Source organism: Paenibacillus sp. Y568, from assembly GCF_059445545.1.
Genome location: NZ_JCAIUM010000018.1, coordinates 1 through 57671, shown reverse-complemented (window position 1 = coordinate 57671; position 57671 = coordinate 1). Strand labels below are relative to the sequence as shown.

Sequence of the window (57671 nt, the reverse complement as noted above, 5' to 3'; positions counted from 1 at the left end):
CAATATTTATTTTCAGTTTAATTGACATACTTAATGGTTGAATAGTGTTAATTGTTCTAATGAAAGGGCTTGAAATGATATATTCAATATTCTTATTCTGAAAAAAGTCAGCCAAATTCTCAGCTTGTTGCTTTCCTTCATCTGTTAGAACTGCTTGAGCATCTTGCCCAACAGCTTTACAATGTCTCACAAGATATATTCGCTTCATGGATCCTCCTAGATAAATAATCTTTCAGGGTATTCCACCTACGGAGTCGTATTCATGATGTCACTTCCCCTTAGATAGCTCAAATCTTATATACCTACTCAGTTATTCTTATCTCTACTGATTTATTGTATGCTTTAATTGATACTTGCCCTCCAATGGGAGATGTAATTAATGGGGATGTATGACCAAAATCTACATCTGCAATTACTGGGATCTTATCTAATTCTTTCTTTGATTTAATTATCTTTCTAAGGAGTTCTTTAGTCATATTTGCCGATTTCTGAAATCTTCCTATTACTATTCCTTTAACTCCTTGAAACATAGCTTGATGAATAATAGATTGCAAATCTCTATCAAAAGGTTCAGGAGGTGCTTCTTCTCCATCATTAATCACATAAGGTCCATCATTTTTAATGAAAGAACGGTTGTTTTGATCTAAAAACCATAAATCATCACTCCATTGTTTAGAAGGAATAATATTAATCGGCTCTTCCCACATCATCATTATTTTAAAATATTCTATTGTAAACTCATTACCATTAAGCATACCGAAGGTAGAGAAGTGAGGACCTGAATAGGTGATTAATCCTGTCTTTGTATAGATCACATTACTTAACGCAGTTATATCAGAATAACCACAAAATCTTTTTGGATTAGACTTAATTATTGGATAGTCGATATATCTTAATAATTGATTGCAGTTATAGCCACCTAGAGTAGATAATATCCCTTTGACGTTTGAATCTAAAAACGCATCATGTAGGTAGGTGCTTTCAATAATTCCACTCCCTTTATTAGATTTTGTCAGTCTATCACATAACGTTTGACATTCCTGACTTTCAATTGGCTTAAGAACCGCAGTTTCGAGATACAAATCAAGTCATTTCGTAATTCCGTACCTTTGCTCTTCGCCCATCCACTGACTGACTTCTCGCCAACTCACCTTCCTCGCTGCAATCCAGTTCACTTCATAATTCTTTTTTTCTTCTGGACTCCAGTTCTGATCATCTGCCCAGTAATACACTCCATCCTTAAAGAGGAATGTTCCCCCATAGATAATGGAATCATAATTTTCATTGCTCGGTTCTATACTTAATTTAATTACTTCTTCAAATAACACTTCTATTGCTGAGGGATTTTCCCACTGTCTTTGGAATAATACTCTTATTCGATGATCTAATTTGTCACTAACGCTCATAGACAGATTGGAATCCACATAATGGTCAGTCCACATATACAGTTCTTTTAAACACGCATCATGAAACCCTCCAAAGTCATTCATTAATCTATCTATGTCTTCTTGTGTGTTTATAGATTTCCATTCTTCTATCATATTTAGCCTCATTTTTATTATTAATTTTGGTGGGATCAAGTGGTTTAATGACAATTTAGCTGAATTTCACATATGTCAGCAATATAAAACTGAAATAGATTGATAGATAGACTTCTATGTCTGTACCTCCATTAAACATTCAATTTAACATCAGAGTTTCCTCCCACTTTTCTGTAACTCCACTTGGTATTCGAAAAAACTTATGTAAATATTTTTATATCATGTTAGCATTCGTTGTGTACCCAATATAATCCAGAAAGGAAATAAAAAAATGACTATTAGATTTGAAATCATGCCAAAAACTCGCATTGTATTTGTGCGGCAAGTAGGTCCATATGGTCCTAAGAACATTCATGCCATGGAAGCATTAAAGAAGTGGGCTAAAGAAAATAAGTTACTGAATGTATCATCAATACTACTTGGAATAGCACAAGATAATCCTGAAACAACACTTCCTGAAAACTGTCGTTATGATGCTTGTATTGTTATTTCAGACGATTATCACATAAATAAAACGGATAACAACATTTCCGAAACTGAATTCGCTGGTGGAAATTATGTAACCTATGAAGCTAAACATACCGCCGAAGATATTCAAAAAGCATGGGTTGATATTTTTCCAGCGCTATCTAAAAGTGGATATCAAATAGACAACAAACCCATATTCGAAAGATACATTGGTGATATGTTGAATCACAATTATTGCGAGATATGTATACCTGTAAAAGCGTTATAGTCTATTTAAAAAGTTATACTTGTTCTAAACCCTTTTTCTCCATTATTTCACCTAACGTTACCATGATCACGACGGGAGGCTTATCCCTAGATGTGTGAATAAAACGTTAGGTGATGTTAATGCCAACTTTGAACTTTGATTTTGCTAGAAAAAAGCTTTCGGGTATTTTAGTTCCCCTTTTATTTCATGAAGTTTTCCATCTTCCACTTCGTATACCATGAATACTTCATCAGGCACTTCGAATTGTTTCAATTCTAATCCATACTTTCTTGCTGGCTTAAACCCCAGTCTTGGATAGTAACTAGGATGTCCTATTAACAAAATGATGCTATATCCTAAGGCTTTACATCGTCTTATTCCTTCCTCGATTAATTCACTTCCTATTCCTTGTTTTTGACGATTAGGTTTAACCGCTATGGGAGCCAGGACAATAACTGTAGATACCTTCTTGTGGTCTTCTACTATGGCTTTACTCAATAACAAGTGCCCCACAATTTCGTTGTCCATCTCTGCCACTATGCTTAACTCTGGTACAAACTCTTCAGATTCTCTAATCCTCTCAATTAATATTGATTCATCTTCTCTATTTCCGAAGGCTAGGTAATTCAATTTAAATACTTCTTCGAAGTCCTGTACAGTCTCAGTACGAATGATCATGATAAAATCTCCCCTCTAATGTTAATTACTTAGAATCTAAATGTAATACCATTAATTCTTCATCTAAATATTTTTCATTATGTTTTAATGCATGGCATTCTCGATTCTCCAAAAGAATTGATTTTATCCCCTTAATTCATTTAAATATTTCATTATGATCGGTAGGTCTGGAGGACTTATTTGAGCTGGTATCTTATCTAACTCGAAAAATTGAATATCCTTCACCTCATCTCCATCGCCTCTAATGAATCCACTGTAATCTTTACATATATAAGCAGCAACCACGTTATATACTTCATCTCCATTTGGGTATCGGTAATATTGATCCATTCCTGAAAACAGTTCAAAAAATTCTAATTCTTTAGCATCTAATCCTACCTCTTCAAACAGTTCCCTTCGTGCAACTTCTTTGATCTCTTCCCCAGGTTCCATTGAACCTCCCGGTAATCCCCATAAACCATTATCAGTTCTTTGTTGTAATAATAATCGACCTTCTGCGTCTATAAGAATCACGCATGCTCCTGCCATAATTATAGGTTGTGTTCCTACTAACTCTCTTATTTGTCTTATGTAATTCAAGATCTTCACGTCCCTCTTTTGATCTTCATTTGTCTTACATGGCTTTTGGTTTTATTATTACTATCCTAAATTTCACGTCATGGAACCAAGGAGAGTCTGTGAGCGACGTGCAGAATGTTTGTTGTGTCATAGAGGATTCAATGTTTTTAATAATAGCTCTATTGATTCTAAGTTTCTTTTATCGATATTTAAAGGTCGTTGTATAGTTACCCCTATTACTTCTTTATTTATTTCTATAAAAAAAATATCTTGAACCATTACGATCTCCTCTTGATAGGCCCTCAAAAAGAGTATTCAAGCATAAATAATCCTGGTACTTCATGAACGCTGGTTCAAAGTAGATTTCTTTGCGCTTGTCAATTTCAATATTTTTATCTTGAAATTGAGCAATATTTAAATATGATCTTGCCTCAAAGAACTTAGTGTCTTTATGAACCCTTCCAGAAAAAACGATACGAACATTTTCCAATCCTGATATTTCATATTCAATACCATCTTCAAAAGTATTAATTACAGTATTAGCTGGTAATAGTATTGAACCTTGGCTTCCGAAGAGGTCTTTATATTCAACTAATTCGATATCACCATCATTTAGAGATGATATAGCCCTCTCACGTTCTTCTTGATTTACTATTTGGATTTTTCCATTTTGTGCTAAGAGCAAAGTTTGAATAGTTCTCTTGAAATCATAAAATTCAGTCTCAAGGGCATTGTCCGTTTTATTCTCCGGACCAAATGCACCCTCGGGATTAAACACCATTAAATTTTCGGTGCTATTCTTCAGCGTTTCTAATTCACGATTAATCCGTTTATTCTCTTCTGTTATGAGATTCAATGAATGGTTTTGATCGATATTTTGAAATAATAGATATGTAGCCAATATCATAAATAATAGGGTTAGAACAATGTATCTTTTAATGTTACCCAAATAAGTCACCTCACTAGTGATCCGTAAATACTCGTTAAATGTATAGCATAAATAATCTCCTTGAAAATCTTCAAAGCGATCAAGAGCATATGTATGTTGTGTTATCAGATGTTATAGCCATCGCGGATTTGCGCTCATGATCTTATTATTCATAGTTAATTCTAATTCCTTTAAATGTTCTTTTCTGCTTAAATACTTGTCCTACAGTATAATCAATAACTAAGCTATTTTTTTGGGACCATTGTATACTTACCGGTTCATATGTAACAAATACATTGCCAGTATCCGAGTCATTAATATTACGTCCACTTCTAACGATTGAAACCTGATTGCTTTTACGAGTTGTTGCACCACAATCCCTAATAAATACAACGGCTTTATATGTACCTTTTGGTTGAGGAATTTCGCTTATTATTTCATTGCCGCATGCAGTGCCAAACAACTTAAACGTCCCATATATAATCAATCCAACTCCAAGTATCAGAATGCAACATACAATACCTATCACTTTAAAAAATATCTTCCATGTTCGAACTTTTAATTCTTTTAAATCAGTTTCTTCTGGATCCCAAAGTTCATCGATCTCATTACGTTCCTCTATGTCCTTAATAATAATTACCTCGCTTTCCAATGCACCTTCATCTCGTTTTCTTCCCTTCCCTTCACTTACCGTTACTGTGGCACTCCATCCTGAAATTATTTTAGCAAAGAGGGCTTTGAAACAAGTGACTCAAGTTACCTAAAAACACGGGTCGGCAGACTTAGCTGGATGCAGAAGTGTATTGTTATCCGAATTGCTACGACATTGTTGTATCTGCTAAAATCTCATTATGTCTTTCTAATATTTATGAAATCTTCCGTATCTCACTTATTACTCGATCTCTTCCCTTTTCTGATTTATTCCAGTCACTCATATTGATTCCTCTGCTATCCTCAAGGGGTAAAATGTCGATATTAATCTCTTCGTTTGAGTATAAACATGCCAATGTAAAAAACCTCAATACAAAAAAGGATTTTCCAGCTAATAACACATTTTTATTCTCATTCTTACTATTTATTTCTCCGAAGGCCTGACTAATTACTCCCTCCACATTATTTCGTTGTGCTTTTATTGGTTTAATTCTGTTCTCCGGGATACCCTGAGACACTAGTATTGTTTTATGGTATGTGTATTCACTTTCGTTCAAAAAATTATTATGTAAATCTGGTATCCAAACCTCATCGAATCCTTCATCTAGATACAAAAGGGAGATATCTTTATTCAATTCAGGAAAGTGTCCAGGATGGTATAATACAATATTAGCTCGTGGAAATAGTCCTCTTCTCTTGATAAAAAGTCTTTCTCCAATAGTTTCTATTAAAGAGCTTTTCATGATTTCTCCTCCTGTAGAATTTATCAATGGTTTGACATACCTGACGTTCAATCAGCATAAGTGGCCTTATTCAGATCTTCTAAAGGTTTAAAGCCGCACGTCCCATCATCGAACGGTACCCACGGTAAGTCTTCAATGTTAAATACTCTTTCAGGTAGTTGTAAATTCTCTTCCAGTTTAATTACAGCTTCATCAATTAGTTTTTGCATATAGTTATTCCTCACTTCCAATATCGTTCTTCAATCTTTTCGTCTTCATCTCTTAGATCGATATATTCATTTTCACCAATAATCTCTATCTTGTTTTCTTCAAAATAGCTAAGCAATCGTAAAATCTCTTCAATAAATTCTTGTCGATATTGTTTTATGAAATCATTACGTTTTATTGGATCAAATAGCTGACCGTCATAATCATCTACAATATACTTTAATGCAATACGCCTAAGGTAATAGTGTCCATTACAATAATCATTATAAATCTGTCTGCAAGAACCAATAAATTCTTCTTCAGAACTAACTAATCTTTTTAACGTATCTCTTATTCGAAAATCCTCATATGACTTATAATCTAGAATGCTTATAATTAGTGGCTCTAGATCATCATATATGAATTTTGATTTGTAGTTGAGATTCACCAAATTAAAATAAGCTTCATTCCCTAAAAATCCTTCGAGTATGTCTTCATTTGTATACAACCAGTTTTCGAATTCTTGTATCTTTATTGTGTATCTTAATACCGATGTGAAATAATCTGTTATTTCTTCATTCAATGCTTTCACTAAGATCTCACCTTTCAAGGTAGCGGAATAAACCCGGACACTCCCACTACTTACCAATCCCTCTGCCAGACCGAGTGTCGAATATTACGAAGCGCAAAAAAGGTGTTATTGGATGTTCACTCTTTCTCACTTATATGATCAATTGAATATAAAGGCTTTGCTAATATTCCGTCGTTCCATGGTTGATTCACTTTTATCCATATCGTTTTCATTCCAATCTTTGCTGCCCCTTCGATGTCGTTTACAGGATGATCCCCGATATATATACATTCTTCGGGTTTAAATTGCAACTTATCTAGCACCATCTCAAATATTCTAGGATCTGGTTTCTTTATTCCTGCTTCTTCAGACACTATTATTAAATCAAATTCATTCCTGATCCCTAATCGATCAATTTTTCCATATTGTATTGAATTCTTTCCATTCGTTATTAATCCTGTTTTGTATTTCATTCTAGTGTGAGCTACAACTTCTCTTGCTCGATTCATCAGTACAGCACTCTTAACATATTCCGTCTTATACAGATCCATTAATTCCTTCTTTTGTGGCTTTACTTTCCATGGCAACTCATCAATAAGTTCAGAAAACAAATCATTCTTGTCCTTGTACCCATCCTCATCGAGATGAATGATTCTATCGAATATCTCTTTCGTTGACTCTAGGTGTCCGAAGTAATTGCTTAACAGGACATTCGTAAAATTACCAAATGTACTTGTTCTATCAAGAATCGTGTTATCCAAATCAAAAATAACGGCTTTGATATTATCCATGGTCTCCTCCGCACTTAGAACGTTGTTGATTGTCTGCCTTGCAATACTCCTGTAATTTGATCTTATCTTGTTTAGTTTTTAATTTTCATTGTAAAAACTTTTGTTATTGAAATTAGAATTAAACTTATTCCCGTAATTATATATCCACAATTCATGATCAATTGAGACATATAAACCTGTTCGTTATATATCTTTTTTAAACTCTGGGGTTGGATCTTGATATGGGGACATAGGTCCAATAAAAAAACCAATAATAATTACTAATATTCCAAACCCGATAAAGATCCATAGTAGTCTATTCATCTTCATAAGTTTCATTGATTCTATCTCCTCTGCTACTATCTAACAGATGTTCTTATGAATTCAGTTGTATCGTCCAACATACTCTTATTCATGAACCCGCACTGACTTAAGTCCAAACAAGAGCGGAAGCGCCGCTGTTTATCGGTGCAGGATCTCCGTCTGATTCAGCTTCTCTAAATGCCCCTAGGCGGACCAAGCGATGTCTCCAACCGGTCCATAGGGTGAATATATTGTTAGCAGAAGTTCAGTATGATATTTTATCAAACATTGTTCCATTATCATTCCTGTTAGCATATAAATCCTTTTCCGTTATTAATAGACCCGTGACATTCGTTGAATCCTTAATAAAATTTACAAGTACGCTCATGTCATCAAGATAAAATTGATCTTCACTTTTTGGCTTCATTCTTTTATTTCCAAAAATCCATAAGCAATCACCTATCAGCTCAACTGAAATCTTTAAATCCATCACCCTATTATGATATAGACCCGAGTATTTATTAAGTATTGCTGGTTTCAGGACGGGATCTGGATAGTAAGTTAGATTATATTTCTCTAGTACTTGTATTTGATACAACTGATAAGCTGCAGCAGAATTCTCTATTTTCTCAGTCGGAATAGCAACCTTGCTAACTATCTCATTGGCAAGAACAGCATATTCCATAAAAAATGATATGTGCGATTCTGAACCTTGTTCTTGTCTATTTCTAAAGTAAGTCTCACTTATATATTCATTATGTTTTCGTTCTAAATACTCTTTTCCGCCACGACCCTTAATCATCTTGTCAATAGCAAGCGAAATATCCTTCTGATAAAAATAAATTAAACTACAATCTTCTTTACTCAATAGATTGCTTACTTTAAGTATCAATGATTTTATTAATTCTCTGTCCACATCTTTGTGGAGCAAATGAACAATTGGACTTTGAATAAAGGCAGATTCCATCACAATAACTTCTTCGTCAGGTGAATCATCCAAAAACTTTACCCATCTTTCATAATGTAAATCCCTAAACAAAGAATAATCTTCATAACCAGTAGATTCGATAATTACATGCTCAAATGTAGTTTCAAGATATACTCTAGTTTTGAATCCATTTCTTTCAAATTGATTAGATAAGAATCGTGCAAAGGTAGATTTACCTGATCCTGGTATACCTTCGATTAATATTAGTTTCTTTTTCATGGGATCATCCTTAAAACATGATTTAACCGCATTTCTGACGTTCATTGGCTAGCTTACCGGCAATAGTTGCAATCGTGGTAACTTCTCATGAGCATTCAATGAATATTCATTCCAACGTTATGTTTCTGAATTACTTTTCTGATTTTAGGTGCAATATTTCTTATGTAATCTTCATCTTCGGTCTCTTCAATGATTAACGCTCTTGTCTCTGTTTCGTTATATTCATAACGTTCATAGGTCTCTAATTTAAAATCTAATTTTCATTTTCTTTGGTCATTACTAAACACTTGTATGTTTGTTGGTTATCCTTAATAAATGCAGTTATCTCAACAAATGTTTTTGGATTGAACCAATATATATGTAATTAGGAAATTTCACTAACGTTTAGCATTCCTGAGTTCAAACATTATCTAATCAAACACTTTTAGCTAGTTTCATTTGTATTCTCCGGTAATTTCAAGTAGGTTGCCATCCGGATCCTCAAGCATAAAACAATAATAGGGTTGGACTATATTAATATACAAAATATCAGTTATATTTCCGATATTTAAAGACCTTATACGTTCATATTCAACCTGTAAATCTGGCATGTTAAAATTCAAAATTACATTATTTCCATACTCGGTCTTATTGTTATGCTTGTATAATAAGTATTCTTTATTGAAATGCTCATCCAATTCTTCGTTATTTCTTATTAGTTCCAGATCATATTCGGGATTCCACAATGCTATACTATTACCGCAATTAAATTGAGCCCATCTTTTTAAATTCTTGGACTGTGCTTTTACTCTTAATAGAGTTTCATAAAATGAAATTGATTTTTCCATATCCTTTACTATTAAATATGTACAACTCAAATAAATCATTTTTTCTCCTCCTACTAACTTTTTATTACTAATAATATTCAAAAATAATAGATTCAATATCAATACCGTTAGTCCCCCTGCTTTGGGACTGCCTTCGGGATGAATCATCTCGAATATTGCCAATGGCTTTATCGAATCGTCAACTTCGATTGATCGGATATTTTTGATTGAGTCAATATATACTGTGCTTGTACTGCCTTCATATTCAATTGACAGCCCAATTTCTTCTTGGACCTCCCGCTTTCCACATTCTAATAAGTCTTCCCCCGGTTCCAGGTGTCCTCCGACTCCTGCATAAAACATCTCATTGATTGACTAATCTCTCAAATGCCTCGTCCCTGGTAAAAAGAAAACAAATTGACCTGTTCTTAAACGTAGCTCTAAACCAACTCCAACTTCAGCATGATCCGGGATGTAGTCTAATATTTTCATTGAGACCACCTCCAATTTTTTTTTACAATAGTTTCCCATATCGTTTAGGTTATTCGGAACGTCCATTATCCGAGTATTATTCAATTCTATATCCAATCTTCGAAATAATCTGTTACAAATTGAATCTCGCGCTCATAGTGCATCAAGTGTCCCTCATCAACCATTTTTTGAAAGGCAGGATTTCCGTCCGCAGCACCAATACTCAACGTATCACAAAGTACAGTCAAACGTTGAATAATCCACTGTTGCAGATCATTAGAAACAGGAATTCCATATGCTTCAAAAAACAAGTGAATTCGACGACGGCGGTCTTCGGCATGTAAATCTGGTTGGTATGGTACCGTAGATCCTGAAGTATAATCAGGTGCGAAACTCGAAAGCGGAACAGATGTGTAAAGAGAGTACGCAATATCCCACATACGAGGACCAGGTCCTGCCATGTCAAAATCAATCAACGCCACAGGTGTCTCCTTATGAAAGATCACATTATACAATGCAGCGTCATTATGACAGATCACTTCGTACCTGGTATCATCAGAGTAGCTAAGTTGCCATCTACCCTCCGTCTCAAGAGTGAACCCTTTAGTCACATCATGAAAATGACGTAGAAGGCGTGCCAAACCCACCAGTGTCTCGTCCGACCACATGTAGGGTTCAAGATTAGGGTAATCATTTCCTGACACTTCTCCAGAAATAAATGACAATATTTCGCGATTAGAGTCATCAATTCCAAGAAATCTTGGTGCTCCTCCATATCCTTCTCTCTCCAAATGTTTAAGTAGTTCATGTACACATGGACTCCAATACCCTGTGGGGCGGCGAACAGTATTCGTTATGCGGACAATGTGATTAACATTACCACCTTTTAACACTTCTTCCTGAGTCACTAGGCTTCATCCTTCGCTTTTTAATTTGCAGTTTACTACCAGTTAGTTCAAATGTGTTATTACATGCTATTTCATTTATAGTTTAGCGGTTTTCGTACAAAATTTATCATTTTATATGGGGAAACACTTTGGATGTAATCCATGCTACTGGAATACATTGATTTCATAACAACATCGAAAGTTAAAGCGTTATCATTAGTTAATATAACAACCTCACTATCTACTAATGGTCCTCCAAACCTCCCCTCTAATGCTAATAAATACAAAAATGGTTGTTTTTGTTGGTTGTCAGAGCTGCTATCAAACAAATAGTAGAAACCGTCATTGAAAAAAATATCGCTAAAATATAGACTATTAGTTTCTGTAAAGAAACTAACCATTCGAATACCAATATTCATGCCTTGTCTTGCTGTTTCAACAAAGTTATCCCATACTTCATTGTTTACAATCACTTCTAAATCTTGTTTAACAAAATATCCGTCTTTTTCAGCATCTTCAACGGTATAATTACTGGAAAGATTTGAAAACCCTGTGTAATTCCCATTAGCATCAAGTGAAAATGTAATAATTGCATCATTATTCTTTTCACTAGACGCTGTTAACAATCCGATGAAACTAATGAGTACCATAAATAACAAAATAACCTTCTTCACATGATAACCTCCTAAACTCAATGTACTTTTCCTTTTATGTCACTTCCCTTCTTAATGATCTTTCATTCTTTTGAGTCTCTCAATACTAAGCCCGTAGCTTACAATTGTTGTATGATTTTAATAAATCAGTGACTAAGATCCCATCAATCTTCATACCCTCTATATTGCAGTTTTGAATAGTAAGATTTGAAAGGTTAGAATCAATCATTTTACTACCTATCATCTCGCATCGTTCAAGTAAAATAGGCCTCCTTTCTCCATCAACTGATAAGTGGGTATCATGCAAATAAGCTCCTCCTAATGAAATATGGCATATTTCAACATTACTCAGGTTTGAATCACCCAGTATTGAGTTACTCATGTTTGTATTTGTTATATGAGAATTTGATAGATTAACGTTACTCAATCTTACATTTCCCATGTTAGCATTTGAAAAACACGAATGATTTAAATTCACGTCGTAATAATCAGTATCCTGCAAATTACACCCTCTAAAATTATGTTTAGAAAAATCTATACTTATACTAAATTTACTCTGATCATAATCTGTACAGTTAGTTTCTTTACGATAGTATCTTTCATATTTATCTTCAGCAATCAACTTATACCCATTTTTTTCGTAAAAGTAATGATTCCTTGGACTTTTTTGTGTTGTATCCAATGTCCATATTTTTATTTCAGGATTGGATTCTTCAATTAACTCAAGGACGTCAGAACCGATATGTTTTCCTTGATACTCCGGGTGAATATACAGTCGGTCAATTCTTGCGTGCTCTCTTCCTGATGTTGAAATCAGAATAACACCCACTAAAATATTCCTATTTATTATTTTATAGTACATTCCGTATCGTGCATGGTATTTCTGCATATCAAGCGAATCAAATCCTGGAATATGAGGCCTTTCACCGTTAGAATACCACTTAGAAGCCTCATCCTCTTCTATCATGATCATTAAATTTCTTATCTGATCAGCATCTTCTTCAGTTGCTACACTTACTCTGGTTAAATTATTCATATGTACACCTTCTTCTTTCGTTATTTCTTTGCGATGATTTTCTTCGTCTTATCGGATACCCCTGTTTTCATCGATATCACTCACTAAATTTACTATGTAGTTTACCGCATCCTCGAAATCCCTCGCAATATAATCGACTTCTGTATGTGACCATTTATGTCTATATTTATTTAATGCCTCATTCCCTGCACCTGTTAATACTAAAACCTTCATACACCCAGCATTATATCCGGCTAAAATATCTGACCATCTATCTCCGATTACAATACATCTAGTTAAATCTAGCTTATTATCTTCCGCTGCTTTGAATAGCATCCCTGGATTTGGTTTACGACAGTTACATCCTTCAGTATGTTGATGTGGGCAAATGTATACTTCGTCAAAACCAAAATCTATCATTTCGTTTCTAATGGATTCCTCTGTAGCTTCCCCTCTTGAAATTCCCGGTTGATTTGTAAAACCAAATAATTTATACCCTTCTTTTTTCAGCCTATTTAAAGCTTCACAAGTATACTTAAACAATTCAAATGATCCTGGATAAAGTATTTCATCAGTGCCTCCAATTGTTCCATCCCGATCGATAAACACAGCTTGTATTTTATTCCCCTCCATGACTTTCCCCCTCTGATTTCTTGAATTAAATTTGTTATTCAGATGATTACAAGGCTTTCCGATAAGGTTGAGTATTTACGTCTTTCACCTTAGTTTTAATAATATTGGTTTGGTCAAATTCGATAACTTTGGCATTCAATCAGCTTAACAAACATAAGGGAACGGTTCGTCCAAAACTTCGTTGGTTATATATGTCGCCTAAATTTTCTTCTTAAAACCCCTTTTTGGCGATCGAGAATGTCAACGTCGTAGGAGTCCAATGTGATGTTGTTACTGCCGTCTTCGATTCTTCTACTTCATTGGTTTCATAGCAATTAGTTCTTTAACTGTAACTATACATTTTTGCATTCCTTCATATAATTCATTTACGTTTTTATATTCTGTTTTTAAAATAGGCACTTCCCAGTTACAATCCTTAATAATATATATCACAAAAATTCCTTTGTCATAATTCCCATACCAACCAACATCCAATAAATAGTTATTTGGGTATTCGACCTGGAATAGGTCCTCATTTATCCATTCTAGATCTGTTAGATCCGTCGGAATATATGTGTAAGAATCATATGTTATTCTCCCAGGTTCAAAGCTAAATCCTTCAAACATCTTATTCCCTTCCTCCTACAGCAAACTAATTTATATCATTCAATTTTTTAGAGGACTTTATGTTTTCACCTTTTTTATAATTATGTATATTTGCAGTGATTTCATATAACGTTGCGTCTTTCAAAACGTCAAACTTAGCCGATAGAGATTCTCTTTCAATTTTATCAGCAACTATTTATTTATAATCATTAATTCCCTTGCTCTGATTTGTCACGAACTTAATATTCTTATATTCCCAATCAACTATTATAAATGTAGGATACTTTTGTATCGAAAATCGTTTATCAATTCCATTTAATATTATGAATTTAAATCTTCTATTTGCTTCTTCAACTCCAAATAATTGCTCATAATTTGCGTTTTCTTTCACATCGATTCTTTGATCAGTATATATGTATAGAATATCTCTCTGATCTTCTTGAACCTTATTTATTATTGAAAATGAGATAAAGACTATTACAAACAAAGCTATGGTTAAATAAAAAATAACTTTACTTCTTTTGATCTTGTTCACCTCTCCTTCAATAGTTCAATGATTTCGGATAACGCTCGCACTTCACCGACATCCAGACAGCCGCAGCTTAAGAACCGAAGGTCCTGAAGATTCTGTCACTTTACAGGTCGGATGTGTCTCCTGAAATCAACTTCTACGAAATTCCTCTTAGTAATCAAGGATGCATAACGACCTCTGTGGTGGTAACGTGATGTTAGATAATGTCGTCTCTACTTCGATTAGACCTATGGTGTAGTCTTTATCCAGTACTTACAAACCCCTTCATTTAACTCAGTTAATATACCTTTGTTTGTCTCAATAATTCTTCTAGAGGGCATGTTGATTTCATCACATGTTAGTAATACATTCTCAATATTTATTTCACGTGCTCTTCCCAATAATTCACGTAACATTATCTTTCCGAACCCCTTATTTCGGCATGAAGGCCGAATAACATAACCAATATGTCCACCATGTTCTAGTAATTTATCGTTTAGAAAATGACGTAGTTTTCCGTACCCACAAGGATAACCATCTATATATAACCAGAAAATAGTTTGAGGGACTAAATGGGATTCTAGGTTTATTCCTCTTGCCATATCATAGTATCTCAAAATCATCTCACGAAATGCGTCTTCACTAGCAGTATATAGGCTATTAACAAACCCATTCTCTCCCGGACTAACATGTATAGACTATTCCATATAACATTACGAATTCCTGACATCGGGCTTAACGATTGTAGGTCTGGGCCGTCAGCCTTAGCTGGTTGATGTGTCGCCTAAAATCACTTCTTAGAGTTTCCTCTTGGCACCAAAGGAATGTTAGCGACGTAGCAGGCATCCTCTGTTAGGTGAAGTTTTAACTTTCCCGATTCCGACACACTAAGAATTAGCTCTCAAGGACTTTCTAGCGAAGTAGAAAGCAAAAAAATTAAATTCAATATGTATCAAACATGTTAACAAAATCGAATGCGTTATATCTGCAATGCCACCACATGTGATTCCCCCAACAAAAGCAAAAACCATGAATCTTGTACTTTGTCGTGATAATTCTCTATCATCCTTACATTCCACTCTTTGGTTGGTTTGTGATTGAATAGTTCATTTAAATACATTTTTTATCCCTCATTTAATAATTATTTGCATTATTGTTTTAGGTTTATAAGTTTTCATGATGTTTCACACAACGTACCCATTTCTGACGTCCTAGCAGCTTAAGTGACCATAGGGAACGGGTCATCCAGACTGACTCGGTTGAACTCGGTTGAATGTGTCACATGGGTCCTACCGCTCTTTAATACTATATTTAACTTTATTTCATTTTTTTTGGATACAAGTTTTTAAGTGTGTTATTATATATTTAGTAAAGACCAAGTGCTGGTACACTTGGTCAGTACAATTGGCTTGGATGGTTTATTCCCTTCTAAGTCATACAGGAATCAAAACCCACCTTAGTCATTTAATCTATGGGTGGGTTTTTACTTTTTCTTGTTGTTATTATTAATGTATGATAAAAGAGCAAGGATAAACATCCCAAATAGGAACATAATCGTTATTGCATCTTTTACTTCCATGGCTTCACCTCCTTTCGAAGAGAAACCATGCCCACCCAAGATTCATTGTATTTATATTTTACCTTCACTTCCGAATGCGTACAAGCGTTCCTATGTAATTTTGATTTATTTTTTGGCGACTGAGGAGCGAAATCAACGATGTAGAATGGTTAGTTATCAAAACTAATTTACCTTCTTGAGTTTTCCTCAAATATTTTCAATATAACTTTATTATCTCTTACTTCTATCACTTTGTGTTTATATTGATCTAGTGAATTGATGAAGCTAATAAGTTTCTTGTCGTTATATTCTTTATTCCATTTCAATAGCTCTATTAGACTATTAAGCGTTTCCTTCTTTTTACTTTGTTCAATCCCTAGCTTCCTCTTGAAAAATCTCGTAATAACGCGTTTATGTTGAATAGCTATTCTTGGCCTTAATATAAATACCTTGTCAGCACTTTCTATACTGGATTTGATCCACCCCAGATATACTCCCTCGATAATCCATGAATCATGTTCTAATATTTCTTGAAATCGTTGATTTCGTATTTCCTCTGAGTTTTTCACTCCGTAACGATTCGATGCATTGTCCCAAAATATATCATCTAAATCATAATGAGGAATGTTCAACTGTTGAGCTAATTTCTTACTTATATAGGACTTGCCACTTCCAGACCCACCTATTATATGTATTTTCATACCTACTTGACCAACCCCCCTTGTATTTTGTTGATTTTCGAATAAATCGCCTAAGTTACTATCAGGTGCCTACTTTTTTAATACATCTCTTAATTGATTTGCATATTTCATTGGAATTTCGTATCCCTGGCTTGAATTTGATTGTTCTACTAATAATCCATTCATCAATCTATCTGTTCCTAGCGACAAATGATAATTCTTTGTTGTGTTGTTAGAGTAGGTAATTATTATGTTGTATTCTGCAGCGTAATCTAAGATACCATCCATTTTTATCGCCATATTAATTGCTTCTTCAAATATCTTAATAGATTGTGCATCATCTAAATACTTACTCTCGCATAATTCATCATTGGTAGTTTTTGGACAGTCAAGTCTTATAGAGTTAATCGAAACATTTGAATCTGTATTATTGTTACATCCAGTAATAATAACTAAGAGCAGCAAAATGACTACTAAATGTTTTGTATTAATGTTTATCACCCTTCCTATTATTCTTTAAGGCGATTTCACCTACGTTCTAGATCCTCTTGTTCCTATCCTAATCAACCAAATCTGCAACCATAGTTATAGATGTACCCACTTCCCCAATTTCTTTAAATCCAAATCGTTTGTAAAGTTTCATAGCTGCTGTGTTGGCTGGATCCACACTTAGTGAAATTCTTCTTATTCTCCTTGAAATGCATTCTTTAAATAACTCTTCTAATAATGCACTTCCGATACCTCTATTTCTGTATTCTTGCAAAAGCGCCATTCCTAGCTCCGGTACATCACTATCAATATATCCAAAGCCCTTGTTACTTTCATTAAAAATTCGAGCTGTTATAGATCCAACCGGCCTACCCTCATTATTTATTGCAATAAATCCAATATCTCCATCTCTCCCCCAGCCATCAACATACTTTGAAATTAAGGGATCATTTATTATCCCTTTTTCGAATGGCTCTTGCCCTTCGGAGACAAATAATGATTCATATAACATTTCCCATAAAAAATTAGTATCTTTATCTTCTATCGGTCTAATACTGAATTTCATCTTAATAGTCTCCTCGTTATTATCATCAACAGGCATTAACGCTGCTAGGAATTTCACTAAGCTGCATCACACTAGTGACCAAAGTAATATCAGATCTAACTCATCTTTCGCAGCTTCTAAATCTAGCACTTTTACGACTTTCTAATTATTCTTACTTTTTTAATATTAATGATTATCGATAAAATACAATTGATCGCAGTAAGACCTATCCACATATATACTGAATATGACATCCACGTCCCTAACATTAGATAATTATTGTTTAATAGATAAGGCCATATAATTACCAATACTAAAAGCATAATTCTTAAGATTAGTGCGATACTACCTCCTGTCATTTTTCTGAACCTCGTCTTTTCATCTTTAATATGTAGTTGTATTCCTCTAACGAGTTTAATTACTTGGACACATAAAATAACGACGGCTATTATTACTAAGAATGAAAATACCAAATCAATTAATAGATACACATCATCATAATTAAATTTATTCATATGAATTCCATTCATGTTCTCATAAATGTTATTAGCAATTAGCGATGGCGCAGTTGAATTCAAGTTGGCCAGAACAAATATGGCCTGCTGCTTTTCTAAATCAATAAGAACCTGTGAGGAGTAATTAGGGTTAGATCCATTATGACTAACAATTCTATTTTTAGTATCCATACTCCATCCGAATGAATAGTATTGATTGTCATCTTCGTATCCCGCCGTTTTGATGTCGACTTGATGAGATTGTTGTATCGCTTTCACTAAATGTTCTGGGATACCGCCTATCCCCATTTGGGCATTAATCCAACGTTCTAAATCCTTTAAATTTGTTACCAAGTATCCTGCTGCGATATTACCATAATATCTAGGGGCATCATATTCTATGCTTCTTCCAAAAAATACACGATATCCTTTGGTAAGTTTATCAGATTCCTTTTCCTGACCTGTTGAAAAATAACTGTCTGACATTTTTAATGGAACCAGTATCTTTTCAGTTACATAATCCTGATAACTTTTACCTGTAACTTTCTCAATAATCATCGCTAAAACATCATAATTAACTGTAGCGTAATGATATGCTGTCCCAGGATACGTATCTAATGCAATGTCTGACACATTATGTATTGTTTTTTCAAGTAAATCCTCCGTGGTACCTTCAGGAATTAACCGAATACTCCACGATGGAATTCCACTTGTATGAGCTAACAACTGATGAATCGTAATATTAACTTTCTCACCCTTCATGGTTGGCTCAAACGATGGAATATATTCTGTAATAGAATCTGAAAGAGATAAGTAGCCCTCATTTTCTAATAAAATAACGGCTAAAGCCGTAAATGCCTTTGTAGTCGATCCTAACTCAAATAATGACTCTTCAGTTACCCTCTTCTTCTTATTAACATCTGCATATCCGTAATTCTTATATTCTGTCTTGCCCTGCTCTGATACTACGATAGCCACCCCTGGAGTCGCTGATTTGTCCATTATGGTTTCCACCATATTATCCTCATTATCATAATTACCTGCCTTAAACAAAGTTCCAAGTTTATTCCAACAAACACTAGTAGTAATTATCACGATCAGCAGGATGGCACATGCTATAGATGAACCTGTTCTACTTAATATTTTCTTCACTGTATTTCTCCCTTTTGTAAGTCTTCTAAAATATTATCGATCTAATATAGGAAATCTTAAATTCGCATGTTCGATAATGTTTTTGTGACTACGACGTCCATTCCACTTATATAGCTCTTAGCTTATGTGAATGGGAATGAATGTGTATGAAGGTATGACTCGCTCGGGTGTCGATAACTATGTAATTAATTACTTTCTTAAGCCCATTACTAACACAATTATTTATCCAATATTTTCACCAAACTCTTTAACTCTTTAGATCCTTGATGAATATATGCCCTGAATCGGTTGAATTTTCTTCACCTCTTAATAACCACATAGTATGTAATCCTAGTCTTCTAGCTCCTTCGAGATTTTTAATATTATCGTCAATAAATAAAGCTTCTTTTGGTTTGATATTTAATTCAGCTAGTGCTGTTTGAAACATTAATTCATGTGGCTTTAATACACCTAAAACTGAAGAAATGATAAATGTTGAAAAACAGCTTCTCAATCCCACATTCTTAAACACACGTTCTAACGACGGCCATGTATCCGATACTACCCCTAACTTATAATTGTTGTTAAGCTCTGGTATTACCTCAAAGACATCTTGATAAAACTTAAATTTATCATCGTTAAAAACAGTATCATATGCTAACCCTTCTATTTGTTCTCTGTTAAGTTCAAGTAAAGCCAATTCTTCAGAAACGATTGCGTAGAATTGAATGAAATGTTTGTACTCTTCTGTTTCAGATAATATCAACGGATTTTCGTCCATATATTGTAATGCTTTATGAAATGCACTTTCTATTTGATCTTGTGCTATTAATTCAAATTTCTCTTTGTTGACATAACTATAAAATTTAGGTGAGATAAACCAGTGACCTGACCTAGGATGATTCAATACACGGCCAGAATCAAATAAGATTGCTTTTATATGTTTCAATTCCTCCATTGGAATTCCCCTTCAAACTATATTTATATATCTATTGGAAGTTATGGTGTATAACGGTTGGCAATCCTGATGTTCAAGCAGCTTAAGTGACCAAAGAAAACGAATCGTCAGACTTAGCCGGTTGAATGTATCGCATGAATCAATGAAATCCCCCCTTGGCGTCAAGGGAGTATACCGCAGTAGGAATATGTTGGACTCTTTTAATGAATGAATACCTCACAAAATCTATAACATTCTTTCTAAATCATTGATTTCAAGCCTTACAGAATGATAGTAATTTTCATTAAATTGTATCTTATCTATCTTTGCTTTAAAAAATTCAGCAGACATAACATATTCCCTGTCCAATCTGATTCTATTAAATTCGCTTCACTAAAGTTACAAGTTTTCAAATTCGAGTTTATAAATCTACTATTTCATAAATTTTCCTTTGAAAAATCAAGAGCAAACGTACAATCTATAAATGTGTATCCATTCAAAATATAATTTTAAGACTTCCTTCTTCTACACAAATACCTAAAAAAGTCTTTTGTCCGGTTTGAAGTAATTCTTTAAATTGATTGATGGTTAGATCCATTTAGACAATCAACGCCCTTGGGATTTATTGGTTTATATTTTTTTCAGTTCCAGCACAATTTCACTTAACGTTGCGAATTCCTGACGTTCAAGCAGCTTAAGGACCGCAGGTCCGGGTCGTCAGACTTAGCTGGTTGAATCACCTGATTAATCCCCTTGAAAATCCCTCTTGGCGATCAAGGGCGAATGCCCAGATGTCAGCGTTTTCTTTGAAATATCCCTCAATTTTAATATCCTTAACTCCCTTGTTTCCCGTTAGTTTAGCGAGATTACTCACTTATTATTGAGCTAGAGGAATCCCTTCTTTCCACTCTGTTTCTAAATCTCGCCCAAACTGTCTGACTGCTTCATCAACTACATTTATTGAAAAATCTTGTTGCGATCCAAAGAATCTAAGTCTATATATTTTTTCTTCTCTTAACTTTTTCCAATCCAATTGGTAAAGGTGCCTTTCAAAAGAGCTATACAGGCAATTTAAAATAAAATCATTTAACATATCCAATGGGAAAAATGAAGTTACCTCAATATAATTTTTTATAGTTAAATTTGTCCATCCAAAATCTAGTTCATAGATTTTGTTATTTTCTCTATAATACTTGAAATTAAGTTGACAACCTTCGTATTCCCCTGGTATGCATCTTAAAAAAGTGAATTCGACATAAGTACCGTTGTTCTTTTTGTCATGTAGATTAGCCATCTTCCCGAGCTCCTTTAATAGCCTGATTTAAGAATATTCTATTACTCTTTTTAAAGAAATCTAATTTACACAAACAATGGATTATTTAGGTCTTTATGGTGTTCGCTGATTTCCGATATTGTTCGCGCATTCCTGTCGTTCAAGCGGCTTAAGTGACCGAAGGTCCGGGTCGTCAGACTTAGCGGTTGGATGTGTCTCCTGAATTAACTTCTATGAAATCCATCTTGGCGACTGCGGAGCGTCAGCGACGCAGCAAGAATGTGTTGTTATCAGATGTCCCAGCTCTCAACGAATAATTCATTTACAATGCTATTTCATCATCTTTTAGTTGGCCTTCATTAATATAATGTATTAAACTCCTTATTTCTTTATCGGCCCTCTCTCTGATTGGACCTATATTCCACCAATTAAGTGGTAGTTCTACGTCAGTTCCAACCATTTCAAAATCTATCCAACTAGGCATATAAGTTTTGAGAGTAAGTAGACATCTCCTCAAATGACCAGAATCACTAACAGCAATTAATCTCTTAATTTTATGTAATCCAAGTGCTCGATCTAATACTAATATTGATGCCAAGACATTTTCTTTAGTATGATTTGAAATTGTTTCTATTACTACTGCTTCTTCTGGAACACCCTGTTCAATTGCATATTGTTTCATAGAGATTGCTTCAATTTCATCGCGTTGCCCCCACTTATCTCCTCCTGAAAATAAAATAATCGGAGCTCTTCCCTCTTTATATAATTGTTTAGCTTTATTGGACCTATCTAAATTCCCATTGCCGAATACCATGATACAATCGCCCTTCAATTCTGATTCCATTCGACCACTAAGATACAATAGAGTTATCATTTGTTCTGGTGTTAATTCTTCAGGATTCATCTTGGAAATATGCATTCATTATTCCTCCAATGTTCCGATTATTATTGTTGGGATTTCAGCTAACGTTCGCGCATTACCGACGTCCAAACTGCTTAAGGATCGTAGGTCCGAATGGCTCTGCCACTTAGCTGGTTGGATGTGTCACCAGAATTAACTTCTACGAAACTTCTTCCTGGTGACCAATGGAGCGAAGCGACCGCTGTGGTAATTCAATGTTAACTGATGCTCCTTCTTCTTCTATTTACCCTTTTAAATTACTTGTTCCGGTTTTTACGTGTTTCCTTCTTTAACTCTCTTAATTCTCTAATGATTCTACCTAATCCTGTTTCCGCATAGGAAACATTCCAATCCTTACCTTTCTGGATGTTTTCTATTCTATTAGCACAGAACTTATTACATAACCTTAATTCATTTAATCAGTAATTTTTTCAAGTTCAAAAATAGTTGCCTCTGCTAACAAGATAAGCCTGTTGTTATTAATAACAAAAAAACTTAAAGGTATTCTAAGTTTTGTAGAAGGGTCACTTATATTTATTACTTTTACTACATCATTTATATTTAAGTCTGGGATATCTATTTTATATAATCTATAAAAAGAGTCAGAGTTATAGCATGTCGTTGTAATCTCATATAAAGGTTTTTTTAGTTCATATTGATAATCACTATAGTTTTTAAGTCCTTTTGATGAAAAAAAGTCTTTATTGATGATAATTTCATCTTCAATAAATTTTTGCCCTGTTGGATATTCAGAAGCATCATTATATGAGTTTGCAAATCCTAAAAGTTTCTCAACTTTCCAAGTTCCATAGAAATATTTTTCAGTTTCACTATCCAAATTTATACGATCTACAGTACAATGTTCGGATGTATTTTTTGGAATAATAGGCTCATCCGTTTCAGCTTTAGGTTCACTGGAAATATTTGAATTTGATGTCATTTCCACATTTCCACAAGCCGATGCTAGCATCAACATTATCATAATACAAACCAATAATATTTTTTTCATACTTCACACTTCCACTATTAAGTTACGTTCTCATCATCAAAAATGATATTCAAAATCTCAATATGTTGTATACTGTTCTATCAGTTTGGAAATTTTAGCTAATAAGTTCTTCACGTAACTGAATTGATAAGAGGTGAAGTATAAAGTTAAAATGACAAATGTCCGTTTTAAAGTATTCGTTGAAGAATTTTCTCCAAAAGCAATAATCCAGAAAATCATTTATACCCCTATTTAAAATATTTCCAAGCTATTTTCATGGTTTTCACTATTTAATCTGTTTCCGTATGGAAACCTTTTGGCTGGTTGGATGTGTCGCCTGATTCCACTTCACAGATAATCCCTCTCGGGGACCAAGGAGCGTCAGCGACGATGCTGTAAAACATTGTTAGACGATCCACCTGACCTCATAAGTAATCATTCGAAAATTCTGGTAGATATTTTCATAGCAATTTCACCTGTATCCTGTGAGAAATTATTCAATACAATAACACATACTTGTTCTTCAATGAATCTGCAAATAAAAGAATCGAAGCCATGAATTCCACCTGAATGAAATACTACTTTACGTTCTCCAATATGGTGAATCATCCACCCATATGCATAATTTTCTAAATAGGGTGTATACATTTTCATCTTTAATTCATCACTAATTAGTGAACTAGTATATAATGCTCTATCCCATCTATATAAATCTTCTATTGTAGAATATAATCCTCCGGCCCCTTGTGGAATTTTCATATTAATATATGGAGCATTTTTCAGTACCTCATTCTCGATATAATAACCGTTCGCTCTGTCTAAAATAATTGTTGCTTCATTATCATAACCAGAATCTTGTATTGCGAGTGGTTTAAATATATGTTCATTAATATACTCTTCATAACTACATCCTGATACTACTTCGATGATATACGATAATAAAAAATAATTAGAATTTGAGTACTCATACTTCTCACCGGGTGAAAAGTTAACAGGCATATCCAAGAAGCTCTCCATTGTTTCTTTAATTGAAAGGGAAGACTTGTACCATTCTAATATGTCTTTTTGATTAGAAAAATTAAAAATCCCCGAGGTATGTGTAAGCAAGTTATGAATATTAATTTGATGAACAATAGGGTATTGTGGCAAGAATCTAGCCAAAGTTGTATCCAAACTTAATTCTTCCTGATCAACTAATTGTAATATCGCCATTGCTGTAAATTGTTTTGTCACTGATCCAATTCTAAATTTTGTTTTCGGTTGATTTAGTACGTTATGTTCCACATTTGCAAATCCAATAGATGTATTAGCTAGAATACCTTCTTTGTCTGCTACCAGTATATTTCCATTGAATTTAGAAGAATCAGTCAGGTTCTGAATAAAGGCATTAATTGATGATTTGATTTCGTTAGTACTTGTCAATGTGAATCACTCCTTTTTTATATATTTTCTATCTCTATCAGGTGTTTCGTCTAACGTTTGGACGTTACCGACGTCCAATCGGCTTAAAGACCGTAGGTCCGAGTGGATGTGTCACCTGAATCAACTTCTCTGAAACTTCTTCCTGGTGACCAAGGGGCGTAGCGACCGCTGTGGTAATGCAATGTTAGACGATGACTGTGCCATCCTTGAAAGCGCAATCAAATTATAACTCTATAAAGTCTTCTCAAAAATGTATAGGTCATCTTCTTCTCTAACTTTGGTGAATCCGCACTTTGAATAGAAGTGATGATTCTTGACACTCCAGCTAGGAGTATCAAGCCACCATTTATTGCTATCTGGAAAAATTCGTTCAACTTCTTTCATTACTTTCATACCGATTCCTTGATTCTGAAAGTTCGGATCAATAAAAATTCTTCCTAAGTTATGTACTTGATTGCTTTCTATTAATATCAAAGTCCCCCCTATTATTCCTCCGTTATAGAGCACCTTGAAATATTCACAATATTGCATCATTTCTTCTTGCCAACTTGTGGAGTCATAGCCAGGAGGTCCTCCGATTTCGTTATTATTGAATTGTTTAGATTCTTGATCAAAGCTGGCCTTTTGTATCTCGGTAAGCTTTTTTGCATCATTCTTTATTGCCTTCTCTAATATCAACATAAATATATCTACCTCCATGAATGTGAATTGTACTTTTCTTTTTAAATTATCTTTTATTATTTTATGATTAAATATATCTTGTACAGGTTTCGCCTAACGGTTCCGTGTTCACGACGTCCCCACCACCTTAAGGTCACGTAGTGACCGGCCGCGATGCGGTTAGGTGGTGCGGATGTGTCCCGGCAACTACTTCCCGACTTATCTCCCGGGACCGAGACGGATTGTCCGCCGATGCATGAACATATATGTTGCTGTCTCCCTGAGTGAGTTAAAAAAGCCCTTATGTAATTATTGCTTGTACTTCGATTTCAACAAGTAATTCAGGATCTATTAGTGCTTTTACTTCAACCATTGTAGCTACAGGCCGGATATCTTTGAAGTATTCACCATGTGCTCTTCCTATCTCCTCCCACTGGGAGATGTCAGTTACAAACATTCTAGTTCTTATTACATCTTCCATCCTTGCTCCTACTTTCAATAAAGCTTCTTCTATAGTCTTAAAAATCTGTTTTGTTTGTAAATATGCACTGCCCTTCCCGATGATTTCTCCATCCTTCATTGAGGTTGTTCCAGCCACTTCAACAGTATTTCCTACTCGTATAGCTCTACAATATCCTACGACGGGTTCCCAAGGAGAACCCGTTGATACAGAAATTCTCTTCGTCATACTATCCTCCCATGACATCTTTAATTTATCTACAGCAATTTCCGATAACGTTGCGCATTCCTGACGTCCAATCAGCTTAAGGACCATAGGTCCGGGTAGCTCTGCCACTTAGCAGGTTGGATGTGTCGCCTGATTCCACTTCTCTGATAATCCCCTTGGTAACCAAGAAGCGATAGGGGCGATGTAGGAAAGCATTGTTATCAGATGCCGGTGTTTCTTCGATTCAAATCAAATATGTTTAAATTCCTAATATTGATATCTCATCATAGTTTTCAAGTGTTCTTCTTATCCAGTCATTAAATTCGTTGATTAATTCATTTATTTTATTGGAATTCTCAATATATTCCTTCCTATATATTATAGTTGAACCCTTAAAGTATGATCTTATCAACTCATCCAGATTTACTATCATTTCATTGCTATTATCCAAGAGAGTTCTTTGTAGTTCTTTGAGAGACTCAATTATTTCTGACCAATTATCTTTACCAATCTCTTGGAAAGCGTAATGGTCGTAGTTAATGAAGACATTTGCAATTATCGGTTCGAAATAAATAAAGTCTTCTTCCGTGAAAAAAATAGACTCTTCATTCCAAGATTTGCTCTTATATCTTCCTGGTAGTACTTCTATATAACAAGTTCCTTTGAGTTCATTTAGATCGTGTATGATTTTCATAATATGTTGTCCTTTACAGTATTGTTGTTATGCACTTCACCGGTTTCAGCTAACGTTGCGTATTTCTGACGTCCAAACGGCTTAAGGACCGTAGATCCGGGTGGGCTCTGCCACTTAGCCGGTTGGATGTGTCACCTGATTCCACTTCTTCGAAATACCTCTTGGCGACCAAGGAGTGTCAGCGACTAAGCAAAAATGCATTGTTATGTGATGTCCTAGGCATCTCCGAATATCCCTGTATTTTTCTTCATTATTCTTCTACTTCAAATATGGAATCAACAATTATCGGAAGATTATCTCTTACTGATACTGCTCCAAAAACAGATCTTGCGTGAACACCTTTATCCCCAAACACCTCATACATCAATTCAGAAAATCCATTCAGAACTTTATGATGCTCTTCAAAATATGATTCTGCATTTACAAATCCTTGAATCTTAACAACTCTTTTTACTTTATCTAATGATCCTAAAGCATCCTTCACTACAGCAAGAACCTCAATTCCTGCTTGCCTTGCAAATTCATATCCATCATCTGTATTAAAATCACTTCCAAGTTTTCCTTTAGGGTTTCCAGTAGGACCTTTACCAGATACAAACATAAGTCCGTTTACGATAACAAAATTCGTATAACTAGCTGCTGGATTACTAGCATTAGGTAAAGTAATTCCTAGGTTTTCTAAACGATCTTCAATATGGTTTTTCAATTATTTCTCCTGCCTTTCTATGTTTTTAATTATATTCCCAGGATTTCATATAACGTTCCCATATTAACGACGCGAGCCGACCTTAGGTAGCTCCTATCTTAGGTCGGCTTGTGCGTTGTCTGAATTATCTCCCATGATTATACATCGGACGATCAAGGGGCGTAAGCCCGCTGCGTGAATATAATGTTTATATGACGTACTTGCCTTCCTGTACCACCACTAAAATATCTGACATCATTGATCTCACTTACAAGATTGGCTTCTGGATTCTTCAACTAAATAATATCTTACAAATTTAATATAATAGACTCATTATAATTCATGTCCTATATATCCTTTTTCTAATTAGATTTCTTTAAATATTCATGTTTCAAAATACTCATCATGATACGATCGACATATTGACCATTTTTATAGACGTCGTCTCTTAGTATGCCATCCTTTTTGAAACCAGCCTTTTCATAACTCCGAATAGCACCAGGATTATCAGCATCTACCGTCAAATACACTTTATGAAGGTTTAAACGCTCGAACGCAAAATCCAGGACAACACTTGTCACTTCTGTTGCATAACCTTGCCCCCATACCATTTTGTTCCCAATCCAAATACCAAATTCAGCATGCTTAGACCAAGGATGGATCTTAAACAATTGGGTACTGCCCATCGGGATGCCGTCTTCTTTGATTATGGTAAAATAGACAGCTGATGGATCTGTTTGCGCGTACCTCCGTGTACGTTCTCTGACCACTTCCGGTGTTAGTGGCATACCACTTCCTGATGGTAACGTTCGGTTAACTACAGGATCGGACAGCCATTCATATCGTAGTTCCCAATCTTCTTCAACAACAGGCCTTAATGTTACTCGTTGTCCGTATAGCATATTTCCCCTCCGTGTACCTAGATAGTTAATTATTTTAGCCTAAAATTATGGGTATACCATTTGTATCATAATAATAAATTTTATCTAAGCAAGTATGTTATATAACATTACGCATTTCTGACGTCCAAACGGCTTAAGGAACGTAGGTCCAGGTGGCTTTGCCACTTAGCCGGTTGGATGTGTCGCCAGATTCACTTCTCAGAGAATTCCTCTAGGCGATCTAGGAGCACCAGCGACGATGTAGGAATGTAATGTTTATCGAATGTCAGCGACTTCTAGAACTCACTTTCTAAGATTAAATATGCTTTGGTCTGAATTAATTACTCCAAGAATAAATCTAGTATCATACTTTACTTTAATAAACACTTCATCATCATTACTCCCTTTATTTCCAACTATATGTAGTTGACCTTTTTCTTTAGGATCATCTACTGAGTATACAAATGTTACCTCAAAATCTTTATAACCTTTTGCATATATGTATCCATATTTTTCATTATTTTTTTTATCATTTTCATTAGCTATTGAATAAAAATACATTTTTGTTTGATCAGTATTAGTTTTTGCTTCAATTAACCATTTATTTATTATTTCTTGATGCTCTGGTTCAATTGAGTTATATTCATACGAATATATTCCTTTCAACACCTTTTGAATTTGCTGTTCTTCATTGTCTTGTTCATTTACCATCGTATTCAAGTTATTTGAACATCCTATAAGAAGAACAAATAACATCAATACATTAGCTAACTTAACAAAATAGCTTCTCATATTTTCTTACCTCCTTGGCTTGCATATTACATCCGTTGATTTTCGATTACGTTCAGGTATTCATGAACTTCCGCAGGAAGTTGTCACATGAATCTACTACTCTGTCCAAAGCATCAAGTGACCAAGGCGTATCCGCTGCGTGAATACTCTGTTTATCTGATTCCAGTGACACCCTGAGTTACTTTCATGATATCTATATCCATCTATATATTTTCCCACTAGTTACTTTTATCCTGTTCATACTTGCCCACTGTTTTAATTCTTCTATGTTAATCTCTTCATTATTCTTGAATCTAAAATGTAAATCCATTGAAACTAATTTTCTTCCATATAGCTTGATACCGATACTCTGTACAAAATAGCCTTGTATTATAATCTTCTCGATTTTCTGTATTGGTACTTCAATATGATTTATCTTAACTGCATTTTCTGTGATTTCTAGCTCACTATTTTTTCTTAAGATCCTCTTCAATAGCATTACTACTTGTATTACGCTACCTAAAAATAAGATAATGACAAAAAAAACAGATAAAAAATCATCTTTTCGAAGTACTAATAATAGTAAGTAAGTAGTTAATATAGAACTGATCACTTGGATATACCCTGATTTAGGTATTTTGATTTCATATTTCATATTCATGTTCTGGTTTATTCCCTTTCTCACTAGTTTCTGATAACGTACGCGCATTACCGACGTCCAAACGGCTTTAGGGCCGTAGGTCTGCGTGGCTCTGCCACTTAGCTGGTTGGATGTGTCACCTGAATTGGAGTGTAGCGACTGCTGTGGTAATGAAATGTTATATGCTGTTGGGGCCTTCTTTGAGATTCTTCAACCCATCCCTTTATATATCTTTATTCATATGTTGTTAAAGTTCCGCGCGATCCTCTGCTTACTCATTAGGATAAAGTCGCTCCGTCAGGTTTTATATAGCATTATAAAAGTAGCAGGCGAACACATAAAACAATAAAGATTAATCACCCTAACCCTTGTGATTTTTTTATATTATTTTGCCTTAGCTGATATTCGACTGAACTAAATTATCGTCGATAAATATTCTACAGTTGACAGTAAACCAGCCCCCTAATGATACCTTTATTATTTCATCTTGACATTCACCATACTTAATTCTTCCAAACAATCTAGACCTAATACCTAAACCAACCTGTTGATCTTGTAGTTCTTCATCAACATAGAGTCTTTCCCCAGAAAACCATGAATTCTCCACCTTTATTTTGTGTCCTTTATATTCTACTTCCCACTTATTTTCATTTTCTTCTCCCTCTCATTAAATCTGCTAGCAGATTTTTTGGATTAATTAGATTTTGCCCCAATTGCATATAACGTTGTGTATTCGCGACGTCCATTCCTCTTAGATAGCTCTTATCTTAGGGGAATGGATGTATCTTCCTGAATCTTCATCTTCGAAAATACTACTGGCAGATCAAGGGACGACTGGACCGTAGCGCGAATATAGTGTTGAACGCTGGTTCATTCTTCTTCGATACACCCTAACATTGCTTGTTCTTCCATTGGATTGTACAATTATTTTATAAGTTCATATCGGGGGTGTGTAATCATGAAGTGGGTTAATATCCATGATCAATTTCCTGATTGTTGGGTACTCGTTGAAGCGTTGTCTGCTCATTCCATTAATTATAAAAGAACAATAGATGAAATGTCTGTAATATCTAGTTATATAAATCCTAAAGAAGCTTGGGCTACTTATAAAAATCTGCACTTCTCAGATCCATCACGTGAACTGTACGTCTTCTATACCGGCAATGAACACATTGAAGTTAATGAACAACCCTTCACAGGGATCCGAGGTCTTCAATGAAAATCGAAATAATTAATGGCCTCCCTATTGTTGCTCTATCTCTCACATACAATAATAAATCTATTTATCCTAGATAACGTCCTTCTTGATACAGGTTGTGCCACTACTATATTTGACACAGATTCCGTGGAACCAATTGGATTAGATCCAGACTTTATCAATGGAAAATCAGTAAGAATGTATGGTGTCGGTGGTCAAAGCGAATTATGCTACCAACAGAATGTTCAAGATCTAAATATTAATCACATTCTTCTTGAATCATTCACCATTCAATTAGGTTTGACTAAAGAACCTTACGGATTTGATGCGATCCTAGGTGTTGATATTCTTTCATCTTTCGGTTTAAAGATTGATTTTGAGAATTTTATTATTTCTTAGTATCTAACGAACTTGCGTATAACGTTTGACATTCCTGACGTTCAAGCAGCTTAAGTGACCAAAGGGAACGGGTCGTCGGACTTAGCTGGTTGAATGTATCGCCTAAACTAACTTCTCTGATATCCTTCTTAGCGATCAAGGGCGTATGCCCGCAGTAGGAATGCGATGTTAGGTGATGTATTCGTCTTCCTGTAATATCAAACAGTTTATTTGTCACTTATTCGTTTATTTTCTGGGCTCTTAAACCAGTTTCTAATTCCCTTTCCTGCAAAGGGTTCATCTGAAAATCTAGGTATGACATGCATATGAGCATGAAATACATGTTGTCCTCCAACTGACCCACAGTTCCAACCCACGTTATAATTATCAGGCTTTATTTCTCTATCAAGAATTCCTTTTATTTCTTTTAATAATGAGAGTGTAGATTTCCACTCTTCCTCACTCAAATCAAATATGGTTTCTCGATGTTCTTTAGGTATTATTATTCCTGATCCTTCTATTTCAGGTTTTAATAGTTGTAAGTATTTGCAGTGATCATTCTCTATTAAAACTTTTTGGTGTTCTAAGATAATATTGCAGTATTCGCAATTCTCCATTTCTATCTCCCTTTAGGTTATGGTTAGTACGGTTATAAATGCTTTTCAGCGCACTTCGAATATTTCACCTAACGTTTGCGCATTACCGACGTCCGGGTGGCTCTGCCACTTAGCCGGTTGGATGTGTCACCTGAAGAGAGAGAGCCTGCAAACGCGAATCTTTTTCACACCTTTTCATTCTAATTACATCTAGAGAAAACATTCAGCTTGCATGTCGAGGTACTAGTCTAGCCCATGAGCATAGATGCGCAACACTGGGAAATTGCTTTGCTGTGGGGAACTAAACCCGTAGCGATTAAATTAACGATTAGCTGCGGGGATTTAAAGGAAAACAGCGAATATCATTCTGCCAAAAATGATCAGTCCTTCATGGAGACCTGCCGCTTACAACAAGTATTTGGATTATTAGTGACGTTATTCATAAGAAAAGAGGTTAACCAGATAACTAGTTAACCTCTCTCCACTAAATTTATATACATTATTCTAGGGCTGGTAAGTCCCCTTTAAAAATTGATACGTATCATCGTACACAGCGCGAGCGTCAGGGTCGGTGGCGGCTGATGATTTCAGGATTGTCTTCACCTGCTGATAGAAGCCCTTCATCGCTTTCTTCATGATTCCATTATCCACGCTAGTGTTCAAATAGGTGTAATATTTCGCGCGTATTATAGGGTCGGTCAGAACGGCATCGCTCATCTCGAACTCAATGCCCATACCATGGTCATAAGCTGCCTTAGTGATCGTGTCCACACGGTCAGCCGTCGTATTATGGAACAGATAGTTCGGCTGCATGATGGCGGTATCGAAGCCAAGCTCTTTCCAATCACTCCACCCGCGACTAAAATAATAAGGAATCCACTGGAATTTCATCCCACTCTTATGCACATATGAGGATGTCGAGCGGATAAGCTCGTCTTCCTTTGTTGACGTTTGACGCGACACGAATTCATTAAACCAATAGAAGGAGGAAAGCTTTAGGTTGGTATATCCGGCTTCCTTCCATCTAAGGTTGACCTCATCGATATACCATTTCACAACTTTCTCACGGTTCAGCAGTGCCTGCTGCTCCCCTACTTCATTAGGATTCATATTCTCGCTAATACCATCTCCATCCACATCACCAAAGTCATTCTGATCAGTGCGTGGGTAGGGGATTGCAATAACGACTTTTGCTTCATATTTCTTGTTCGGTAATGCCGCTTTGGCCTCTGTCACTGCAGCATTTAATGCGCCAAGCTCATAATTATCTCGGAACAGCCGATCCAGCAGGCTTTCCCAATGTACCTTGTTCGTCGGATTCGTCGAACTTGATCCGTAGTTAGCTCCATCTAAAGTGGGAGCGTAAGGCAGGAACAAGAAGCTGTCAAACATATAATCCTGCGCTACACCATTCTTATTTACATAGGAAACATAAGGTTTCAAATCTTCCTTGGTGTATGAAATCCAGTCGGATGGCTGGTACTGCCACTCTCCTGTATATAGCAGCACTTCATTTTTAACGCCGCCAGCCTGTTTTGAACCTGCAATCGGGTATCCGACATCGGTTTTTGGACCTTTGGATGACGGCTTCAGTTTGCGGCCAGATTTATCCGGTGTTCCTAGTACTTCTATTTCATCCATGAACAGCCAAGTTGCAAAAGGGATTTCAACTTTGACATAACGGGCAACTTTATTTGCATCTGTGATCCCAATTTTTTGCGTTATAGGCCCTTTCTCTGTACTCGCAATCGTACTCAAGCCATCCTTTTGTTTTTCCCATTTTGATCCATCTAAAGAGAGGGAGAAGCTTATTTCCCTAGGGAAGAAAATACCGTTCGCATTATCCTGGAGCAAATTAACCGAAATGTCTTGAATGGTCGAGGGCGATTCTAGATCAATCGTTACTATACGACTTCCTTGCCAGCTACGACCAATGAAAGCAGGGTTTGAAAAGGTGCTGCCTCCGAATACACCATCGGTTAATTGCATACCGGTATCATCAGGATGAGCATTCTCAGTGTTGCCAAAGAGCGTGTCAACCAGATAAGGGGTAACCAGCGTATAGCTTTTGCCTAAAGCTAGATTTTGCTTTACTGCTGCTGCTCCTGTTGGTATAGACTGTCCTAGACTAAGAGTGAACGTTAATACAACTGCTAACAAACCACCAAACCATTTCTTCATTCGTCATCAACTCCTCTCAAATTGTAATCTTTTATTCTCTAAGGTATGCTTGCTCTATAGTTGGGTATAGTTTACATTATTAATTGAGTTAAATCTATTTTAGGACATATTGTTCTCCTAAGATAGATTATTTTGACTGCGCAATTAATAAAAGGCAGCAGTTCAATTCTCATGAACTGCTGCCTTTTATTAATTTTCATTTAAAAAAATCCGCAACTATCACGGATTTCTAAACATGTTATTGCACGCCTGTTGATTAACCAGATACTGGATTTAGAAGGTTCGACAAATAGACATATTTTTTGAGTACCCTAGCAATAGCTAACATCCATTCAACTTGTAAGTGATCGTCTTCGATTTGTTCCTTAAATCGAATAAGAGGTATTGATTTACAAGCGATTAGGTATGGTTTTGAATGATCATATAACCACTTTAAAAGCACGTATGTCATGAGTGCTGCGAACAATTGATTAAATACGGCATTCTTTGTCGTACCAAAAAGAACAGGGACATTTAAATTTTGCTTAATCCATCTAAAGAACACTTCGATCCCCCAACGTGCCTTGTACATGTCAGCGATTTGTTCGGCCGATACATGCATGAGATTGGTGACAACACGAATGTCATTTTGATTGTTGTCCTTGAACATCACCATACGGTGACGAAGTTCTGACTGACACTGCGGTGTTCCTAGGTAGCAAGTGATATCTTTCGTTACATTTGAGTCTTCAACGGATTGGCGTTTTAACGAATGTGGCTTCACAAGCATGACAATTTCTTTGATACGAGTAACAAAATACTGTTGTTCTCTAGCATATTGATCAAATCGTTTGATTTTTCCGTAAGCACGGTCTTGAACAAGGATGTAATTCTTATCTGCAAGCTGTTCGCCAATGGGGACATCATGGACTTTACCGATCGTTTCAATGGCTTGAGCAGGTTGTTCCGTGGCAGCGCTAAATGCAACATGCAGTTTAATACCCGCCCGTTGATCGTGAAAAAGGGCTCAAGGAAGACGTCTTTTCCCTACCGTAATCGTTGTCGAATCTACTAACAATAGATCTTTTGGGATACGAAGATGGCGTCTTATAGCTCGATTACATCTGGACAGAAGTAAATGAAACAGTTGCTTGAACAACTCATAAGGCACATCACTAGCTTTCGTGGAAAAGGTTGAATATTCAATATTACGAAGACTACAAATAATGGCCTTTCCAACAGCTGAGCGATAGCCTTCCCATTCACCAAGAGCAGAATGAGTGAAAAATAACAACAACTGATGAGCTGTAAATTTTGTCGCAGTATCTTTATAATCTAAATCCTCTAGGATTCGCTTCACATCTTCTTCATTAAGAAGAGTTTGAACTAGGTTTGTAAACGTGGTAGACTTTTTCATGAGGTCGCCTCTTTCAAATCGTGGTGTATGGTGCATACGATTTTACAGAAAGGGCGATCTTTTTTTCGATTTAGTAATACCTTATTTTGGTTAATCAACTTTCATTTCTTTCATTTGTATATTCATTTTTTGAATAGTTATTAATATCTTTAATCGTTTTCTTATTAGTTCCTTCAATCTCAGCCCAAATCAAATAAATTACACCAGCTATCAATGCAAGAATACTTAAATTCTTAGGGCCATCTCCAACGTACTCCAACATTGCATTAAATAATCCCTGATCCCATGAAGAAACGCCAGATCCAAAAATAGCAGCACTCAGATATCTAACTCCATACAAAATCGCAGATATCATAAGTAATATTGTTCCTGTTGCTCTTCGACTCATAATAATCATCTCCCTTTATATCTGTTTGTCTTATTTCATTTCTTATTATTTAATAGCACTTTACCCCAATTGCATATAACGTACCCGCATTTCTGACGTTCAAGCGGCTTAAGTGACCGCAGGGAACGGGTCGTCAGACTTAGCCGGTTGCATGTGTCGCCTGAATCTACCCCTTGTAATCCCCCTTGGCGACTGAGAAGCGTCAGCGACGAAACAGAAATGCATTGTTATAAGATGTCGGGGGCTTCCCGAATTCACTTACAAAATTCTATTCCGATTCTCTTATTTTAATTTTATTTCATCATTCCATTCAGGTGCTTTTATATATTCAGATACTCTTGATTTCAATATCTCTATTAATTCATCATCCATAAATCGATAATCATCTTGTATATCTAGACAGATTAATCGTTTATTCTTTATTTTGTTTGAAAACTTCTCTTGAACCCTTTTCTTATGCTTCTTTTCCATCACAAAAATTATATCTGACCATCCAATATGTCCTTCAGTAACCTTAATTCTTGCACTTTCTTCTGTCCCCGCAGATCTAACTTCATATCCGTAAAATCCATCAAAAATCTTCTCTGCTGTTAAGCTACGCCATTTATTACGGCTACAAATAAAGAGTAGTTTAATATCTTGTCACCTTTTCCTCTGTGAGTTTACTTCTATTTTATCATGCACTTGCATGCTTTCCCCCGATTTCTTATAATGTTCATGTGTTCACGACGTCCTACTCCCTTAAGTCCGGAGGGCGGCCGCGATGCGGTTAGGGAATTGGATGTGACCGGCTGATTCCGCTTCCCTGCTACTGCCAATTACTTCTCCGAAACCTCATCTAACTCCTGCCGGACCGAAGGCCGAATGCCCCAATGCGTGAACATGTTGTTATCAGATGTCGGCATCTTCCTTGAAATACCCTCTTTAGCCTTTACTAATCAATTCATTCAATTTTTCAGAAAAATCTTCCCAACTTCCTGAATAACCAATATTCATTCCCCAGCCTACTTCTCTTAAATCCTTTTGTAATTCTTCAAGTACTTTTATTTCATCGGCACTCAGAATTTTATTAGGGTAACCCGAATATTCAGGGTACTTTGAAAAATAATTTAATAGCAAATATAAGTCTTCTTCTTGATCATTAGTTAATCTCCCAATTTCTTTTCCAAATTTTATTATTGATGATATTTCTTGTTGTACATCTTCAATTTTTTCTAAAACAAAGTTTCCATTATTCCAATTGTTTTGTGATTGAAAAGAAATTGAACTTTCAAGTTCAACTAAATCACCTTGGATTTTGTACGTTTGTCTTGAAATTGAATCGTCAATTTGATTGTTCTTCAAAATCAGTAATGAAAACAAAATAATATTAAATAAAATAGAAATTGAAAAGGTTACCTTAATTAACTTCATTTTTTTCTCCCGCTCTTTAATCTTTATGCCGATTTCTGATAACGTTGCGCATTCCTGACGTTCAAGCGGCTTAAGTGACCGAAGGTCCGGGTCGTCAGACTTAGCCGGTTGGATGTGTCGCCTGAATTAACTTCTATGAAATCCATCTTGGCGACCGAGGAGCGTCAGCGACGCAGCAAGAATGTGTTGTTATCAGATGTCCCAGCCCTCAACGAATAATTCATTTACAATGCTATTTCATCATCTTTTAGTTGGCCTTCATTAATATAATGTATTAAACTCCTTATTTCTTTATCGGCCCTCTCTCTGATTGGACCTATATTCCACCAATTAAGTGGTAGTTCTACGTCAGTTCCAACCATTTCAAAATCTATCCAACTAGGCATATAAGTTTTGAGAGTAAGTAGACATCTCCTCAAATGACCAGAATCACTAACAGCAATTAATCTCTTAATTTTATGTAATCCAAGTGCTCGATCTAATACTAATATTGATGCCAAGACATTTTCTTTAGTATGATTTGAAATTGTTTCTATTACTACTGCTTCTTCTGGAATACCCTGTTCAATTGCATATTGTTTCATAGAGATTGCTTCAATTTCATCGCGTTGCCCCCATTTATCTCCTCCTGAAAATAAAATAATCGGAGCTCTTCCCTCTTTATATAATTGTATAGCCTTATTGGACCTATCTAAATTCCCATTGCCGAATACCATGATACAATTGCCCTTCAATTCTGATTCCATTCGACCACTAGGATACAATAGAGTTATCATTTGTTCTGGTGTTAATTCTTCAGGATTTATCTTGGAAATAAGCATTCATTATTCCTCCAATGTTCTGATTCTTATTGTTGGGATTTCTGATAACGTTGCGCATTTCTGACGTCCGAACGGCTTAAGCACCGTAGGTCCGGGTGGCTTCGCCACTTAGCCGATTGAATGTGTCGCCTGAATCCGCTTCCCAGATATTCTTCATAGCGACCGAGGAGCGAATGCGACGATGCAGGAATGTTTTGTTATCCGATGCATCCGACTTCCTCGAAATCCCATACAAAATATATCTTTTTCTCTCTTTTGTTTTATTACTTTTTTCTTTGATCCCTTTACTTTACTTATAAGAAGTTAGATATTATAGTAAAAACAACCATAATAATCATCATTGTAATGAAAAAGTAACCAAAAAGCCTTATTGGTTTTGGGAGTGATTTAAAATCAACCTTCTTTGGAGGTCCTCCCCCTTCTATTCTTTGTGCTTCTTCAATCATAGAATGTACTTGTGTTGTTTCTGCATCACTGTAATTGGTGTCAGATTGAGTTTCATGGTTTTCATTGTCATTTCCCATCTTATTCACCTCTATTTTTTTCTTATAATTTTTAATTTCCGGATATTTCGGATAACGTTCTTGCATTCTCGACGTCCGACGGAGTCGGATGTGTCCGGCTGAATCTGCTACCTGGCTTCTCAACTTCGGTCCGGACCGAGGGCGTAGCCCGAAGTGTGAATGCGTTGTTGGTATTCTCAGTTCATACCCGACTGGCTCGGGGATGAACTTTTTCTTTATACTGGAGAAAACACTGGGCTGAAAAACGCATGCTTTGTTGGGACATAGATCCCGTCACATAAAGTGTTTTATGCCCTCGCCTTTGGTTCATACCCCGATTCAGCTGGTTGGGCCTTTGAGCCCGTATCACCGTGCCAACCTGTGGAGATCAAAAGTGCTGGCCCCAGTGACATTAAGGAGGTTATATGAATACACCTGTTCTAAGTATCGATGTTGCTAAAGGTAAGAGTGTTGCCGCTGCCTTTCTTTCTTACCATGACTGTATGTACAATCCTTTTCCATTCTCTCATACCCATGACGACCTCAATCATCTCCTATCGATCTTGGAGGAGATGAAGCAAACCACAGGTCAGGAACCCAACGTTGTTTTAGAAGCTACTGGCAATTATTCTAAGCCTCTCGTTTCTTTCTTTTCTTCTCATGGCTATTCTGTCATTGTTCTGAATCCTTTACTTACTCATCAGCTGAAGCAAAAGGCGGTACGAAAGGTAAAAACTGACCCTATTGATGCCATTCGCATTGCTCATGTTTTCTACCTGCAATCTCCTGAACCTCAAGTCGAACTAAGCGATCCTGTCCAACAACTGCGTGTTATCTGTCGTCAATATCAGCATTGGACAGGCCTTTACGGTGAAGCACAACTTCATTTCCGTGCTGTCCTCGATCTTCTTTTCCCGGGATATGACAAGGCCTTTCACAAAGTCTGTAACCGTACTCTCTTGAATTATTATCTTGTTATTCAACCCCCAAAGAACTCTTAGATGTAGATCATGATGAGATCATTACAGTGCTTCTTTCCAACTGCAAAGGTCGAGCTTGGAATGAATCCAAACTAGAACAATTACTTATCATTGCTAATAATAGTCTTCCTGACCTTCATGCTATTCAGGCTCAGAAGATTGTTCTACTGCGCTATATTCAGCTGCTTAAGACCTATCAGGACTGTATGAATGATCTTTTAAAAACTATGGAGTCGATGGTCCTATCACCTTCTAAGAACGATTCCAGGGGTAGGACCACTAACAGCTGCCATGCTCATCGCTGAAATTGGGGATATAAAAAGGTCCCCATCCGTGAAACAGCTAACAGCTTTTGCCGGGCTTGACTCAACTGTTCACGAATCGGGAACCTTCAAATCCAAGAAAAATCGAATTTTAAACGGGGCTCTTCCTACCTTCGAACTGCCCTTTATCAGGCAACCGTTGCCGCCATTTCCAAGCAAATTCATGGTCCCAGAAATTCGATTCTCTTTCAATTTTATCAGCAAAAGCGCAATGAAGGCAAACCGGCAAAAGTCGCAATTGTTGCTACTTCTCATAAGCTTTTACGCATTATTTTTGGAATGTGGACGTCTGGTCAAGATTTTAAAACGGGTTGAGTTCACAGTTGGAAATTAATTTCCAATAAAACCTTCTCTACTGGGTAGGTTTATTTAGGTACGTCTTTGTTTCATCTATAAAAAGTATATTATAATGATAGAGTTGACTTTGATTAGCTGGTTTAGGTGATGTCCCTGCCTTCTTCGAATAACACAACAATACTTTATTGAATCCCTGCAGTTCCAAATGTCTCATTAATAATTTTTTCGTATTCTTCCCATTTAAAATAAAAAGGCCCTATATCAATAGCTTTATTGTCGGGTTCCAGTTTGAAATCACTCCATGTAATAAGTTCCCCTTCTCTCTCAATAAATACAGATATAAAGCCACATTCTTCATCTCCACACCAAGGACAGACTAGTATTGGGTACCTGTAGTACAAATATTCGTGAGTTTGATTTAATAAGAAATAATTAATTATTTGTCTTTGATGCTCTTCACTTCCCCACCCGAGGGACGGAACCATATCATGCTTTTTTAGCATTTGGTAAAGAGACCTACCATCAATTATCATGTCAGCAAATTTAGTATTTTTATTTCCTTCTTGTTCCGGATCAAGGCTATCATAACGACTTGAAGGTTTGATTTGTAATAGATTTATAGTTCTCATGTTCTCTCCTCTATTTCTTGCAGGGATTTCACATAACGTTTCGTGTTTCTGACGTCCAAACGGCTTAAGGACCGTAGGTCCGGGTGGCTTCGCCACTTAGCCGGTTGGATGTGTCGCCGGATTCCACTTCTCAGAAAATCCCTCTTGGCGACCAAGGAGCGAATGCGACGATGCTGAAAAATATTGTTATGCGTAGTTACCGTCTTCTTGAGCTACTTACATAACTTCTTCTTTTTTTCTCAATATAAAATACATTAAATTGTCCTTCAATTGGTGTTGTTTAATAAATCCCATCTTCTCTAAAAGCCTTTGTGATTTGATATTTTCAATTTCAGTGGTCGCTTCAATGTAATCCAGTTTCATTAATTTAAATCCAATTGGGATAATTTCATTTATCGCTTCTTGCATCAATCCTTTGCCCCAGTAATTCGGGGATAGATCTAAACCAATTTCAGCTCTTGATCCATCCTTGTCCGCAGTCCAACAATGAAATCCACATGTACCAATTAGTTCATTATTATCTTTACTAAAAAGCCCGTATCTACAGCCGGAATCATTGATATGAAAAGCAATAATTTCTTCAGCTTCACTTCTATCTTTACACACCTCGATATCCATGAATTTTGTGACATCAGGGTACGAAAAATGTCTGAATACTGATTCAACATCATCTAATGTTAGTTCTCTTATAAAAAGTCTTTTCGTTGTAATGACCGGAAATTCTATCATCAGTAATCGCCCTCTCACTTTGCTAATTATATTGTTTAGAACTTAATAGCACTTATGGTAATTTCGCATAACGTTCGCGTATTACCGACGTCCAAACGGCTTAAGGACCGTAGGTCCGGGTGGCTCTGCCACTTAGCTGGTTGGATGTGTCACCGGAGTTAACTTCTACGAAACTTCTTCCGGGTGACCAAGGGGGCGTAGCGACCGCTGTGGTAATGCAATGTTATGCGATGCCCCGTCTTCCTTGAAACGCTGGAATTCTTTATTTCATTTTACTCTTTAAGCTCTCATCAGATAATATAAAAAGTATTGAAAGGTCATTTATTGATTTGATTTGTACAAAGTTATCGCTATTAAGATCTTTATTGTTCCCTGTTACATAGATCTTTCCCTTGTTTATTGGATCACCTTGGTCATAAATAAATGAGACCTCATATTGGGTATAGCCCTTACGATATACATAAGAGTACATATAGTCATTAATACTCTCTTGAAAAAAATAATATTGTCCCTCTTCTGCAGTTTCTCGTGCTTTTGTTAACCATTGATTGAACTTGTCTGTATGTTCTCCTTCTACTTCATTCAACTTGTAACTGAAAACAGCATTCAAGGTGCTTTCTAGATCATTTCCGTGTTGTTCTTCTTGGGTTGAACATCCCGAAATTGCCAAAATAAAAGAAAAAAATATAAGAAAAATCCGCATAGTTCCACCTCCAAAAAGGGTCTATAAATGGGTTTTACGGGGTTTCGCATAACGTTGCGCATTTCTGACGTCCAAACGGCTTAAGGACCGAAGGTCCGGGAGGCTATGCCACTTAGCCGGTTGGATGTGTCGCCTGATTCCACTTCTCAGAAAATCCCTCCCGGCGACCAAGGAGCGTCAGCGACGAGGCTGAAAAACATTGTTATGTGATGTTACCGACTTCTATGAAATACCCTCATTTAACTGTGCTTGTACCAGATTGCTCTTGTAATTCTTGATCAATTGTCTCCGTGCGTAAAATTCCGCCATCATGATCGTATGCAATGATATCGAATTTTTTACCCTGTGCATCATCGATCAATACATAAAACAATTTGAAATGCCTATTGATTTCTACAATATCTGTCTGTCTCTCAAGTCCGGTTATATAGTCTTTTACAACAAGTCTGGATATATCAGGATTTAGGATAACCCCATAAATCATTGGAAATGGCGAGTCAAATTCAGTTCCTGTAGTACTTGGAAAATAAGAACTATAAAATGCTTCTCCTTTTGCTTCTTCCAGTGATAAATCTAATCTAACATTGGTTGCGCTAAAAGATCCTCCATATCCCCACTTCCAACCTTGGTCAGTTTTCTTTACAAACTCTGATGAAACTTGAATTCGTCCATCATTGATATTTCTTAAAAAGAAAACCATCATACCATTATTAACTGGCTGCTCATGAATAATGTAATTGACGTAATTATCTTCTCCTCTCGCCTTTTCAATAGCTTCTACAATGGATTTACTAGAATCATCTTCTCTCAAATATATATATCCGAGATAGGTACATAAACAGATTAGTAATAAAGCAATGATAACTAATATTTTTTTCAAAGTGACCTCCTGTATATGCTTAATAATTCCTATTTTCGGTAATTTCACATAACGTTCGCGCATTACCGACGTCCAAACGGCTTAAGGACCGAAGGTCCGGGAGGCTATGCCACTTAGCCGGTTGGATGTGTCACCCGATTTAACTTCTTCGAAATTTCCTCCTGGTGACCAAGGGAGCGTAGCGACCGCTGTGGTAATGCTAAGTTATGTGATGTCCACGTCTTCAGAGCACTACATCAAAATCATTAGTATTGACTTCTCACTTCTTCTCTTTACTCTTCTATCCTGTCATATTTCCCTTGATTCAACCTTTCTTCGCAAGTAAGACTCATTAAGACCCTTCTTACAAAACGAGAATTTCTCCCCAGTTATTCCTTGTATACGATCAATTATTTGACCAAGATGATAACCGGTATGCTCGACTAGATGATACAGCTGATGGATGTGTTCTTTATCAATTTTCAATTCCTTATTTATATACTCACTCATAATTGTCTTCCATTCTTGCAACTGATTCTCGAAAGCTACGATCAATTGTTCAGATGTTTGCCCATCTATTGGAAAATAACTCTCAAAATCAGGCTTTAATTCGTTATCTAAACTCTTAAGTCTTAAGCAGCTTCTTCGAATGTGTTCACACACATGTAACGCTATCCCTCCTATCGTATTACTATCGTGATAGGACTCTGACCATAAATCATGTTGGCTCAACCCTTTCATTACTTCTTTTAGTTTCATAAAATACAAGTCACACATTCTATGTAACGAAATCCTCAAAAAGAGATCTTCTATCTCGTCATTATTCATTCTTAGCACTCCCAGTTTTCCGATTTTATTCCTCTTGGTCCATGAATCCGCTCTGTTTGCATATATGTATTTAAGCTTCTTAACGGCGATTTCACATAACGTTGCGTATTCCTGACGTTCAAGCGGCTTAAGGACAGTAGGTCCGGGTGGCTTCGCTACTTAGCCGGTTGAATGTGTCGCCAGGAGGGATTCCACTTCTCTGGAATCCCTCCTGGCGACCAAGGAGCGTCAGTAACGCAGCAAGAATGCAATGTTATAAGATGTCCCCGCCTTCGAAGCAATATCTTACAAATAATCAGTCATTATAAATGATATCCCTTAAATCATTCGTTGATTTTTCAAGTATTCTGTAACCTTTTTCACTATTTGATGAACTTACAAGTAATCCATTACTTGCATCTTTATTCTTAGAAATGTTTAAATGAAATTCTTTTATAGTACGGTTATTAAAAGATATTCGTATTAGAAACATCACACCATAATCAAGACTTCCACTTAGTTTTTCTGAATTGTTAATTGCCTTTATAAATAAATTAATCGAGTGTTTATCGGTAATAGTCTTTTTTAGAAATGGTCTGTCATCCATTCCAATACAATCTTGAACGCATTCTAGGGTTATACTTTGTACATCTCTACTATTAATGGAGAAACTATTACCGAAAAAATACCATCCAATAAATACAAATGTAATACCGATTACTATTAGAATTACATTAGATCTTTTAATAATAATCATTCCTTCCATTATCATTACGGGGATTTCTTATAACGTTGCGCATCTGAGACGTGACCTGGCCTTAGATAGCTCTTATCTTAGGTGTGTTGTCTGAGATTACTTCCATGATTACTCACCTGACAACCAAAGGGCGAATGCCCCGAAGCGCAGATGCATTGTTATAAGATGTCCCCGACTTCGAAGGTATTACTAAACTGCTTTTCTGATCCTTGTCTCATTTCATGTACAATACATTAAGCCCTTCCATTGATCACTTCACGAAGATATTGATCTTAGTCTATATTTATCAAAAATTCTTTTATCGTAAAATATTGTGTATTCGTTATTTTCTTTAACTAATTTTGTGATATTAATTGGAATTCTTAAAGTTCTTACTCGATTACTTTGATTAATTATTGTCATTTCATTTTCACAAACCTTCTGAACGGTAACTACTTCATAAGTTGAAGATCGAAAAGAATTCCAAAACATTAATAAAACCACAATGATTATTAAAAAAATGATAATTCTCTTGTTTTCTTTAATCACGAGAATCTCCTTTCAATGATTCTGAACTTATCGCTTTTTGCCCACTTTTCGGGGATTTCTTATAACGTTTGCACATCTGCGACGCGATCCGGCCTTAGATAGCTCTTATCTTAGGTCGGATCATGTGTTGTCTGAGTTACTTCCATGTTAACCTTCTGACACCAAGAGACGAATGTCCCGCAGCGTAGATGTAATGTTAGTTGATGTTACCGACTTCATCGAATAGCAGATTATGTCTCAATTAGTTTCACATAAGTTCTTGTTGAATCTGGATAGTTGTCTACTATCTCCTCTTCTGAATCTTCTTCACTTGCTTCTACAATTTCAATCCCGTCAAAACATGCATTCTTCTTATACCATTCAATCAAATCCCCTAAGTTCATGGATTCATTTGCTTCTTGACCCTCATGATAAGAGACAACAGTTAGAGTAAATGCTGGAACAAGAGCATCTCCGTTTAAAAAGTAGTATAATTTCTTATTTTTATAATGCTTTTTTAGATATTCCTCAATGTTATCTTCTAGAAAAAGTAGCGCTTCTAGCAATCTTTCATTAGTGATCCTATTATGTTTAATTAATCTATTAAACCCATGAATATAACAATAATTTGCACTAGCTTCGAGTTTCATTAATTCAGGGTCATTAGAGAATAAGAATCTTGGATTCTGAACTATTGCGTTAATTTCTCTATATGCTTTCTGCGCATATCTATTTAAATACTCAAGCAAAATACCACCTTTACTTTCTCCGTTAGTTTTTTGCATCGGTAATTTCACATAACGTTGCGCACTCCTGACGTCCAAAGGGCCGGGTGGCTCAGCCACTTAGCTGGTTGGATGTGTCGCCTGAATCCGCTTCTCCGATATTCCTCTTGGGGTGACCAAGGAGCATCAGCGACGACGCAGGGATGTAATGTTAGCTGATGTCAACGGCCTCTTCGAGTAACCTAGCACAAGTTCTTTATAGTTTATTTTAACTTTAGTTTATATATAATCTCGCCATCTTGGTTCTCTTTATCTTGATTGACAAATCCTAATTTCTCGTAAAGCTTTCTAGCATGATCGTTACTTTTTTCGATTGTTAGAGAGATTACTTCGCATTGTCTGTGTATTTCCTGAATGAATTCTAATATTCTTTGAAGAGATTGTGTTCCTAATCCCATCCCTTGATATTCCTTGTCTATTTGAAAGCCACCGATCCAGTAATTATTCGTACTATTTGGTGTATATGAAAGATAGAAAAATCCGATTGCTTTATCATCCTTGAACAAAATATATGGATCAAAAGCCTCATCCCAAGGTTTTATATAAGCCCATGCTAAAGATTCGATAACAGAAGGAACAAACTTCTCTTGTGATTTGAGTAAAGATATCGAGAGAACTTCTTCCCAATTTTTTTTATTAATTGGTACTATGCCGATTAGATTCATTTTTTATATTCCTTTCGTTTTCGCATTACACAATTTTGTTGATTTCAGTTAACGTTTGGCATTCCTGACGTTCAACCAGCTTAATTGTCCGCAGGGAACGGGTCGTCAGACTTAGCTGGTTGAATGTGTCGCCTGAATAATCTCTTTCGAAATCCTTCTTGGCGATCAAGGGCGAATGCCCGCAGTAGGAATGTGGTGTTATCGGATGTATCTGACTCCTATGAATTTACTATCAGATTATTTACATATTTAATGTTATTTGACGTCTTTTAATTCTTTCATACTCTTGATGTCTTTGTTGTCTTTCATATCTTTGATGTCACTTGGCTTTGATTTATTCATCTTTATGTATTTCTATCTCTTCTTCGAAATGCATCTATGCTGATTTGAAATCTCGTTTTCTTTAGATCTTTCTCTTCTATTCTTATGCTTTTACCTTTTGTTCATTATTCCTTTCTGAATTTCACTATCATAGATTCTTTAACGCCCTTCATATGTTCCTATCCCAGATATTTCCGATAACGTTCGCACATTACCAACGTCCAATTGGCTTAAGCACCGCAGGTCCGGGTGGCTCAGCCACTTAGCCGATTGTGTGTGTCACCTGAATTAACTTCTTCGAAACTCCTCCTGGTGACCAAGGGAGCGTAGCGACCGCTGTGGTAATGTTAGGTTATGTATTCGTCTTCCTCGAATTATCCATCATTGATTCCATTAGAGGCATTGAATTTAAATGATATGAAAAATGAAATCCAATAGTGTAAAAGACCCGCGAACGAAGTTAATGAAATAGTTATTATTCTAATATGGATGCTCCAGATATCTTTGAAAGTAAAATATAAAGCCAAAAATGTTAAGCAATATAATGTGATACCAACTACAAATCTATAAACAGTCTTTATTATCAGTAGTTTATTGATCATAAGTGTCAATAAAGAGAAGAATAATACAAAAAATGAAGGAAGGAATATTAGAACACTCACACCATCAGTAAACAACGGGAATTCATTATCAACATAATTAGGCCAAAAATTAATTACTCCTATTAACGGAAATATAAGAGATATCACAATCCATATTCTGTATAAAGTCGTCAAATTATTAATCCCCCCAATTTAGGTTACATTATCGCATGAACATTCTGTACTTCTTAATTGAGTTAATTTTTAAGTTCGTGCTCTTTAGTTTGTTAGATTTGCATACCACATCTCCTTGAGCGGCTACGATTGTTTATATTATGTTTCATACGAATATTTCAGCATTCCTGACGTTCAAGCGGCTTAAGTGACCGTTGGGAACGGGTCGTCAGACTTAGCCGGTTGAATGTATCGCCTGATAAAACCCCCTTGGAAATTCTTCTTGGCGATCAAGGGCGAATACCCGTAGCAGGAATGTGTTGTTAGGTGATATGTCCCCTGCTTCCTGAAGTACTATCAGATTCCTACTTCTTTAATACATCTCTTAATTGATTTGCATATTTTATTGGAACCTCGTATCCCTGACTTGAATTTGATTGATCTACTAATAATCCATTCATCGATCTATCTGTTCCTAGGGACAAATGATAATTCTTTGTTGTTTTGTTAGAGTTAGTAATTGTCATATTGTATTCTGCAACGTAATTTAAGATACCTTCCATTTTTATTGCCTTATTAATTGCTTCTTCAAATATCTTAATAGATTGTGCATCATCCAAATACTTACTCTCGCATAATTCATCATTAGTAGTTTTAGGGCAATCAAGTCCTATAGAGACAACCGAACCATTTGAATCTGTATTATTGTTACATCCTGTAATAATAACTAAGAGCAGTAAAATGGCTACTAAATGTCTTGTATTAATATTTATCACCCTTTCCATTATTCTTTAAGGGGATTTTACCTAACGTTTGTGTGTTCCCGACGTCCCCCCTTAGATAGCTCTTATCTTAGGGGGATGGATGTGTCTGCCTGAATCCACTTCTCCGAATATCATCGGGTAGACCAAGGGGCGTTAGCCCCGCAGCGGAAACACATTGTTGAACTAAACCGCTACGCGGTAGCTTTTTAAATCCTACATTCCTTACTGCCATTTTACCACGCCTTCCTTTATTATCTAGTAAAAAAAGGAAGGTGTGTTATCTATGCAAGACTGGATTCAATCCATGACAGTTTCAATGGAGTTACGTGGGTTTGCCAAAAGTACTCAAAAAATTTACTTAGCTCATATGAAACGTTTCTATTCATTTTGTGGTAAGCCTCCTGCATCCGTTGGCTACGATGAAGTTCGAGCTTTTCTTCATCATGCCATTAAAACGAAGAAACTAAGTTCTGCCTACGTGAATTCTGCTTATGGCGCCATCAAGTTTTTTTACCAATCTGTGCTTTTTCGCGAATGGAATATGCTGCATGTTCCGAGAGTGAAGAAGAAAACCTTTCTCCCTACAGTTCTGACCTTTCAAGAAGTTTGCCAGATCCTCGATGCGACCCGCAATCTCAAGCACAGAGCCATTCTTACCACCATTTACTCGGCAGGTCTTCGTGTGAGCGAAGTGGCTCATCTGCAATTGACAGACATTCACAGTCCAGACATGCGCCTTTTGGTCGTCAAGCCAAAGGGGGTAAGGATCGTTACTCCATTTTATCCGACCATAATCTTCTGCTTCTTCGTCAATACTGGAAGGCTTACCGCCCCTCCCCTTGGCTTTTTCCAGGTGTCCCGGATACGAAGCCCATTTCAGTGCGGAGTATTCAATCTGTTTTTAAAGATTCATTACATGCTTCTGGGATAACTAAAAATGTATCGGTGCACACCTTACGTCACTGCTTTGCAACCCATCTATTAAATCGCGGTGCTAGTATTCTGCAGATCAAAGAACTCCTTGGTCATGCAGATATTCAAACCACTTCCATGTATCTTCATCTTACTCACGCCCAAGTTCTCGGGTTGAAAAGCCCTCTAGATCTTCCTTTTGGAGGTGATGACCTTGGTTGAGTTACAGCAGATTTTTTCAAGCTTCTCTGACGCTTTTCTCGCTACCCATCCCATTCATAGTGAAGGCATCAAGGTCATTCAGTCTATCCAAACGTGTAGAACTGCAGCGTTGGGTGGGCATGTCGACCAATGTCATTCTTGCGAAGCTCTGAAGGTGTCGTACAACTTCTGCCGCAATCGTAATTGTCCCAAATGTGGTAATTTGAAAAAAAGAGCAATGGGTTCTAGATCGAACTTCTGAGCTTTTGCCCGTTCCTTATTTCCACACTGTATTCACTGTTCCTCACACGTTGAATCCCTTATTTCTAGCTAACCCTAAACTCATGCACACTATTCTTTTTAAAGCTGCCTCTGAGACACTTTCTAAGTTAGCTTTGGACCCTAAGTTTCTTGGTGCACACATCGGAGTGACTATGATATTGCATACATGGGGTCAAAATTTGTCTTTTCATCCTCATGTCCACTGCATTGTACCTGGCGGTGGTCTTTCACCTTCTGGCTGTACTTTTATGCGCTCGAAGAAGAAGTTCTTTATTCCCGTGAGAATCCTCTCTAGGGTTTTTCGAGGTGAATTTCTTTATTTCTTGAAAAAGACTTATGCCGATCAGAAGCTGAGATTTACTGGAACCTCACTGCCCTACGCTGAAGAATCTTCATTTTTCACTTTATTAGATTCACTCTATGAACCGGATTGGGTCGTCTACTGTAAGAAACCGTTTAAAAGTTCCTTTCACGTCGTCAAATATTTAAGTCGCTATACGCACAAGACCGCGATTTACAATAATCGGATCCAATCCATGGACGATCGGACAGTAACCTTTCATTATCGGGATTACAAAGATGACGGGAAAGTGAAGCCAATGACACTGGATGCGATAGAGTTTATGCGGAGATTCATGATGCATGTGCTACCTTCTGGTTTTCAGAAAATTAGATATTATGGCTTTCTCAGCAACGCCAATCGAAAAACCAAACTGCTGACCTGCTTGCGTCTGACTCGAACGCCGATTAAACCCAAAGTAAAGCTGACGGCGAAGGATCATATATTGAAATTAACGGGTGTGGATATTTCACGTTGTCCCTCTTGTGGAGGGGTTTGGTGTCAGATTCTAACACTGGCTCCCGGTGGTGGATAGACACTTTGTAATTGCATACTTCTTGTTACGATGCCTGATCTGGGGAGGGGGGAGGTGTGTTTTCATACGACAAGATATTCCATTGACCCTAGAATTTTGGATAGCCGATCCTCCCATTTCATGCAACATCGGTATTGGAAGTAAATAACAAAGCCCATAAGCGGTAAGCTAGCAAATATTCGCGGCATCGTTCAACATGGATTTGCGCAATTGCCGCGGAGCTTTACTGCTCATATGATAGTCATTGAAGACCTTCATACTATGCTTATGAAGTTCTTTTTTTCGGGCAACTGCGCAACCAATCCAGAGTGTTAGACGATGCTTATAGTTGTGAGGCTTGCCGAACACCTAATGCAGTGACGTCCCGACGGGCTTAGGGGGCTGGATGTGGTCACTCGCTTCTCAGAGTGATCCCGAGCGTCAATATGTTGTTAGCCAAAGGAAGTTCTGGAAGCGCCATTGTATTTAAGGCATTCTCAAAATAGCTATATACTTCATCTGCAATTCCCAGAAACTCTTCAACAAGTACATGACTATCCAAGTAACAAGCATACAGATAATCAACTAAAGCGGAGTCAATCTCGCAATAGTCTAATATGGCATTCTTCATCTTAATAATGTCATCTTGCCATACACCTGTATCTACTAAAACCAAAGAGTATAATGCACGAATTAATCTCTTAGAATAACCTTTAATATATCTAGTTTTCATTGTGTTATCACTAGCATTAGAAAGTAAACTATGTATACGATCTACTTCCTGCTTGGTCTCTGTATTTAAGTCTAAAATGAACTCTGGAGAAGTAATTATCGGTGGCACTTTTTCACCAACGTCATGACCATGTATGCAAACACAAATTATCTTAATCCAAAAACCCCACTCATTCGGTTTACTTAATACATCATCAATCGAGCAAATTATCGTATCAATCTTAGTTACTTCTGGATATTCTTCCAAAAGCTTGTCTTTAATATTTGACAATCTTTCGTAATCAATATCTTTGGGATTTACACATACAATAGTAAAGTCTGCATCTGACTTAAAAGGTTTAGCAGTTCCTTTTGGAATCGAGCCACACATATAAATGCTATGAATCTTACCTTTAAATTCGGTAAGTATATTATCTATATACTTATCAACAAAATCCTTATATTCACTTTGTATTACAATTCTATTTATAACTTTTTCTAATATCATATAGACTCCTCCTAAACATGTAAGAACTTCTTTCGGCTAACGTTCTTGAATTCTCGACGTCCGACGGAGTAGGATGTGTCCGGCTGAATCTGCTACCTGGCTTCTCAACTTCGGACCTTCATATGCCATTATGCGATCTTGACTTTCATATGCCCTTATCCGATCTTGACCTTAGATGCTTCTGGCTTTGAGGGTTTACCCATATGTTCTTGACCTAGGAAGTTTCGGCTAACGTTTCGCATTCCTGACGTTCAAGCAGCTTAAGGACCGTAGGTCCGGGTCGTCAGACTTAGCTGGTTGAATGTGTCGCCTGAATAATCCCCTAGGAAATCCTTCTTGGCGATCAAGGGCGAATGCCCACAGTAGGAATGCTTTGTTAGCCGAAGTCATTGACTTCCCTGAGCTACCTTCAAAAAACAAATAACCTGTCAGTCCATTTCTAGAAAAACTCTACTTAACCATTCTTTTACTGTCTCTGTAAACAGAGTAGGCTGTTCGATTTGCAGATTATGACCAGCTCTATCAAATAAAACAAAGGATGCCCTAGGATACATTTCAATAATCTTCCATAAGCCTTGGTAACCTACAATTGAATCTTGCCTTCCTGTCAACATAAGTGTAGGTTTCATGTACGGGTTTTCAAGGGCGTCCACAATAAAACTAAAAGAAACATGCTGCCCTAGATAGGTGCCCAAGAATGATTGGTCGGCAATTTTTAGACCTGGAAGGATTTCTTCATTAAACCGTTCCCATACTTGCTTGCTTTGTAATGCATTGATTCCTTCACTCACGAAATAATTTCTATCCTCTTCTGATAGACTGTTCAAAAGAAGTTCATCTTTATCAAACACCTGAAAATGTGCCGCATTCTCTTTATGTGTTTCTTGTTCTGCAAGAGGACAGATTAACAGAAGTCCATCAACAATCGTAGGACGTTTATTAATGATTCCTCTAGCTAAGTAGCCCCCATAGGATTCTCCTGCTATAACAAACCTCTGATTAGGAATAACAGCATCAATAAACTCAAGAACCAAATCAAGCATTTGATCAGAACCAGTAATCCATTGTTCTCCTTTGGTCTTTCCCATTCCAGGTAAATCAAAATAAATACGCTTCCAAGGTGTATTTATGGTTTCGAAGATAGGTTCCATGCACCCTTTCATCAGTCTGTGGTCCGGACCCCATCCATGAATCATAACAATCGGCGTACCTTCACCATGAACTTCATAATAAATATTTACATCCCTAACTGTACATTGCATATCGCTTTCTCTCCTTTGTGAGATTCATCTGCTCCAACTAACTCGCAATGAATAATTACCATTTTGTATCAATTATTAATTCGTTGGTTTGGATCTTGGCATTACTGAGTCCATTACGAACCATAGGACTCCTACATTACGTTATCTTTTTTTGTTTTTCAACAATCTATGATTTCGGCTAACGTTTGGCATTTCTGACGTTCAAGCGGCTTAAGGACCGTAGGTCCGGGTCGTCAGACTTAGCCGGTTGAATGTGTCGCCTGAATAATCTTCTTCGATATCCCTCTTGGCGACCAAGGAGCGCCAGCGACGAAGCAAAAATGCATTGTTAGGCGATGCGACTTTGTGATACTTCCAAAATATTATTTATATTTTAAATTCCATTGATTTGACCATTTTGGATAAGATATTCCAGTGAATTCTTCGAGTGTTTTCCCATCAATTGTGTAAACCAAGCCCATATGTAATTCATCGTAATCAGGAAAACTATATCCTCCTACAACTTCATTGTCTGCTTCCATCAGAAAAATAATGGTTTGTTTTTTTCTATTATCATTCTCATTATCTAAGGGGTGGTTTTTAACAATGAACTTACTTGTAGTTATTCTCTTGCCTACATAAGAGATAGGATCAACGCTTTGAACACTCCAGTATTGTAAATAAGGCATTTCCGTTAGCAGCTTTTTATCTAATAAATATTCAGAAACAATTCCTTCATTACTAGTTATTAAATAGCCCTTATCGGTAATAAAACGTTCTGCTTTGCTATATTCCCTTTTTGAACTTTCACTAATTAGATTATTACTGCATCCAAATAAGATGATCAAGAATAAAGAAACTATGATTATCCTTAATTTTTTCATTGGTTGCTCTCCTTTCATTCATCCTTCGGTCGTTTCGCCTAACGTTCCTGTATCCACGACGTCTCACCGACTTAAGGCTCCGGAGCCGGCCGCGACGCGGTTAGTCGGTGCAGATGTGTCCGCCTGATTCCACTTCTCCGCTTCCCCCATCAGGCTCCGAAGCGTGGATATATTGTTATCCGATGCCTCCGGCTTCGTAGGATTACTTTCAAATCTATATTTCACAAAATCATTTTATAATTTTTATTAATTCTGGACTTTAATTAGATATTGGTTTAGCTCGTCTATGTTATCTGTTCTGTAAACTTCTCTTTCTGTGTCATATACAATGTATTCTGGCATTTCTTTTATCTCGTATAGCTTCATTTCCTCATTACTTGGTGTTCCGTTTTGATAATATCCAGTTAGAATTTTTATATTTTGGTCAAACACTTGTTGGAAGTCTAAATTTTGTTTATCAGTAGATCCTAATGCAATAATATAATATTTCCCTTCCTCATCGGAAAGCATAGTCGATGGAATCAATGAAGGAATGGATTTAATATTTGAAGCCTCGCATCCTGAAAGTATAATTAATCCTATAATACAAATTATTTGAATTATCTTCATATAATCCATCCTTTTTATTAAGGAATATATTTCATCTTGTTGACTATTTTTTTATATCTCGGAGGTTTCGGATAACGTTTCGCATTTCTGACGTTCAAGCGGCTTAAGGACCGAAGGTCCGGGTCGTCAGACTTAGCCGGTTGGATGTGTCGCCTGATTCCACTTCTCTGAAATCCCTCTTGGCGAGCAAGGAGCGTCAGCGACGAAGTAGAAATGCTCTGTTATGCGATGCTGCTGACTACTAGATATACCTTCAAATCATTAATTTCTCCATGACTTTATTTGTTTATTTTCTGTGTCGTACCCCTTTACATCTATAAAAGTTGTCATTAAGTTTGGCTCTTGCTCCACTTGGTATATATCTGGAACTTTATAAATGAATGTATTATTTACTGCAGGCACTTCTCGTATCTCACCATTTTTAAACTCAATTTGAAATTTACATATTGGCATTTCAGAGTATAGTGCCCCCCAGATAAAGTTTCCTTTGTTTTCTTTGTGCTCCACTCTCACCAAAAATGCTGGTCCATTCTGTGATTGTGATCTCCAACCGGAACTTTGACTATCATTTCTGTAATAATATCGTCCGTACTTCTTATGAAATACACCAAAAACATATTGCTCATTATCGTTATAGACTACTAACTGGTTTGTCATGTCTTTATTGACTACTTCTATTTTTGACTTCCACTCTGATTGAACCGCTTTCTCTACTGTGCTATACCCTCGAATATCATTCCAAAAAAAGAAAAGCCCAATTACTAGTATAGATGCACATGCAATTATAATCTTCTTCATGATTCACCTCTTAACAATTGATATTCAGCAGTTTCGCATAACGTTCGCGCATTACCGACGTCCAAACGGCTTAAGGACCGTAGGTCCGGGTGGCTCTGCCACTTAGCTGGTTGGATGTGTCACCTGAATTAACTTCCACGAATCTACCTCTTGGTGACCTAGGGAGCTTAGCGACCGCTGTGGTAATGTAATGTTATGTGATGTACTCGACCTCATAGCATCTACTTACAATATCTCATTAACATTTATTTCAATGATTTTATAGTCACTCAAATCTAAAAAAGCCCCTAAATCAAAAAGAAAATACTTTATTTCATCATATCTTTTACTTTTTCGAATGGTAAGAAATTTCAAAAATATACGATCTCCAACAATCATTAGATCTTCCATTTTGAATGCTTTAATTCTTCTGTCTTCTCCCCAAGTCCACCCCTTACTAAACCCAGGTATCAAGTTACTATCAGATTCATCTATTTCTTTATTTACAATTACTTCAACACTAAAAACAGTCCCCTTCTTATGTATAAAATTAGGGGCCTGATAGTAATTTAATATTCCAGTCCATTCAAATTGATCATTAGTATAGTAATCGAAATTATCAGTTGTCATACTATTTCTCCTATTATTAAAAATATAATCATTTAAGGATATTAAACCAATTTCGAGTATTTCACATAACTTTGCGCATTTCTGACGTCCGAACGGCTTAAGGACCGTAGGTCCGGGTGGCTTTGCCACTTAGCCGGTTGGATGTGTCGCCTGATTCCACTTCTCCGAAATACCTCTTGGCGACCAAGGAGCGTCAGCGACGACGTAGAAATGCTTTGTTATGTGAAGTACATAACATCCTTGAAATACTATCCGTTCTGCGTTTGATATTTTCATTTCTTCTTGTTCATTTTTGTTTTCATTTTAAATTTACTTTTTATCTTTATTAATCGATTCCAAATCTTTTTCTATTCTTCTTAAGGATTCTCTTGTGTCTGAATAGTTCTTGGATTTACGCTTTACCAGTTTATAGATCCAAAATATTATCAATACAAGAAGTGCAACGTTAATAAAAGGCCACAACATTGATATCCATACAAAGTTCATATTATTCATTTCTCCCTTCCGATTTTAATTGCTTTTGATTTTTTTGCACTATCATTTACCTTTTAGGTATTTCACATAACGTTCGCGCATTCCTGACGTTCAAGCGGCTTAAGTGACCGAAGGGAATGGGTCGTCAGACTTAGCCGGTTGGATGTGTCGCCTGATTCCACTTCCCGATATCCCTCTTGGCGACCAAGAAGCGAACGCGACGATGCAGGAATGCATTGTTATACGACGATTCGGGCTTCTTCGAAAATGCTACAAAATTCTATTGAATTCTACTTCTTTGCATATGATAAAAGACTTCCCCATAATTGTTGCTATAGATTTTTCAAGTTTTAGATCGAATTTCATCACAGATGGATTGAGTTGATTTATCTCTAATACCTTTTTATAAATAGTAATAATCGACTCAGGACCTTTGGCTAAAAGCCCTTGGTCTTGCTTAAGTAACCATTCAAGATCTCCATTAAAATAGTGTTGAAAATCAATCCATTTATCGGTTGCCTTCTGATGCTGTACTAGTAATTCTCCTATGATCTTAAACACATCTTTTGACTCGCCTTTGAAATACAATTCATGAGTTGGTTCAAGATACTCTAGTAATAATGGATGGTTTGTTTCAAGTTCTATATCTTCAAAGAAATCTAATGTAATCTTATAATCCCTGACTTGTTTATACTCAACTTCCCACTTTTGAACAACAGTTTCGGTGAAGTATAAAAAAACATGGAACTCAACAATTAGATCTTCATTCATTTCTTTTATGATAATTGGACGAAGATAGACATCATCTTCAAATATTGCATCTCTATACTCCGTTTGAAATTTCTGAAAAATAGTACTTCACCTTCTTTCCCGAATTGTCGTATAACGTTGCGCATTTCTGACGTCCAAACGGCTTAAGGACCGTAGGTCCGGGTGGCTCTGCCACTTGGCCGGTTGGATGTGTCGCCTGATTCCACTTCTTCGAAATACCTCTTGGCGACCTAGG

69 protein-coding genes and 3 pseudogenes (1 of these 72 running past the window's edge) are annotated in these 57671 nt (G+C 36.3%); 9 read left to right on the top strand and 63 right to left on the bottom strand.

Features of this window, described 5'->3' with window-relative positions; genetic code table 11:
• From AC1D7X_RS21105 to AC1D7X_RS21095, 3 genes are all read right to left on the bottom strand, one after another.
• Nucleotides 1-208, bottom strand: partial view of a histidine phosphatase family protein gene (locus AC1D7X_RS21105; protein WP_495458216.1) — the beginning only. Its footprint begins 332 nt before the window's first position; 208 of the gene's 540 nt are visible here — the first part of the coding sequence; its start codon is at nt 206-208; its stop codon lies beyond the left edge, outside the window.
• Nucleotides 209-302: 94 nt separating this feature from the next.
• Entirely contained in the window at nt 303-1082 is a 780-nt protein-coding gene (locus AC1D7X_RS21100; RefSeq protein WP_495476056.1) for an LD-carboxypeptidase, read from the bottom strand.
• A gap of 6 nt (nt 1083-1088) precedes the next feature.
• Nucleotides 1089-1541, bottom strand: a complete 453-nt coding sequence (locus tag AC1D7X_RS21095; protein ID WP_495476055.1) for a hypothetical protein — start codon at nt 1539-1541, stop codon at nt 1089-1091.
• A 271-nt stretch (nt 1542-1812) separates the two neighbouring features.
• Here AC1D7X_RS21095 and AC1D7X_RS21090 point away from each other — a divergent pair, with 271 nt between their 5' ends.
• A complete protein-coding gene (locus AC1D7X_RS21090; RefSeq protein WP_495476054.1) occupies nt 1813-2277 on the top strand; it encodes an AraC family transcriptional regulator in 465 nt (154 codons plus the stop codon).
• Between the two features lie 144 nt (nt 2278-2421).
• Here the strand turns inward: AC1D7X_RS21090 and AC1D7X_RS21085 are convergent, their stop codons facing one another.
• The 34 genes from AC1D7X_RS21085 to AC1D7X_RS20920 all read right to left on the bottom strand — a co-directional run bounded on the left by AC1D7X_RS21085 (nt 2422) and on the right by AC1D7X_RS20920 (nt 29848).
• Entirely contained in the window at nt 2422-2934 is a 513-nt protein-coding gene (locus tag AC1D7X_RS21085; protein WP_495458212.1) for a GNAT family N-acetyltransferase, read from the bottom strand.
• A 123-nt stretch (nt 2935-3057) separates the two neighbouring features.
• Nucleotides 3058-3522: an NUDIX hydrolase gene (locus AC1D7X_RS21080; RefSeq protein WP_495458211.1), complete on the bottom strand. Its 465-nt coding sequence runs from the start codon at nt 3520-3522 to the stop codon at nt 3058-3060.
• 214 nt (nt 3523-3736) lie between these two features.
• Nucleotides 3737-4441, bottom strand: coding sequence for a hypothetical protein (locus AC1D7X_RS21075; protein WP_495476053.1), 705 nt, complete (start codon nt 4439-4441; stop codon nt 3737-3739).
• Nucleotides 4442-4586: 145 nt separating this feature from the next.
• A complete protein-coding gene (locus AC1D7X_RS21070; protein WP_495458208.1) occupies nt 4587-5072 on the bottom strand; it encodes a DUF5412 family protein in 486 nt (161 codons plus the stop codon).
• Between the two features lie 214 nt (nt 5073-5286).
• Nucleotides 5287-5814: a hypothetical protein gene (locus tag AC1D7X_RS21065; protein WP_495458207.1), complete on the bottom strand. Its 528-nt coding sequence runs from the start codon at nt 5812-5814 to the stop codon at nt 5287-5289.
• 47 nt (nt 5815-5861) lie between these two features.
• Nucleotides 5862-6023: a hypothetical protein gene (locus AC1D7X_RS21060; RefSeq protein WP_495458206.1), complete on the bottom strand. Its 162-nt coding sequence runs from the start codon at nt 6021-6023 to the stop codon at nt 5862-5864.
• 11 nt (nt 6024-6034) lie between these two features.
• Nucleotides 6035-6592: a hypothetical protein gene (locus AC1D7X_RS21055; protein ID WP_495458205.1), complete on the bottom strand. Its 558-nt coding sequence runs from the start codon at nt 6590-6592 to the stop codon at nt 6035-6037.
• A gap of 116 nt (nt 6593-6708) precedes the next feature.
• On the bottom strand, nt 6709-7362 hold the full coding sequence (locus AC1D7X_RS21050) for an HAD family hydrolase (protein ID WP_495458204.1): 654 nt from the start codon (nt 7360-7362) through the stop codon (nt 6709-6711).
• Nucleotides 7363-7909: 547 nt separating this feature from the next.
• Nucleotides 7910-8851 carry a P-loop NTPase family protein gene (locus AC1D7X_RS21045; protein ID WP_495476052.1) on the bottom strand — a complete coding sequence of 314 codons (942 nt, stop codon included), beginning with the start codon at nt 8849-8851 and terminating at the stop codon, nt 7910-7912.
• A gap of 434 nt (nt 8852-9285) precedes the next feature.
• Nucleotides 9286-10020: a VOC family protein gene (locus tag AC1D7X_RS21040; protein ID WP_495458202.1), complete on the bottom strand. Its 735-nt coding sequence runs from the start codon at nt 10018-10020 to the stop codon at nt 9286-9288.
• A 215-nt stretch (nt 10021-10235) separates the two neighbouring features.
• Entirely contained in the window at nt 10236-11036 is an 801-nt protein-coding gene (locus AC1D7X_RS21035) for a phosphotransferase (RefSeq protein ID WP_495458201.1), read from the bottom strand.
• Nucleotides 11037-11107: 71 nt separating this feature from the next.
• On the bottom strand, nt 11108-11689 hold the full coding sequence (locus tag AC1D7X_RS21030; protein ID WP_495458200.1) for a hypothetical protein: 582 nt from the start codon (nt 11687-11689) through the stop codon (nt 11108-11110).
• 85 nt (nt 11690-11774) lie between these two features.
• On the bottom strand, nt 11775-12704 hold the full coding sequence (locus tag AC1D7X_RS21025; RefSeq protein WP_495476051.1) for a GNAT family N-acetyltransferase: 930 nt from the start codon (nt 12702-12704) through the stop codon (nt 11775-11777).
• 48 nt (nt 12705-12752) lie between these two features.
• Nucleotides 12753-13316, bottom strand: a complete 564-nt coding sequence (locus tag AC1D7X_RS21020; protein WP_495458198.1) for an HAD-IIIA family hydrolase — start codon at nt 13314-13316, stop codon at nt 12753-12755.
• A 291-nt stretch (nt 13317-13607) separates the two neighbouring features.
• Nucleotides 13608-13922, bottom strand: coding sequence for a hypothetical protein (locus AC1D7X_RS21015; protein WP_495476050.1), 315 nt, complete (start codon nt 13920-13922; stop codon nt 13608-13610).
• Nucleotides 13923-14097: 175 nt separating this feature from the next.
• Nucleotides 14098-14436 (bottom strand): hypothetical protein, encoded by a 339-nt coding sequence (locus tag AC1D7X_RS21010; RefSeq protein WP_495458197.1) that lies wholly within the window; start codon nt 14434-14436, stop codon nt 14098-14100.
• A gap of 224 nt (nt 14437-14660) precedes the next feature.
• The gene (locus AC1D7X_RS21005; RefSeq protein ID WP_495458196.1) at nt 14661-15014 is read right to left on the bottom strand and encodes a GNAT family N-acetyltransferase; all 354 of its coding nucleotides are present in this window, start codon (nt 15012-15014) and stop codon (nt 14661-14663) included.
• A gap of 881 nt (nt 15015-15895) precedes the next feature.
• On the bottom strand, nt 15896-15991 hold the full coding sequence (gene comI, locus AC1D7X_RS21000) for a competence inhibitor ComI (protein ID WP_495458195.1): 96 nt from the start codon (nt 15989-15991) through the stop codon (nt 15896-15898).
• Between the two features lie 167 nt (nt 15992-16158).
• Nucleotides 16159-16671, bottom strand: coding sequence for an AAA family ATPase (locus tag AC1D7X_RS20995; protein ID WP_495458194.1), 513 nt, complete (start codon nt 16669-16671; stop codon nt 16159-16161).
• Nucleotides 16672-16740: 69 nt separating this feature from the next.
• Nucleotides 16741-17151: a YhfM domain-containing protein gene (locus AC1D7X_RS20990; protein ID WP_495458193.1), complete on the bottom strand. Its 411-nt coding sequence runs from the start codon at nt 17149-17151 to the stop codon at nt 16741-16743.
• Nucleotides 17152-17209: 58 nt separating this feature from the next.
• Entirely contained in the window at nt 17210-17704 is a 495-nt protein-coding gene (locus AC1D7X_RS20985; RefSeq protein WP_495476049.1) for a GNAT family N-acetyltransferase, read from the bottom strand.
• A 131-nt stretch (nt 17705-17835) separates the two neighbouring features.
• The gene (locus AC1D7X_RS20980) at nt 17836-19329 is read right to left on the bottom strand and encodes a serine hydrolase domain-containing protein (RefSeq protein ID WP_495476048.1); all 1494 of its coding nucleotides are present in this window, start codon (nt 19327-19329) and stop codon (nt 17836-17838) included.
• 247 nt (nt 19330-19576) lie between these two features.
• Nucleotides 19577-20266, bottom strand: a complete 690-nt coding sequence (locus AC1D7X_RS20975; protein WP_495476047.1) for an HAD-IA family hydrolase — start codon at nt 20264-20266, stop codon at nt 19577-19579.
• 856 nt (nt 20267-21122) lie between these two features.
• A complete protein-coding gene (locus AC1D7X_RS20970; RefSeq protein ID WP_495476046.1) occupies nt 21123-21539 on the bottom strand; it encodes a hypothetical protein in 417 nt (138 codons plus the stop codon).
• Between the two features lie 301 nt (nt 21540-21840).
• The gene (locus AC1D7X_RS20965) at nt 21841-22437 is read right to left on the bottom strand and encodes a YdcF family protein (RefSeq protein ID WP_495476045.1); all 597 of its coding nucleotides are present in this window, start codon (nt 22435-22437) and stop codon (nt 21841-21843) included.
• A 397-nt stretch (nt 22438-22834) separates the two neighbouring features.
• Nucleotides 22835-23428 (bottom strand): hypothetical protein, encoded by a 594-nt coding sequence (locus AC1D7X_RS20960; RefSeq protein WP_495458183.1) that lies wholly within the window; start codon nt 23426-23428, stop codon nt 22835-22837.
• 414 nt (nt 23429-23842) lie between these two features.
• Nucleotides 23843-24829, bottom strand: a complete 987-nt coding sequence (locus tag AC1D7X_RS20955) for a serine hydrolase domain-containing protein (RefSeq protein ID WP_495476044.1) — start codon at nt 24827-24829, stop codon at nt 23843-23845.
• A gap of 231 nt (nt 24830-25060) precedes the next feature.
• Nucleotides 25061-25510, bottom strand: coding sequence for a GNAT family N-acetyltransferase (locus AC1D7X_RS20950; RefSeq protein WP_495476043.1), 450 nt, complete (start codon nt 25508-25510; stop codon nt 25061-25063).
• Nucleotides 25511-25790: 280 nt separating this feature from the next.
• The gene (locus AC1D7X_RS20945; RefSeq protein WP_495458181.1) at nt 25791-26177 is read right to left on the bottom strand and encodes a RidA family protein; all 387 of its coding nucleotides are present in this window, start codon (nt 26175-26177) and stop codon (nt 25791-25793) included.
• 238 nt (nt 26178-26415) lie between these two features.
• Nucleotides 26416-26850 carry a hypothetical protein gene (locus AC1D7X_RS20940; RefSeq protein WP_495476042.1) on the bottom strand — a complete coding sequence of 145 codons (435 nt, stop codon included), beginning with the start codon at nt 26848-26850 and terminating at the stop codon, nt 26416-26418.
• Between the two features lie 250 nt (nt 26851-27100).
• The gene (locus AC1D7X_RS20935) at nt 27101-27556 is read right to left on the bottom strand and encodes a RidA family protein (RefSeq protein WP_495458179.1); all 456 of its coding nucleotides are present in this window, start codon (nt 27554-27556) and stop codon (nt 27101-27103) included.
• Between the two features lie 341 nt (nt 27557-27897).
• Nucleotides 27898-28437: a GNAT family N-acetyltransferase gene (locus AC1D7X_RS20930; RefSeq protein ID WP_495458178.1), complete on the bottom strand. Its 540-nt coding sequence runs from the start codon at nt 28435-28437 to the stop codon at nt 27898-27900.
• 282 nt (nt 28438-28719) lie between these two features.
• A complete protein-coding gene (locus AC1D7X_RS20925) occupies nt 28720-29208 on the bottom strand; it encodes a hypothetical protein (RefSeq protein WP_495458177.1) in 489 nt (162 codons plus the stop codon).
• Between the two features lie 193 nt (nt 29209-29401).
• On the bottom strand, nt 29402-29848 hold the full coding sequence (locus tag AC1D7X_RS20920; protein WP_495476041.1) for a hypothetical protein: 447 nt from the start codon (nt 29846-29848) through the stop codon (nt 29402-29404).
• Nucleotides 29849-30785: 937 nt separating this feature from the next.
• On the opposite strand from AC1D7X_RS20920, the gene AC1D7X_RS20915 reads away from it, so the two are divergent.
• Nucleotides 30786-31046 carry a hypothetical protein gene (locus AC1D7X_RS20915; RefSeq protein WP_495458175.1) on the top strand — a complete coding sequence of 87 codons (261 nt, stop codon included), beginning with the start codon at nt 30786-30788 and terminating at the stop codon, nt 31044-31046.
• A 126-nt stretch (nt 31047-31172) separates the two neighbouring features.
• A complete protein-coding gene (locus AC1D7X_RS20910; RefSeq protein WP_495458174.1) occupies nt 31173-31424 on the top strand; it encodes a hypothetical protein in 252 nt (83 codons plus the stop codon).
• Between the two features lie 206 nt (nt 31425-31630).
• On the opposite strand, the gene AC1D7X_RS20905 is transcribed toward AC1D7X_RS20910, so the two are convergent.
• The gene (locus tag AC1D7X_RS20905) at nt 31631-32020 is read right to left on the bottom strand and encodes an HIT family protein (RefSeq protein WP_495476040.1); all 390 of its coding nucleotides are present in this window, start codon (nt 32018-32020) and stop codon (nt 31631-31633) included.
• 294 nt (nt 32021-32314) lie between these two features.
• Here AC1D7X_RS20905 and AC1D7X_RS20900 point away from each other — a divergent pair.
• A pseudogene (locus AC1D7X_RS20900) lies at nt 32315-32398 on the top strand (transcription elongation factor GreA); the annotation flags it as partial.
• Between the two features lie 105 nt (nt 32399-32503).
• Here the strand turns inward: AC1D7X_RS20900 and AC1D7X_RS20895 are convergent.
• From AC1D7X_RS20895 to AC1D7X_RS20860, 8 genes are all read right to left on the bottom strand, one after another.
• Nucleotides 32504-34180: a DUF4855 domain-containing protein gene (locus tag AC1D7X_RS20895; RefSeq protein ID WP_495476039.1), complete on the bottom strand. Its 1677-nt coding sequence runs from the start codon at nt 34178-34180 to the stop codon at nt 32504-32506.
• A 256-nt stretch (nt 34181-34436) separates the two neighbouring features.
• Entirely contained in the window at nt 34437-35159 is a 723-nt protein-coding gene (locus AC1D7X_RS20890) for an IS4 family transposase (protein ID WP_495476090.1), read from the bottom strand.
• A 27-nt stretch (nt 35160-35186) separates the two neighbouring features.
• Nucleotides 35187-35576: a hypothetical protein gene (locus tag AC1D7X_RS20885; protein WP_495476038.1), complete on the bottom strand. Its 390-nt coding sequence runs from the start codon at nt 35574-35576 to the stop codon at nt 35187-35189.
• A gap of 94 nt (nt 35577-35670) precedes the next feature.
• Nucleotides 35671-35964, bottom strand: a complete 294-nt coding sequence (locus tag AC1D7X_RS20880) for a hypothetical protein (RefSeq protein ID WP_495458170.1) — start codon at nt 35962-35964, stop codon at nt 35671-35673.
• A gap of 282 nt (nt 35965-36246) precedes the next feature.
• The gene (locus AC1D7X_RS20875; protein WP_495476089.1) at nt 36247-36600 is read right to left on the bottom strand and encodes a low molecular weight protein tyrosine phosphatase family protein; all 354 of its coding nucleotides are present in this window, start codon (nt 36598-36600) and stop codon (nt 36247-36249) included.
• A gap of 288 nt (nt 36601-36888) precedes the next feature.
• Nucleotides 36889-37377 (bottom strand): hypothetical protein, encoded by a 489-nt coding sequence (locus AC1D7X_RS20870; RefSeq protein WP_495458167.1) that lies wholly within the window; start codon nt 37375-37377, stop codon nt 36889-36891.
• A gap of 224 nt (nt 37378-37601) precedes the next feature.
• On the bottom strand, nt 37602-38198 hold the full coding sequence (locus AC1D7X_RS20865; protein ID WP_495476037.1) for a YdcF family protein: 597 nt from the start codon (nt 38196-38198) through the stop codon (nt 37602-37604).
• Between the two features lie 293 nt (nt 38199-38491).
• Complete coding sequence (locus AC1D7X_RS20860) at nt 38492-38788, bottom strand: hypothetical protein (RefSeq protein ID WP_495476036.1); 297 nt, start codon at nt 38786-38788, stop codon at nt 38492-38494.
• Nucleotides 38789-39126: 338 nt separating this feature from the next.
• Between AC1D7X_RS20860 and AC1D7X_RS20855 the strand changes: the two genes are divergently transcribed.
• Both AC1D7X_RS20855 and AC1D7X_RS20850 read left to right on the top strand, forming a co-directional pair.
• The gene (locus AC1D7X_RS20855) at nt 39127-39702 is read left to right on the top strand and encodes an IS110 family transposase (RefSeq protein WP_495476035.1); all 576 of its coding nucleotides are present in this window, start codon (nt 39127-39129) and stop codon (nt 39700-39702) included.
• A gap of 270 nt (nt 39703-39972) precedes the next feature.
• Entirely contained in the window at nt 39973-40338 is a 366-nt protein-coding gene (locus tag AC1D7X_RS20850) for a transposase (protein WP_495476034.1), read from the top strand.
• Nucleotides 40339-40483: 145 nt separating this feature from the next.
• Here the strand turns inward: AC1D7X_RS20850 and AC1D7X_RS20845 are convergent, their stop codons facing one another.
• The 9 genes from AC1D7X_RS20845 to AC1D7X_RS20805 all read right to left on the bottom strand — a co-directional run bounded on the left by AC1D7X_RS20845 (nt 40484) and on the right by AC1D7X_RS20805 (nt 48594).
• The gene (locus AC1D7X_RS20845; RefSeq protein ID WP_495458162.1) at nt 40484-40930 is read right to left on the bottom strand and encodes an oxidoreductase; all 447 of its coding nucleotides are present in this window, start codon (nt 40928-40930) and stop codon (nt 40484-40486) included.
• A 216-nt stretch (nt 40931-41146) separates the two neighbouring features.
• Nucleotides 41147-41659 (bottom strand): GNAT family N-acetyltransferase, encoded by a 513-nt coding sequence (locus tag AC1D7X_RS20840; RefSeq protein ID WP_495476033.1) that lies wholly within the window; start codon nt 41657-41659, stop codon nt 41147-41149.
• A gap of 262 nt (nt 41660-41921) precedes the next feature.
• On the bottom strand, nt 41922-42362 hold the full coding sequence (locus tag AC1D7X_RS20835; protein ID WP_495476032.1) for a hypothetical protein: 441 nt from the start codon (nt 42360-42362) through the stop codon (nt 41922-41924).
• Between the two features lie 235 nt (nt 42363-42597).
• Nucleotides 42598-43242 (bottom strand): hypothetical protein, encoded by a 645-nt coding sequence (locus AC1D7X_RS20830; protein WP_495476031.1) that lies wholly within the window; start codon nt 43240-43242, stop codon nt 42598-42600.
• Between the two features lie 288 nt (nt 43243-43530).
• Nucleotides 43531-44049 (bottom strand): hypothetical protein, encoded by a 519-nt coding sequence (locus tag AC1D7X_RS20825; protein WP_495476030.1) that lies wholly within the window; start codon nt 44047-44049, stop codon nt 43531-43533.
• Nucleotides 44050-44344: 295 nt separating this feature from the next.
• The gene (locus AC1D7X_RS20820; RefSeq protein ID WP_495476029.1) at nt 44345-44800 is read right to left on the bottom strand and encodes a YhfM domain-containing protein; all 456 of its coding nucleotides are present in this window, start codon (nt 44798-44800) and stop codon (nt 44345-44347) included.
• Between the two features lie 743 nt (nt 44801-45543).
• Entirely contained in the window at nt 45544-46089 is a 546-nt protein-coding gene (locus AC1D7X_RS20815) for a hypothetical protein (RefSeq protein ID WP_495476028.1), read from the bottom strand.
• 191 nt (nt 46090-46280) lie between these two features.
• Nucleotides 46281-46742 carry a GNAT family N-acetyltransferase gene (locus tag AC1D7X_RS20810; protein ID WP_495476027.1) on the bottom strand — a complete coding sequence of 154 codons (462 nt, stop codon included), beginning with the start codon at nt 46740-46742 and terminating at the stop codon, nt 46281-46283.
• Nucleotides 46743-48183: 1441 nt separating this feature from the next.
• Entirely contained in the window at nt 48184-48594 is a 411-nt protein-coding gene (locus tag AC1D7X_RS20805) for a YhfM domain-containing protein (protein ID WP_495476026.1), read from the bottom strand.
• A gap of 271 nt (nt 48595-48865) precedes the next feature.
• Here AC1D7X_RS20805 and AC1D7X_RS20800 point away from each other — a divergent pair.
• The 3 genes and pseudogenes from AC1D7X_RS20800 to AC1D7X_RS20790 form a co-directional block, all read left to right on the top strand.
• Nucleotides 48866-49111, top strand: a pseudogene (locus tag AC1D7X_RS20800) (site-specific integrase); the annotation flags it as partial.
• A 5-nt stretch (nt 49112-49116) separates the two neighbouring features.
• Complete coding sequence (locus tag AC1D7X_RS20795) at nt 49117-49716, top strand: tyrosine-type recombinase/integrase (RefSeq protein ID WP_495476088.1); 600 nt, start codon at nt 49117-49119, stop codon at nt 49714-49716.
• Nucleotides 49709-50852: pseudogene (locus AC1D7X_RS20790) on the top strand (IS91 family transposase). The gene AC1D7X_RS20795 and the pseudogene AC1D7X_RS20790 overlap by 8 nt, the downstream one beginning before the upstream one ends.
• 391 nt (nt 50853-51243) lie before the next feature.
• Here AC1D7X_RS20790 and AC1D7X_RS20785 read toward each other — a convergent pair.
• The 8 genes from AC1D7X_RS20785 to AC1D7X_RS20750 form a co-directional block, all read right to left on the bottom strand.
• Complete coding sequence (locus tag AC1D7X_RS20785; RefSeq protein ID WP_495476025.1) at nt 51244-52050, bottom strand: nucleotidyltransferase domain-containing protein; 807 nt, start codon at nt 52048-52050, stop codon at nt 51244-51246.
• A 428-nt stretch (nt 52051-52478) separates the two neighbouring features.
• Nucleotides 52479-53312 (bottom strand): alpha/beta fold hydrolase, encoded by an 834-nt coding sequence (locus tag AC1D7X_RS20780; protein ID WP_495476024.1) that lies wholly within the window; start codon nt 53310-53312, stop codon nt 52479-52481.
• A 362-nt stretch (nt 53313-53674) separates the two neighbouring features.
• The gene (locus tag AC1D7X_RS20775) at nt 53675-54175 is read right to left on the bottom strand and encodes a hypothetical protein (protein ID WP_495476023.1); all 501 of its coding nucleotides are present in this window, start codon (nt 54173-54175) and stop codon (nt 53675-53677) included.
• A 246-nt stretch (nt 54176-54421) separates the two neighbouring features.
• A complete protein-coding gene (locus tag AC1D7X_RS20770; protein WP_495476022.1) occupies nt 54422-54784 on the bottom strand; it encodes a hypothetical protein in 363 nt (120 codons plus the stop codon).
• Nucleotides 54785-55045: 261 nt separating this feature from the next.
• Nucleotides 55046-55582, bottom strand: coding sequence for a hypothetical protein (locus tag AC1D7X_RS20765; RefSeq protein ID WP_495476021.1), 537 nt, complete (start codon nt 55580-55582; stop codon nt 55046-55048).
• 225 nt (nt 55583-55807) lie between these two features.
• Nucleotides 55808-56191 (bottom strand): hypothetical protein, encoded by a 384-nt coding sequence (locus AC1D7X_RS20760; protein WP_495476020.1) that lies wholly within the window; start codon nt 56189-56191, stop codon nt 55808-55810.
• Between the two features lie 744 nt (nt 56192-56935).
• Nucleotides 56936-57436, bottom strand: a complete 501-nt coding sequence (locus tag AC1D7X_RS20755) for a hypothetical protein (RefSeq protein ID WP_495476019.1) — start codon at nt 57434-57436, stop codon at nt 56936-56938.
• Nucleotides 57437-57488: 52 nt separating this feature from the next.
• Nucleotides 57489-57671 (bottom strand): hypothetical protein (locus AC1D7X_RS20750; protein ID WP_495476018.1); only part of this gene is annotated, 183 nt, incomplete at its 5' end.

Coding starts and splice junctions, on each gene's coding strand:
- AC1D7X_RS21095 (WP_495476055.1), bottom strand. CDS start 1,541: ATGATAGAAGAATGGAAATCTATAAACACACAAGAAGACATAGATAGA.
- AC1D7X_RS21090 (WP_495476054.1), top strand. CDS start 1,813: ATGACTATTAGATTTGAAATCATGCCAAAAACTCGCATTGTATTTGTG.
- AC1D7X_RS21085 (WP_495458212.1), bottom strand. CDS start 2,934: ATGATCATTCGTACTGAGACTGTACAGGACTTCGAAGAAGTATTTAAA.
- AC1D7X_RS21065 (WP_495458207.1), bottom strand. CDS start 5,814: ATGAAAAGCTCTTTAATAGAAACTATTGGAGAAAGACTTTTTATCAAG.
- AC1D7X_RS21060 (WP_495458206.1), bottom strand. CDS start 6,023: ATGCAAAAACTAATTGATGAAGCTGTAATTAAACTGGAAGAGAATTTA.
- AC1D7X_RS21050 (WP_495458204.1), bottom strand. CDS start 7,362: ATGGATAATATCAAAGCCGTTATTTTTGATTTGGATAACACGATTCTT.
- AC1D7X_RS21045 (WP_495476052.1), bottom strand. CDS start 8,851: ATGAAAAAGAAACTAATATTAATCGAAGGTATACCAGGATCAGGTAAA.
- AC1D7X_RS21040 (WP_495458202.1), bottom strand. CDS start 10,020: ATGTTTTATGCAGGAGTCGGAGGACACCTGGAACCGGGGGAAGACTTA.
- AC1D7X_RS21025 (WP_495476051.1), bottom strand. CDS start 12,704: ATGAATAATTTAACCAGAGTAAGTGTAGCAACTGAAGAAGATGCTGAT.
- AC1D7X_RS21020 (WP_495458198.1), bottom strand. CDS start 13,316: ATGGAGGGGAATAAAATACAAGCTGTGTTTATCGATCGGGATGGAACA.
- AC1D7X_RS21015 (WP_495476050.1), bottom strand. CDS start 13,922: ATGTTTGAAGGATTTAGCTTTGAACCTGGGAGAATAACATATGATTCT.
- AC1D7X_RS21005 (WP_495458196.1), bottom strand. CDS start 15,014: ATGGCAAGAGGAATAAACCTAGAATCCCATTTAGTCCCTCAAACTATT.
- comI (WP_495458195.1), bottom strand. CDS start 15,991: ATGGAAGTAAAAGATGCAATAACGATTATGTTCCTATTTGGGATGTTT.
- AC1D7X_RS20995 (WP_495458194.1), bottom strand. CDS start 16,671: ATGAAAATACATATAATAGGTGGGTCTGGAAGTGGCAAGTCCTATATA.
- AC1D7X_RS20985 (WP_495476049.1), bottom strand. CDS start 17,704: ATGAAATTCAGTATTAGACCGATAGAAGATAAAGATACTAATTTTTTA.
- AC1D7X_RS20975 (WP_495476047.1), bottom strand. CDS start 20,266: ATGGAGGAATTGAAACATATAAAAGCAATCTTATTTGATTCTGGCCGT.
- AC1D7X_RS20970 (WP_495476046.1), bottom strand. CDS start 21,539: ATGGCTAATCTACATGACAAAAAGAACAACGGTACTTATGTCGAATTC.
- AC1D7X_RS20965 (WP_495476045.1), bottom strand. CDS start 22,437: ATGCATATTTCCAAGATGAATCCTGAAGAATTAACACCAGAACAAATG.
- AC1D7X_RS20960 (WP_495458183.1), bottom strand. CDS start 23,428: ATGAAAAAAATATTATTGGTTTGTATTATGATAATGTTGATGCTAGCA.
- AC1D7X_RS20950 (WP_495476043.1), bottom strand. CDS start 25,510: ATGTTGATATTAGAGAAGGCAATAAAGAATGATGCAAAAAAGCTTACC.
- AC1D7X_RS20945 (WP_495458181.1), bottom strand. CDS start 26,177: ATGACGAAGAGAATTTCTGTATCAACGGGTTCTCCTTGGGAACCCGTC.
- AC1D7X_RS20940 (WP_495476042.1), bottom strand. CDS start 26,850: ATGAAAATCATACACGATCTAAATGAACTCAAAGGAACTTGTTATATA.
- AC1D7X_RS20930 (WP_495458178.1), bottom strand. CDS start 28,437: ATGCTATACGGACAACGAGTAACATTAAGGCCTGTTGTTGAAGAAGAT.
- AC1D7X_RS20925 (WP_495458177.1), bottom strand. CDS start 29,208: ATGAGAAGCTATTTTGTTAAGTTAGCTAATGTATTGATGTTATTTGTT.
- AC1D7X_RS20920 (WP_495476041.1), bottom strand. CDS start 29,848: ATGAATATGAAATATGAAATCAAAATACCTAAATCAGGGTATATCCAA.
- AC1D7X_RS20915 (WP_495458175.1), top strand. CDS start 30,786: ATGAAGTGGGTTAATATCCATGATCAATTTCCTGATTGTTGGGTACTC.
- AC1D7X_RS20905 (WP_495476040.1), bottom strand. CDS start 32,020: ATGGAGAATTGCGAATACTGCAATATTATCTTAGAACACCAAAAAGTT.
- AC1D7X_RS20895 (WP_495476039.1), bottom strand. CDS start 34,180: ATGAAGAAATGGTTTGGTGGTTTGTTAGCAGTTGTATTAACGTTCACT.
- AC1D7X_RS20885 (WP_495476038.1), bottom strand. CDS start 35,576: ATGAAAAAGTCTACCACGTTTACAAACCTAGTTCAAACTCTTCTTAAT.
- AC1D7X_RS20880 (WP_495458170.1), bottom strand. CDS start 35,964: ATGAGTCGAAGAGCAACAGGAACAATATTACTTATGATATCTGCGATT.
- AC1D7X_RS20870 (WP_495458167.1), bottom strand. CDS start 37,377: ATGAAGTTAATTAAGGTAACCTTTTCAATTTCTATTTTATTTAATATT.
- AC1D7X_RS20865 (WP_495476037.1), bottom strand. CDS start 38,198: ATGCTTATTTCCAAGATAAATCCTGAAGAATTAACACCAGAACAAATG.
- AC1D7X_RS20860 (WP_495476036.1), bottom strand. CDS start 38,788: ATGCAAGAACGTTATCCGAAATATCCGGAAATTAAAAATTATAAGAAA.
- AC1D7X_RS20855 (WP_495476035.1), top strand. CDS start 39,127: ATGAATACACCTGTTCTAAGTATCGATGTTGCTAAAGGTAAGAGTGTT.
- AC1D7X_RS20850 (WP_495476034.1), top strand. CDS start 39,973: ATGCTCATCGCTGAAATTGGGGATATAAAAAGGTCCCCATCCGTGAAA.
- AC1D7X_RS20845 (WP_495458162.1), bottom strand. CDS start 40,930: ATGAGAACTATAAATCTATTACAAATCAAACCTTCAAGTCGTTATGAT.
- AC1D7X_RS20840 (WP_495476033.1), bottom strand. CDS start 41,659: ATGATAGAATTTCCGGTCATTACAACGAAAAGACTTTTTATAAGAGAA.
- AC1D7X_RS20835 (WP_495476032.1), bottom strand. CDS start 42,362: ATGCGGATTTTTCTTATATTTTTTTCTTTTATTTTGGCAATTTCGGGA.
- AC1D7X_RS20825 (WP_495476030.1), bottom strand. CDS start 44,049: ATGAATAATGACGAGATAGAAGATCTCTTTTTGAGGATTTCGTTACAT.
- AC1D7X_RS20820 (WP_495476029.1), bottom strand. CDS start 44,800: ATGATAATGGAAGGAATGATTATTATTAAAAGATCTAATGTAATTCTA.
- AC1D7X_RS20810 (WP_495476027.1), bottom strand. CDS start 46,742: ATGAATCTAATCGGCATAGTACCAATTAATAAAAAAAATTGGGAAGAA.
- AC1D7X_RS20795 (WP_495476088.1), top strand. CDS start 49,117: ATGGAATATGCTGCATGTTCCGAGAGTGAAGAAGAAAACCTTTCTCCC.
- AC1D7X_RS20785 (WP_495476025.1), bottom strand. CDS start 52,050: ATGATATTAGAAAAAGTTATAAATAGAATTGTAATACAAAGTGAATAT.
- AC1D7X_RS20780 (WP_495476024.1), bottom strand. CDS start 53,312: ATGCAATGTACAGTTAGGGATGTAAATATTTATTATGAAGTTCATGGT.
- AC1D7X_RS20775 (WP_495476023.1), bottom strand. CDS start 54,175: ATGAAAAAATTAAGGATAATCATAGTTTCTTTATTCTTGATCATCTTA.
- AC1D7X_RS20770 (WP_495476022.1), bottom strand. CDS start 54,784: ATGAAGATAATTCAAATAATTTGTATTATAGGATTAATTATACTTTCA.
- AC1D7X_RS20765 (WP_495476021.1), bottom strand. CDS start 55,582: ATGAAGAAGATTATAATTGCATGTGCATCTATACTAGTAATTGGGCTT.
- AC1D7X_RS20760 (WP_495476020.1), bottom strand. CDS start 56,191: ATGACAACTGATAATTTCGATTACTATACTAATGATCAATTTGAATGG.
- AC1D7X_RS20755 (WP_495476019.1), bottom strand. CDS start 57,436: ATGAATGAAGATCTAATTGTTGAGTTCCATGTTTTTTTATACTTCACC.